Source organism: Bacillus sp. EB106-07-01-XG149, assembly GCF_058791555.1.
In genome coordinates this window covers 368,302-425,972 of the sequence record NZ_JBYTDP010000003.1, presented here as the reverse complement: position 1 = coordinate 425,972, position 57,671 = coordinate 368,302, and the positions used below count along the sequence as shown (strand labels likewise).

General features: G+C 34.9%; 65 protein-coding genes, 2 pseudogenes and 2 riboswitches (2 of these 69 only partly in view). Of the genes and pseudogenes, 20 read left to right on the top strand and 47 right to left on the bottom strand.

What is annotated here, in order from left to right; genetic code table 11:
* The 4 genes from dltA to dltD form a co-directional block, all read left to right on the top strand.
* Positions 1-1,461: the 3' portion of a D-alanine--poly(phosphoribitol) ligase subunit DltA gene (gene dltA, locus AC3WTA_RS14485; protein WP_492332918.1), read on the top strand. The gene continues 54 nt to the left of window position 1, outside the view; only the last 1,461 of its 1,515 coding nucleotides appear in the window; its start codon lies beyond the left edge, outside the window; its stop codon occupies positions 1,459-1,461.
* Positions 1,458-2,624, top strand: a complete 1,167-nt coding sequence (dltB, locus tag AC3WTA_RS14480; RefSeq protein ID WP_088106965.1) for a D-alanyl-lipoteichoic acid biosynthesis protein DltB — start codon at positions 1,458-1,460, stop codon at positions 2,622-2,624. Before dltA ends, dltB begins: the two co-directional genes overlap by 4 nt.
* 68 nt (positions 2,625-2,692) lie before the next feature.
* A complete protein-coding gene (gene dltC / locus AC3WTA_RS14475) occupies positions 2,693-2,932 on the top strand; it encodes a D-alanine--poly(phosphoribitol) ligase subunit DltC (RefSeq protein ID WP_000807310.1) in 240 nt (79 codons plus the stop codon).
* On the top strand, positions 2,929-4,104 hold the full coding sequence (dltD, locus tag AC3WTA_RS14470) for a D-alanyl-lipoteichoic acid biosynthesis protein DltD (protein ID WP_001030275.1): 1,176 nt from the start codon (positions 2,929-2,931) through the stop codon (positions 4,102-4,104). The genes dltC and dltD overlap by 4 nt, the downstream gene beginning before the upstream one ends.
* A gap of 17 nt (positions 4,105-4,121) precedes the next feature.
* On the opposite strand, the gene AC3WTA_RS14465 is transcribed toward dltD, so the two are convergent.
* A complete protein-coding gene (locus AC3WTA_RS14465; RefSeq protein ID WP_000495246.1) occupies positions 4,122-5,216 on the bottom strand; it encodes an NAD(P)H-dependent flavin oxidoreductase in 1,095 nt (364 codons plus the stop codon).
* Positions 5,217-5,331: 115 nt separating this feature from the next.
* Between AC3WTA_RS14465 and AC3WTA_RS14460 the strand changes: the two genes are divergently transcribed.
* Entirely contained in the window at positions 5,332-6,252 is a 921-nt protein-coding gene (locus tag AC3WTA_RS14460; protein WP_492332917.1) for a S66 peptidase family protein, read from the top strand.
* 27 nt (positions 6,253-6,279) lie between these two features.
* On the opposite strand, the gene AC3WTA_RS14455 is transcribed toward AC3WTA_RS14460, so the two are convergent.
* The 3 genes from AC3WTA_RS14455 to AC3WTA_RS14445 form a co-directional block, all read right to left on the bottom strand.
* Positions 6,280-6,678 (bottom strand): SseB family protein, encoded by a 399-nt coding sequence (locus tag AC3WTA_RS14455; protein ID WP_000435201.1) that lies wholly within the window; start codon positions 6,676-6,678, stop codon positions 6,280-6,282.
* Between the two features lie 85 nt (positions 6,679-6,763).
* Entirely contained in the window at positions 6,764-7,318 is a 555-nt protein-coding gene (locus AC3WTA_RS14450) for a cysteine hydrolase family protein (RefSeq protein WP_000184441.1), read from the bottom strand.
* The gene (locus tag AC3WTA_RS14445; RefSeq protein ID WP_097860091.1) at positions 7,311-7,802 is read right to left on the bottom strand and encodes a carboxymuconolactone decarboxylase family protein; all 492 of its coding nucleotides are present in this window, start codon (positions 7,800-7,802) and stop codon (positions 7,311-7,313) included. Before AC3WTA_RS14445 ends, AC3WTA_RS14450 begins: the two co-directional genes overlap by 8 nt.
* A gap of 63 nt (positions 7,803-7,865) precedes the next feature.
* Between AC3WTA_RS14445 and AC3WTA_RS14440 the strand changes: the two genes are divergently transcribed.
* Positions 7,866-8,318, top strand: coding sequence for an Lrp/AsnC family transcriptional regulator (locus tag AC3WTA_RS14440; protein WP_001175491.1), 453 nt, complete (start codon positions 7,866-7,868; stop codon positions 8,316-8,318).
* A gap of 100 nt (positions 8,319-8,418) precedes the next feature.
* Positions 8,419-8,601: a DUF3913 family protein gene (locus tag AC3WTA_RS14435; RefSeq protein ID WP_000707104.1), complete on the top strand. Its 183-nt coding sequence runs from the start codon at positions 8,419-8,421 to the stop codon at positions 8,599-8,601.
* Between the two features lie 29 nt (positions 8,602-8,630).
* On the opposite strand, the gene AC3WTA_RS14430 is transcribed toward AC3WTA_RS14435, so the two are convergent.
* From AC3WTA_RS14430 to ykzS, 12 genes and pseudogenes are all read right to left on the bottom strand, one after another.
* Positions 8,631-9,644, bottom strand: coding sequence for a CPBP family intramembrane glutamic endopeptidase (locus AC3WTA_RS14430; RefSeq protein ID WP_000558815.1), 1,014 nt, complete (start codon positions 9,642-9,644; stop codon positions 8,631-8,633).
* Between the two features lie 194 nt (positions 9,645-9,838).
* The gene (locus AC3WTA_RS14425) at positions 9,839-10,615 is read right to left on the bottom strand and encodes an ABC transporter permease (protein ID WP_000475441.1); all 777 of its coding nucleotides are present in this window, start codon (positions 10,613-10,615) and stop codon (positions 9,839-9,841) included.
* Entirely contained in the window at positions 10,615-11,517 is a 903-nt protein-coding gene (locus AC3WTA_RS14420; protein ID WP_000528799.1) for an ABC transporter ATP-binding protein, read from the bottom strand. The genes AC3WTA_RS14425 and AC3WTA_RS14420 overlap by 1 nt, the downstream gene beginning before the upstream one ends.
* Positions 11,518-11,531: 14 nt before the next feature.
* Positions 11,532-12,326 carry a hypothetical protein gene (locus AC3WTA_RS14415; protein WP_000647930.1) on the bottom strand — a complete coding sequence of 265 codons (795 nt, stop codon included), beginning with the start codon at positions 12,324-12,326 and terminating at the stop codon, positions 11,532-11,534.
* Positions 12,323-13,021, bottom strand: a complete 699-nt coding sequence (locus AC3WTA_RS14410; protein ID WP_000137713.1) for an ABC transporter ATP-binding protein — start codon at positions 13,019-13,021, stop codon at positions 12,323-12,325. Before AC3WTA_RS14410 ends, AC3WTA_RS14415 begins: the two co-directional genes overlap by 4 nt.
* Complete coding sequence (locus AC3WTA_RS14405) at positions 13,018-13,398, bottom strand: GntR family transcriptional regulator (RefSeq protein WP_000687513.1); 381 nt, start codon at positions 13,396-13,398, stop codon at positions 13,018-13,020. Before AC3WTA_RS14405 ends, AC3WTA_RS14410 begins: the two co-directional genes overlap by 4 nt.
* Positions 13,399-13,614: 216 nt before the next feature.
* Positions 13,615-14,583: a class 1b ribonucleoside-diphosphate reductase subunit beta gene (nrdF, locus tag AC3WTA_RS14400; protein WP_001203019.1), complete on the bottom strand. Its 969-nt coding sequence runs from the start codon at positions 14,581-14,583 to the stop codon at positions 13,615-13,617.
* Between the two features lie 93 nt (positions 14,584-14,676).
* The gene (locus AC3WTA_RS14395; RefSeq protein WP_306461252.1) at positions 14,677-15,627 is read right to left on the bottom strand and encodes a ribonucleotide reductase barrel domain-containing protein; all 951 of its coding nucleotides are present in this window, start codon (positions 15,625-15,627) and stop codon (positions 14,677-14,679) included.
* A gap of 382 nt (positions 15,628-16,009) precedes the next feature.
* A pseudogene (locus tag AC3WTA_RS14390) lies at positions 16,010-17,137 on the bottom strand (ribonucleotide reductase barrel domain-containing protein); the annotation flags it as partial.
* Positions 17,124-17,483, bottom strand: a complete 360-nt coding sequence (nrdI, locus tag AC3WTA_RS14385; protein WP_000634376.1) for a class Ib ribonucleoside-diphosphate reductase assembly flavoprotein NrdI — start codon at positions 17,481-17,483, stop codon at positions 17,124-17,126. The gene nrdI and the pseudogene AC3WTA_RS14390, both read right to left, overlap by 14 nt.
* A gap of 476 nt (positions 17,484-17,959) precedes the next feature.
* Complete coding sequence (locus AC3WTA_RS14380) at positions 17,960-18,277, bottom strand: hypothetical protein (protein WP_000502200.1); 318 nt, start codon at positions 18,275-18,277, stop codon at positions 17,960-17,962.
* A 26-nt stretch (positions 18,278-18,303) separates the two neighbouring features.
* On the bottom strand, positions 18,304-18,498 hold the full coding sequence (ykzS, locus tag AC3WTA_RS14375) for a protein YkzS (protein WP_000344283.1): 195 nt from the start codon (positions 18,496-18,498) through the stop codon (positions 18,304-18,306).
* Between the two features lie 244 nt (positions 18,499-18,742).
* Between ykzS and AC3WTA_RS14370 the strand changes: the two genes are divergently transcribed.
* Positions 18,743-19,321 (top strand): GNAT family N-acetyltransferase, encoded by a 579-nt coding sequence (locus AC3WTA_RS14370; RefSeq protein WP_000619522.1) that lies wholly within the window; start codon positions 18,743-18,745, stop codon positions 19,319-19,321.
* 37 nt (positions 19,322-19,358) lie between these two features.
* On the opposite strand, the gene AC3WTA_RS14365 is transcribed toward AC3WTA_RS14370, so the two are convergent.
* Together AC3WTA_RS14365 and AC3WTA_RS14360 are read right to left on the bottom strand one after the other, a co-directional pair.
* Positions 19,359-19,961 carry a histidine phosphatase family protein gene (locus tag AC3WTA_RS14365; protein ID WP_000703110.1) on the bottom strand — a complete coding sequence of 201 codons (603 nt, stop codon included), beginning with the start codon at positions 19,959-19,961 and terminating at the stop codon, positions 19,359-19,361.
* 88 nt (positions 19,962-20,049) lie between these two features.
* Positions 20,050-20,205: a hypothetical protein gene (locus tag AC3WTA_RS14360; protein ID WP_002096778.1), complete on the bottom strand. Its 156-nt coding sequence runs from the start codon at positions 20,203-20,205 to the stop codon at positions 20,050-20,052.
* Between the two features lie 264 nt (positions 20,206-20,469).
* On the opposite strand from AC3WTA_RS14360, the gene AC3WTA_RS14355 reads away from it, so the two are divergent.
* Positions 20,470-20,655: a YkvS family protein gene (locus tag AC3WTA_RS14355; RefSeq protein WP_001165081.1), complete on the top strand. Its 186-nt coding sequence runs from the start codon at positions 20,470-20,472 to the stop codon at positions 20,653-20,655.
* A 55-nt stretch (positions 20,656-20,710) separates the two neighbouring features.
* Here the strand turns inward: AC3WTA_RS14355 and queF are convergent, their stop codons facing one another.
* The 4 genes from queF to queC are packed head-to-tail and all read right to left on the bottom strand — an operon-like array spanning position 20,711 to position 23,089.
* Positions 20,711-21,208 (bottom strand): preQ(1) synthase, encoded by a 498-nt coding sequence (gene queF, locus AC3WTA_RS14350; RefSeq protein WP_000918895.1) that lies wholly within the window; start codon positions 21,206-21,208, stop codon positions 20,711-20,713.
* Between the two features lie 18 nt (positions 21,209-21,226).
* Entirely contained in the window at positions 21,227-21,943 is a 717-nt protein-coding gene (gene queE / locus AC3WTA_RS14345; RefSeq protein ID WP_000036302.1) for a 7-carboxy-7-deazaguanine synthase QueE, read from the bottom strand.
* Complete coding sequence (gene queD / locus AC3WTA_RS14340; protein WP_000368411.1) at positions 21,936-22,427, bottom strand: 6-carboxytetrahydropterin synthase QueD; 492 nt, start codon at positions 22,425-22,427, stop codon at positions 21,936-21,938. The genes queE and queD overlap by 8 nt, the downstream gene beginning before the upstream one ends.
* Positions 22,427-23,089, bottom strand: a complete 663-nt coding sequence (queC, locus tag AC3WTA_RS14335; protein ID WP_000711595.1) for a 7-cyano-7-deazaguanine synthase QueC — start codon at positions 23,087-23,089, stop codon at positions 22,427-22,429. Before queC ends, queD begins: the two co-directional genes overlap by 1 nt.
* Positions 23,090-23,182: 93 nt before the next feature.
* Positions 23,183-23,226, bottom strand: a riboswitch (PreQ1 riboswitch).
* 207 nt (positions 23,227-23,433) lie between these two features.
* Between queC and kinB the strand changes: the two genes are divergently transcribed.
* The gene (kinB, locus tag AC3WTA_RS14330; RefSeq protein WP_002096779.1) at positions 23,434-24,642 is read left to right on the top strand and encodes a sporulation sensor histidine kinase KinB; all 1,209 of its coding nucleotides are present in this window, start codon (positions 23,434-23,436) and stop codon (positions 24,640-24,642) included.
* Positions 24,643-24,653: 11 nt separating this feature from the next.
* Here the strand turns inward: kinB and AC3WTA_RS14325 are convergent, their stop codons facing one another.
* The 4 genes from AC3WTA_RS14325 to AC3WTA_RS14310 form a co-directional block, all read right to left on the bottom strand.
* Positions 24,654-24,770, bottom strand: a complete 117-nt coding sequence (locus tag AC3WTA_RS14325) for a DUF6254 family protein (RefSeq protein WP_000038254.1) — start codon at positions 24,768-24,770, stop codon at positions 24,654-24,656.
* Between the two features lie 100 nt (positions 24,771-24,870).
* The gene (locus AC3WTA_RS14320; protein WP_000941959.1) at positions 24,871-25,404 is read right to left on the bottom strand and encodes a DinB family protein; all 534 of its coding nucleotides are present in this window, start codon (positions 25,402-25,404) and stop codon (positions 24,871-24,873) included.
* Positions 25,405-25,543: 139 nt separating this feature from the next.
* Positions 25,544-27,238: a M3 family oligoendopeptidase gene (locus AC3WTA_RS14315; RefSeq protein ID WP_000008594.1), complete on the bottom strand. Its 1,695-nt coding sequence runs from the start codon at positions 27,236-27,238 to the stop codon at positions 25,544-25,546.
* Positions 27,239-27,397: 159 nt separating this feature from the next.
* Positions 27,398-27,844: a MarR family winged helix-turn-helix transcriptional regulator gene (locus tag AC3WTA_RS14310; RefSeq protein ID WP_000203345.1), complete on the bottom strand. Its 447-nt coding sequence runs from the start codon at positions 27,842-27,844 to the stop codon at positions 27,398-27,400.
* Between the two features lie 194 nt (positions 27,845-28,038).
* On the opposite strand from AC3WTA_RS14310, the gene AC3WTA_RS14305 reads away from it, so the two are divergent.
* Positions 28,039-29,535, top strand: a complete 1,497-nt coding sequence (locus AC3WTA_RS14305; RefSeq protein ID WP_000865027.1) for a DUF3149 domain-containing protein — start codon at positions 28,039-28,041, stop codon at positions 29,533-29,535.
* Between the two features lie 29 nt (positions 29,536-29,564).
* Here AC3WTA_RS14305 and AC3WTA_RS14300 read toward each other — a convergent pair whose 3' ends face one another.
* On the bottom strand, positions 29,565-29,846 hold the full coding sequence (locus AC3WTA_RS14300; protein WP_000495533.1) for an aspartyl-phosphate phosphatase Spo0E family protein: 282 nt from the start codon (positions 29,844-29,846) through the stop codon (positions 29,565-29,567).
* Positions 29,847-30,243: 397 nt separating this feature from the next.
* Between AC3WTA_RS14300 and AC3WTA_RS14295 the strand changes: the two genes are divergently transcribed.
* On the top strand, positions 30,244-31,014 hold the full coding sequence (locus tag AC3WTA_RS14295; protein WP_001234117.1) for a divergent polysaccharide deacetylase family protein: 771 nt from the start codon (positions 30,244-30,246) through the stop codon (positions 31,012-31,014).
* Between the two features lie 67 nt (positions 31,015-31,081).
* Here the strand turns inward: AC3WTA_RS14295 and cbpA are convergent, their stop codons facing one another.
* The 11 genes from cbpA to ykzP all read right to left on the bottom strand — a co-directional run bounded on the left by cbpA (position 31,082) and on the right by ykzP (position 43,566).
* Complete coding sequence (gene cbpA / locus AC3WTA_RS14290) at positions 31,082-31,705, bottom strand: cyclic di-AMP binding protein CbpA (RefSeq protein WP_001264216.1); 624 nt, start codon at positions 31,703-31,705, stop codon at positions 31,082-31,084.
* A gap of 124 nt (positions 31,706-31,829) precedes the next feature.
* Positions 31,830-32,459, bottom strand: a complete 630-nt coding sequence (locus AC3WTA_RS14285; protein WP_000895989.1) for a class II aldolase/adducin family protein — start codon at positions 32,457-32,459, stop codon at positions 31,830-31,832.
* A gap of 248 nt (positions 32,460-32,707) precedes the next feature.
* A complete protein-coding gene (locus tag AC3WTA_RS14280; protein WP_000750359.1) occupies positions 32,708-34,966 on the bottom strand; it encodes an NEAT domain-containing leucine-rich repeat protein in 2,259 nt (752 codons plus the stop codon).
* 429 nt (positions 34,967-35,395) lie between these two features.
* Positions 35,396-36,178 (bottom strand): DeoR/GlpR family DNA-binding transcription regulator, encoded by a 783-nt coding sequence (locus AC3WTA_RS14275; RefSeq protein WP_000117659.1) that lies wholly within the window; start codon positions 36,176-36,178, stop codon positions 35,396-35,398.
* Positions 36,179-36,218: 40 nt separating this feature from the next.
* Positions 36,219-37,403: a saccharopine dehydrogenase family protein gene (locus AC3WTA_RS14270; RefSeq protein WP_000862179.1), complete on the bottom strand. Its 1,185-nt coding sequence runs from the start codon at positions 37,401-37,403 to the stop codon at positions 36,219-36,221.
* The gene (phnW, locus tag AC3WTA_RS14265; protein ID WP_000138240.1) at positions 37,400-38,497 is read right to left on the bottom strand and encodes a 2-aminoethylphosphonate--pyruvate transaminase; all 1,098 of its coding nucleotides are present in this window, start codon (positions 38,495-38,497) and stop codon (positions 37,400-37,402) included. The genes AC3WTA_RS14270 and phnW overlap by 4 nt, the downstream gene beginning before the upstream one ends.
* Before the next feature lie 15 nt (positions 38,498-38,512).
* Complete coding sequence (phnX, locus tag AC3WTA_RS14260; protein WP_000861861.1) at positions 38,513-39,307, bottom strand: phosphonoacetaldehyde hydrolase; 795 nt, start codon at positions 39,305-39,307, stop codon at positions 38,513-38,515.
* A gap of 21 nt (positions 39,308-39,328) precedes the next feature.
* Entirely contained in the window at positions 39,329-41,086 is a 1,758-nt protein-coding gene (locus AC3WTA_RS14255; RefSeq protein WP_000425408.1) for a putative 2-aminoethylphosphonate ABC transporter permease subunit, read from the bottom strand.
* A complete protein-coding gene (locus AC3WTA_RS14250; protein WP_000006169.1) occupies positions 41,087-42,088 on the bottom strand; it encodes a putative 2-aminoethylphosphonate ABC transporter ATP-binding protein in 1,002 nt (333 codons plus the stop codon).
* A gap of 20 nt (positions 42,089-42,108) precedes the next feature.
* A complete protein-coding gene (locus AC3WTA_RS14245) occupies positions 42,109-43,185 on the bottom strand; it encodes a putative 2-aminoethylphosphonate ABC transporter substrate-binding protein (RefSeq protein WP_000750911.1) in 1,077 nt (358 codons plus the stop codon).
* A 228-nt stretch (positions 43,186-43,413) separates the two neighbouring features.
* The gene (ykzP, locus tag AC3WTA_RS14240) at positions 43,414-43,566 is read right to left on the bottom strand and encodes a protein YkzP (protein ID WP_000240799.1); all 153 of its coding nucleotides are present in this window, start codon (positions 43,564-43,566) and stop codon (positions 43,414-43,416) included.
* A gap of 147 nt (positions 43,567-43,713) precedes the next feature.
* On the opposite strand from ykzP, the gene AC3WTA_RS14235 reads away from it, so the two are divergent.
* On the top strand, positions 43,714-44,049 hold the full coding sequence (locus AC3WTA_RS14235; RefSeq protein WP_002096783.1) for a DUF3905 domain-containing protein: 336 nt from the start codon (positions 43,714-43,716) through the stop codon (positions 44,047-44,049).
* 38 nt (positions 44,050-44,087) lie between these two features.
* Here AC3WTA_RS14235 and AC3WTA_RS14230 read toward each other — a convergent pair whose 3' ends face one another.
* The 5 genes from AC3WTA_RS14230 to phaR all read right to left on the bottom strand — a co-directional run bounded on the left by AC3WTA_RS14230 (position 44,088) and on the right by phaR (position 49,298).
* Positions 44,088-45,437 carry a TrkH family potassium uptake protein gene (locus AC3WTA_RS14230; RefSeq protein WP_001204688.1) on the bottom strand — a complete coding sequence of 450 codons (1,350 nt, stop codon included), beginning with the start codon at positions 45,435-45,437 and terminating at the stop codon, positions 44,088-44,090.
* Positions 45,438-45,461: 24 nt separating this feature from the next.
* The gene (locus tag AC3WTA_RS14225) at positions 45,462-46,655 is read right to left on the bottom strand and encodes an NAD(P)/FAD-dependent oxidoreductase (RefSeq protein ID WP_000772556.1); all 1,194 of its coding nucleotides are present in this window, start codon (positions 46,653-46,655) and stop codon (positions 45,462-45,464) included.
* Between the two features lie 94 nt (positions 46,656-46,749).
* A complete protein-coding gene (gene phaC, locus AC3WTA_RS14220; protein WP_000206842.1) occupies positions 46,750-47,835 on the bottom strand; it encodes a class III poly(R)-hydroxyalkanoic acid synthase subunit PhaC in 1,086 nt (361 codons plus the stop codon).
* 83 nt (positions 47,836-47,918) lie between these two features.
* A complete protein-coding gene (locus AC3WTA_RS14215; RefSeq protein ID WP_000250411.1) occupies positions 47,919-48,662 on the bottom strand; it encodes an acetoacetyl-CoA reductase in 744 nt (247 codons plus the stop codon).
* Between the two features lie 153 nt (positions 48,663-48,815).
* Positions 48,816-49,298 carry a polyhydroxyalkanoic acid synthase subunit PhaR gene (phaR, locus tag AC3WTA_RS14210; protein ID WP_000566955.1) on the bottom strand — a complete coding sequence of 161 codons (483 nt, stop codon included), beginning with the start codon at positions 49,296-49,298 and terminating at the stop codon, positions 48,816-48,818.
* 198 nt (positions 49,299-49,496) lie between these two features.
* Here phaR and phaQ point away from each other — a divergent pair, with 198 nt between their 5' ends.
* The 7 genes from phaQ (at position 49,497) to AC3WTA_RS14175 (ending at position 54,971) form a co-directional block, all read left to right on the top strand.
* The gene (gene phaQ, locus AC3WTA_RS14205; protein ID WP_000903018.1) at positions 49,497-49,949 is read left to right on the top strand and encodes a poly-beta-hydroxybutyrate-responsive repressor; all 453 of its coding nucleotides are present in this window, start codon (positions 49,497-49,499) and stop codon (positions 49,947-49,949) included.
* A 42-nt stretch (positions 49,950-49,991) separates the two neighbouring features.
* Positions 49,992-50,516: a polyhydroxyalkanoic acid inclusion protein PhaP gene (gene phaP, locus AC3WTA_RS14200; RefSeq protein WP_000448584.1), complete on the top strand. Its 525-nt coding sequence runs from the start codon at positions 49,992-49,994 to the stop codon at positions 50,514-50,516.
* Between the two features lie 101 nt (positions 50,517-50,617).
* A complete protein-coding gene (locus AC3WTA_RS14195; RefSeq protein WP_001067917.1) occupies positions 50,618-51,061 on the top strand; it encodes a MaoC family dehydratase in 444 nt (147 codons plus the stop codon).
* 147 nt (positions 51,062-51,208) lie between these two features.
* On the top strand, positions 51,209-51,394 hold the full coding sequence (locus tag AC3WTA_RS14190; RefSeq protein ID WP_000241212.1) for an alpha/beta-type small acid-soluble spore protein: 186 nt from the start codon (positions 51,209-51,211) through the stop codon (positions 51,392-51,394).
* 114 nt (positions 51,395-51,508) lie between these two features.
* Positions 51,509-52,828, top strand: a complete 1,320-nt coding sequence (locus AC3WTA_RS14185) for a TrkH family potassium uptake protein (protein ID WP_000822343.1) — start codon at positions 51,509-51,511, stop codon at positions 52,826-52,828.
* A gap of 38 nt (positions 52,829-52,866) precedes the next feature.
* Positions 52,867-53,032: riboswitch (yybP-ykoY riboswitch) on the top strand.
* A 90-nt stretch (positions 53,033-53,122) separates the two neighbouring features.
* A complete protein-coding gene (locus tag AC3WTA_RS14180; RefSeq protein ID WP_000383306.1) occupies positions 53,123-53,917 on the top strand; it encodes a TerC family protein in 795 nt (264 codons plus the stop codon).
* Between the two features lie 202 nt (positions 53,918-54,119).
* Positions 54,120-54,971: a formate/nitrite transporter family protein gene (locus AC3WTA_RS14175; protein WP_000893044.1), complete on the top strand. Its 852-nt coding sequence runs from the start codon at positions 54,120-54,122 to the stop codon at positions 54,969-54,971.
* A 27-nt stretch (positions 54,972-54,998) separates the two neighbouring features.
* Here AC3WTA_RS14175 and AC3WTA_RS14170 read toward each other — a convergent pair.
* The 4 genes and pseudogenes from AC3WTA_RS14170 to AC3WTA_RS14155 all read right to left on the bottom strand — a co-directional run.
* Positions 54,999-55,311: pseudogene (locus AC3WTA_RS14170) on the bottom strand (cyclic-phosphate processing receiver domain-containing protein).
* A gap of 14 nt (positions 55,312-55,325) precedes the next feature.
* A complete protein-coding gene (locus AC3WTA_RS14165; RefSeq protein WP_000495729.1) occupies positions 55,326-56,048 on the bottom strand; it encodes a prepilin peptidase in 723 nt (240 codons plus the stop codon).
* A 112-nt stretch (positions 56,049-56,160) separates the two neighbouring features.
* Positions 56,161-56,871: a LutC/YkgG family protein gene (locus AC3WTA_RS14160; protein WP_000147205.1), complete on the bottom strand. Its 711-nt coding sequence runs from the start codon at positions 56,869-56,871 to the stop codon at positions 56,161-56,163.
* A protein-coding gene (locus AC3WTA_RS14155) for a LutB/LldF family L-lactate oxidation iron-sulfur protein (protein ID WP_492332916.1) crosses the window boundary here: on the bottom strand, positions 56,871-57,671 show its 3' portion. Its footprint extends 621 nt past the window's final position; only the last 801 of its 1,422 coding nucleotides appear in the window; its start codon lies beyond the right edge, outside the window — the gene reads right to left on this strand; its stop codon occupies positions 56,871-56,873. The genes AC3WTA_RS14160 and AC3WTA_RS14155 overlap by 1 nt, the downstream gene beginning before the upstream one ends.

Below are 57,671 nucleotides of genomic sequence, written 5' to 3'. Positions count from 1 at the left end.
GCTTTTGTTTGGCGAGATGCGAAAATTACGTACAAACAATTAAAGGAAGATTCTGATGCGTTAGCACATTGGATTTCTTCTGAGTATCCAGATGATCGTTCACCAATTATGGTGTATGGCCATATGCAACCTGAAATGATTATTAACTTTTTAGGATGTGTAAAAGCTGGACACGCTTATATTCCTGTAGATTTATCTATCCCAGCTGATCGTGTACAACGTATCGCTGAAAATTCTGGTGCGAAACTACTTTTATCAGGAACTGAAGTAACTGTAACTGATTTACCAGTTCGCATTGTAAGTGAAGACAACTTAAAAGATATTTTCTTTACTCATAAAGGGAACACTCCAAATCCTGAACATGCGGTAAAAGGTGATGAGAACTTCTACATTATTTACACATCAGGAAGCACAGGTAATCCGAAAGGGGTTCAGATTACTTATAACTGCCTTGTAAGCTTTACAAAATGGGCTGTAGAAGATTTCAACTTACAAACAGGACAAGTATTCTTAAACCAAGCACCTTTCTCATTCGATTTATCTGTCATGGATATTTACCCATCCTTAGTAACAGGTGGTACACTTTGGGCAATCGATAAAGATATGATTGCACGTCCAAAAGACTTGTTTGCTTCTTTAGAGCAATCGGATATACAAGTATGGACTTCAACACCATCTTTCGCAGAGATGTGTTTAATGGAAGCATCTTTCTCTGAGAGTATGCTACCGAACATGAAAACATTCTTATTCTGCGGTGAAGTGTTACCAAATGAAGTAGCTAGAAAATTAATTGAGCGTTTCCCGAAAGCGACAATTATGAATACGTACGGTCCAACAGAAGCTACTGTCGCTGTAACAGGTATTCACGTTACAGAAGAAGTGCTTGATCAATACAAATCACTTCCAGTTGGCTACTGTAAATCAGATTGCCGCCTTCTTATTATGAAAGAAGATGGTACGCTTGCACCTGATGGTGAAAAAGGTGAAATCGTAATTGTCGGTCCAAGCGTAAGTGTTGGATATTTAGGAAGTCCTGAATTAACAGAAAAAACATTTACTATGATTGACGGTGAGCGCGCCTATAAAACAGGCGATGCTGGCTATGTTGAAAATGGTCTTCTATTCTATAATGGTCGTCTTGATTTCCAAATTAAGCTGCATGGTTATCGAATGGAATTAGAAGAAATTGAGCATCACCTTCGTGCGTGTTCTTACGTAGAAGGAGCAGTTATCGTTCCAATTAAAAAAGGTGAGAAATACGATTATTTATTAGCGGTTGTTGTTCCTGGCGAACATTCATTTGAAAAAGAATTCAAATTAACATCTGCAATTAAAAAAGAACTCAATGAGCGATTACCAAACTACATGATTCCACGTAAATTCATGTATCAATCTTCTATTCCAATGACACCAAATGGAAAGGTAGATCGCAAAAAATTATTGAGTGAGGTTACAGCATGACCGCATATGGATCATTTTATTTTTTCGCTATAGTGGGCATTTTATTAATACCTACTATCATAGCTGGACTAAAAGGTAAAATGTTGCGTAAATATAATGCCGTTTTAACATTAGTAATGCTCGTTATTATCTTCTCGGATAAACCGAAGCAAGCGATTATGTTAGCCGCATTTATTATTTGGCAATATGCCCTAATTAAAGGCTATTTAATTTTAAGAAAACAAAATAATAGTACATTCATGTTTTGTATAGCTGTTATTTTATCGATTTTGCCACTTATTTTGGCAAAAATCGCACCATTTGTGCCTGAATTACATTTTATTGTTTTCGCAGGTATGTCTTACGTAACATTTAGAGCAGTACAAATGGTCTTTGAAGTTCGTGATAATTTAATTAAAGAACTTTCCTTCTTTAATTTCTGGGAATTCGTTTTATTCTTCCCTGCGATTTCAAGTGGACCTATCGATCGTTACCGTAGATTCCAAAAAGATATCCAAAAGCCACCTAGCGCTGAGGAATATCAAAAGTTACTATATACAGGGCTTAACCGTATTTTCCAAGGTTTTCTGTATAAATTTATAATTGCGCACTTGATAACAACATATCTTGTAAAGGCAGTATTCGCCAATCAAGATACACTTTTATCTAATGCGATTTTTATGTACGCTACTAGCATGCAATTATTCTTTGACTTTGCAGGTTATAGTGCGTTCGTAATTGGTATCAGTTACATGATGGGAATTAAAACTCCTGAAAACTTTAATAAGCCATTCCTTAGTCGTAACATTAAAGACTTCTGGAACCGCTGGCACATGAGTTTATCATTCTGGTTCCGTGATTTTATTTACATGCGTTTCGTCTTTTTTGCAACGAAGAAAAAGTTAATTAAAAACCGCTACACAATTTCGTATATCGGTGCATTTTTAAACTTCTTCATCATGGGAATTTGGCACATCCAAGGAAGCGCTGTTGCGCAGTATGTTATTTATGGTCTATATCATGCCGCACTGTTTATTTTATTCGATATTTTCGAGCGAAAAAACAAGAAGCATAAGTTTTGGCCAAACAATAAATTTACACATGTCCTTGCGATTGTAATTACGTTCCACGTTGTATGTTTCGGTTTCCTAATTTTCTCTGGACACCTTAACAGATACTTTTAATGCACCCTTCTTATACTAGTAAGAAGTTGCACATATAATATATTTCGGATATAAAGGAGATTTTAAAAATGGCAGAATTTAAAGAGCAAGTATTAGATATTTTAGAAGAAGTATGTGAAAACGATATTGTGAAAGAAAACTTAGATGTTCAATTATTTGAAGAAGGTATTCTTGATTCTTTCGCTGTAGTATCTTTATTAGTTGAATTCCAAGAGCGTTTAGATATTGAAGTTTCTATTTCTGATTTTGACCGTGACGAGTGGGCTACACCAAACATGGTTATTAAGAAGTTGGAAGAAATCCGATGAACAAAGCAAAATTTGGTCCGATGCTTTTAGCATTGGCCCTTTTTGCTGTATTCTTACTTATTCCAACGCGCTTCCTACTTCCACTTTTAAGTGATGAAAAAGTAGAACAAGCTGCCACTTCTTTAAAAGAAGAAAAGATTCAAAGTATGATATTACAGCAAAAGATGTTAGCAGACCCGAAATACCTTCCGATGTACGGTTCATCAGAATTCGCACGTATGGATGCTTTCCATCCATCAAATTATTTCAAAGTAAAGCCTGAAGGGTTCACACCATTCCTACTTGGACGCGGGGGAACACAAGACCTTGTACATGTGTTAAACTTTGCATCTACTATGGATCAATTGAAGGATAAGAAAATGGTATTCGTTCTTTCTCCTCAATGGTTTGTACCACAAGGTATTGATGAAACACACTTTGCACCTAACTTTTCAAAACAACAAGGCTATCACTTGCTTTTCAATGATGATTTAAAGCCTGAAATGAAAAAGCAAATTGCAAAACGTTTATTAAACTTTGAAATCGTCAAGAAAGAAACTTTACTAAAAATTTCGCTTGAAGGTATCGTTTATGATGATACAAAGCATAAAGTAAAAGCACTTGCTGCTAAACCTTTCGCTTATATTTATCGTAACATTTTAGATCGTAAAGATTTATTTACAGCAATGTTTGATATTAAACCGCATAAAGAAAAACTTGACCCTTCATTAAAACAAATGAATTGGGACGAGGCTCGTAAACATGCAGATCAAACTGGTGCAGTAGAATCAGGATCTAACGAATATGGTATCGAAGATGATTACTTCAATAGCAAAATTAAGAAGAAATTGAAGCAACGTGAAGGCTACTTAAAAAATGATGCTTATGATCAATCGCCAGAATATGAAGATTTACAAATTGTACTTGATTTATTAAAACAATCTGGTGCAAAACCACTCTTCATTTCTGTTCCTGTAAAAGGTCCTTGGTACGATTACGCTGGCTTCCCGAAAGAACGTCGCGAATTGTACTACAAGAAAGTTCATGAGCAAATTGAGAAAGCTGGCTATCCAATTGCTGACTTCTCAAATCATGAGTATGATAAATACTTCTTAAAAGATCATATGCACTTAGGTTGGAAAGGCTGGGTTTATATCGATGAGGCCATCCAACAATTTTATAAAGCAAACTAACGAAAAGACCACTTGAATTATTCAAGTGGTCTTTTTCTATATATATTTTGTAATTGTTCGATTGCGTTCTCTGCTTCTTTCATAACTCGCTCCACTACATGCTGAGCTGATTCTATTCGTGCTAATGATGACGCTTGCCCTGCCCAAAGCGACATGTATTCTCCTTTATTTTGTTTTGCTGCTTCTTGGCGTATTTTAGAGGTTAATACATTTTGCACTGGATACATCGGAAGCCCTTCTTCTTTCCCTTCATGTCTCTCTATAAATTCATTACGAATACCCCGCGCATATTTCCCGGAAAACGCACGGGTCACAGTTGTACTCGTATCTGTACTATGTAAAACTGCTTCTTTATACACATCATGCGTAATACTTTCTTCACTCGTTAAAAAGGCCGATCCCATTTGAACAGCTTCTGCCCTCAGTGAAAATGCCGCAACAAGCCCTTGTCCGTTCATTACACCACCTGCTGCAACAATTGGGATATGCGGGACTGCTGCTACTAACTGCGGAATTAATGCAAACGTCCCAATCATAGCGTCCTGTTCTTTCCCAATAAACGTTCCTCTATGCCCTCCTGCCTCGCTACCTTGACCGACAATAATGTCTACTCCTAATTCAGCAAGCACTTTCGCCTCTGCCACATGAGTAGCTGTTCCGATGACTTTGATTTCTCTTCTTTTCAATTCATCTATTTCTTCTTTTTCTAACATTTGAAATGCAAAGCTAACGACTGGCACTTTTTCTTCTACTAACACTTGTAATTGTTCTTTATAACTTTTTGGAAGCTTTAACTGCTCTTCTTCCTCTATACCGAATTCTCTATTCACTCCGCTAAGTAATCCCTTGGCCAAGTTTATCTTCTCTTCTTCTATTTGTATCTCTTTCGTTAACAGTAAATTAACACCGAAAGGCTTATCAGTTCGTTCCCTTATTTTATTAATTGCTTCACGAATTTGCTCAGGGCTCATATAGCCTGCTCCAAGCGTTCCTAGTCCTCCGCTATTACTTACAGCTGCAACAAGCTCAGGCGTCGTAATCGCACCTGCCATACCTGCTTGAATGATGGGATACTTAATTTGTAATAGATCTATTACGCGACTTGTAAACATCATTTCTCCTCCTATTCCCCTTATATCTTCTTTATTTGACAAACTTTCCCCTTCTTTTACAAGGGTTGAACTTCATAGGAAGCGAATATATTGAAAGGGAAGGAGGCTAAAAACAATGATATATCCAAATGCGTTACAACAAGGTGATACAGTAATGGTTATTGCACCGGCCGGCCCACCAATAATTGAAAATGTATTAAAAGGGGTAACCCTATTACAAGAAATGGGTTTATCTGTAGTAATCGGGAAGAGTGTTTATGAGAAATATGGATATTTAGCTGGAAGTAATCAAGTTCGGCTCGATGATATACATGAAGCATTTACAAATAATGAAGTAAAGGCCATTTTCTGTGCACGAGGTGGTTACGGAAGTGCTCGTCTCCTCCCTCACATTCAATATGAAATCATTCAGCAGAATCCAAAAATCTTTTGGGGATATAGCGATATTACAGCTTTACATACGGCCTTTTCACGTTATGCAAAGCTTGTTACTTTTCATGGTCCAATGGTTGAAGAACTAGGTAAAGGTGTAGATTCTCTTTCTTTATCTTCTTTCAATCAACTATTCCATCCGTATTCAACCATCTTATCTGCTTCAGAATGTATCGTACCTACCTCTCCATGTACAGTTACAGGCACATTGGCGGGAGGAAATTTAACTGTATTAACGAGTATAATTGGCTCACCCTATGAGATAAATACTGCTAATAAACTTTTATTACTTGAAGACATTGGGGAAGAACCGTATCGCATTGACCGTATGTTAAATCAGCTACTTTTATCTGGCAAGTTTAATGAATGTAGCGGTATTATTTTTACAAGTTGTCACGACTGCACTCCTTCTAAACCATCTCAATCATTGCAAACAATACTATATGAATATTTCGCACCATATCATATACCTGTTCTATTCGGTTTACCGATTGGACATATAAGCCCAAACATCGGGATTCCTCTTGGAGCTACAGCGACAATAAATACAAATAATAAAACACTCTCTATTTCTTCTGGCGTAGCCAATCCGTATTCAAATTAAAAAGGAAAAGCGATTCCGCTTTTCCTTTTATTTATAATAATTAAAAATTCGTCCAGATGCGATATCTGCAACTTCTTCTGGAATAAATGTTTTACTTATATCAGTGCCAACATTTAATACTGCTGTAGCATCTTTCTCAATGCTACCAAATAATTCTTTTCCACGTATCGTAATAAGGGGCGTTCCTTCTGGCAACACGTCTTTTACAAATTCCATTTGTGTAAAGAACGGAACAATCCATCTACCCTCTCCTTGGAAATGACGCAAACGAAGTATTCCTTCTGTTGCCCCGTCCTCTGCTTCTAGTGAACCAGCAACATAAAACTCAGTAGATAAGAGCAATTCATAAAATTCCTTTTGCTTCTGTTTATCGTCCCCTGCTACAACAAGTACTTCTTCTATTCTCTTTACCGGAATTTGCTCCATATGATGCCACCCCTATTTCAAAATGATTGTACTTAAATTATACGAAATATTCTTATTTTTTTCTACATAATTCGCAATTATTTTCTTAAAATAATTTTAACACTTCTTTTGTCGTTACAATCGTAGCAAACTCTTCATGTAAATTTACAAGTGTCATATTGTGAATATCCTCTGCATTATACTCTTTACCATCTAGACCTTTACGGTTAAAAGTAGCCGGTGCATCACTCACTAAATACGTTGTAAATCCTAAATTTCCTGCCATTCGTGTCGTAGTCTCCACACAATGATTTGTCGTTAATCCTACAACCACTACTGCATTACATTTGTTCTCTCTTAATTGCTCTTCTAAATTTGTCCCAATGAACGCGCTGTTAACAGATTTCTGAATAATCACTTCACCTGGTAATGGCTTCAGCTCTTCTTTAAAGTTCACCGTTTCCGCTCCTTCATAAAACATCGATTGAGCATTTTCTTTATTTACATGTTTAATATGAAAAACTGGTCGTTTCCTTTTTCTCCATTCTGCTAATAACATTCTCATGTTTTCTTCAGCAAAAAGATTATTTCTCTCGCCCCAGTATGGTAACTGAAACGCCTTTTGTACATCAATTATAATAAGTGCTATTTGATTAGTCATCATTTTCTCCTTCATTCGGCTGTAATTGAAACAGAAAACCAAGTTGTTGTGACGCAGTAATAAAACAAATATAAGCGCAAAGCTCTACAATTTCTTTTTCCGTCCAATATTGTTTCAATGCATGAAACATATTATCATCTATTGCCTTTTTATCATGAACAAATGTATGTGCAAAAGTAACTGCTACACTCATTTCTTCTACTTTTTGCATATCATCAGGTCTTCCCTTTGCCATACAGTACGGACATTCATTCCCGTACGCTAATGTTCTTCTCACTTGCTCCTTCAACTCTGCTGAAAGTGTTCCTTTATTGTACAGTGTATTCTCTACCATACTCCATGAATGTAATAGATCTGGATTATGCCCTAATAACTTTTGAAACTTTGTAACTCCTACATTTGATAATGAAATTCTCTCCATCATTTCCCCTCCTATTTCCTTCCGTTTTATTGTAAAATAAATAAAGTTCACTTTACATTTCATATGAATCTTAATTTATATTTTTCCTTTACAAAAATTATTATTTTACTGGAGGTATATTTACAAATGCAACTAGACCGTGTCGATCGAAAGATTTTAAATGAATTATATAATGATAGTCGCCTTTCCATGCGTGAATTGGCGAAACGAGTAAACTTATCTGCTCCGTCTACTGCAGAACGTGTTCGCAAACTTGAAAGTGAAGGCGTGATTCAAAAGTACACAATTGATATCGATTATAAAAAAGCAGGACTTGTTTTAGATTGTATTTTAGAAATCACTTTAAAAAATGGTGATACAACACGTATGCAACAGTTTATTCAGTCTTATCCATCTGCAAGTTTTTGTTACCGAGTAACAGGAAGCTTATGCTACATTGTAAAAATTTCTGTTCCTTCACTCGTTGAACTTGAAGATTTTATCAATGATGTTTCTTCATATGCAACGACAGTTTCTCATATCGTATTATCAGAAGTATCTCTTACTCCTGATATTGAACATATCTTCCCAGAAGCTTAATTTATTTTTATTCAAAAAACATTTAAAAACCCCTTACATTAAGAATAAAAATAATATATTATGTATTAAAATACATAAAGTTCGAGAAAGGGGCTTTACATTGAAAATCTGGTTTTATGAAAAAACGGCACAATTAGACGACTTGCTTGGCATTTGGGATAATGTTCCCACTATCCCTCGAATTGGTGAAAAAGTGGAGATTTTAAAAACAGTCCGTATCGTTACAGATATTAAATATGTAAAGAACGGTAATAATTTTCGTGTAGAAATTATTACAAATTAAAAAGTAGCTCTTTAGGAGCTACTTTTTAATTATCTATCCTGTGCTTTCTTTATAACAATTTTATCTTCTTCTACAGATACTGTTACATAATCATTTTCTTCTAATCGAAGCTTATTTACAGCCTCATCTGGTAGCTCTACAGCCATCAGTCTATCTGTTACAATTACTTGACTATACACTTCATTTTCTTGTGATGCACTCACTACTTTTTCCTCATTTATAAAGCGTACTGGTGGCACACCTACTTCTTTTACTGTACGCCATTGCTTCCAAACGTAAGGAATTAACCAAAGTAACCCAACAACTGTAAGACCGATACCGATCCATAAATTACTTTGTGTTTGTAATTCAGTAATTGAGATTGCGCTACTCTCTTCTCCACCGACAAATTGCATACTTGTTGCAATTAAATTATTTAGAGCGTGCACAGCGATATTCGTCCATATATTTTTCGTCTTTATGTATAAAAGACACATTACAACACCAAACATGAACGCACCAATAACATCAAAATGTCCTAGACCAAAAATAAGTGAAGATACGATTACAGCTTTTTTAATGCCCCATTTATAAGCCATGCGCTGTAAAAAGAAGCCTCTAAAAATAACCTCTTCCATAATAGGTGCTAATACACATGCTGAAATGAAAGTAAATATCGTCATATATACGTTACTCGTGTTAATAATATTTCCGTCTTCTAACATAGTAACTAAGAAATTCGGTAACGTATGTGCTAATATGTAAAATTGAATATGAGATATACCAACTGAAAAAATCATTCCCATTATCGTTGCTAATACAATTAATCCCCACGGTAAACGTCCTGGCTTATCAAAAAAACTGTTAAATACAACATTATTTTTATTTGTTTTTACGTATAACCAAAATAACGGAAATACAAAAAATAATGTTATTTGTGAAATAACTTCCATCGTATTCTCAGAAACATTTGATAGACCTAATGGAATCATCGTAAGGAACACCCCTATAATCATCCATCCAAAAAAGCTACGTAGTCTTATACGTGAAAATGCATAGTGCATATAGAACACCCCCAAAGATAGTAAAATAAATGGTGTGATAACTAAATTATAATATGAATATAGTTGAAATTCTTCCTGTTTGTCTCAAACACTTTTGAACAACATATATAGTAATCATTCTTTTCTTTCAATTGAAATCTACGAGAAAGTTATGTAATAAAAATCCCCGTTTTTACAAGCGGGGATTTCTTCTATTATAATACGTCACGTTTTTGGAATAATGCACTTGATGCTACAAGTAATACAACAAAGTATGCAGCTACAAGTAATAATGAAGTTGTAAATGTAAACTCTGTAAATGTTGGTTCCGTTCCACCACTTACTAGTTTATTACTATCGTACACACTTAAATTTAAATGGAAAAACACTACAAATTTCGCTACACCTTTTGCAAACATCATCAGTACCATATTAATTGGTCCTTGTAAGAAGAAGAGGAACATCGTAATAATTAATGGTAATACAGACTTTCTAAACACGTTTGCTAAGAAAAATGCAAGTGTTGCAAAGAAGAACGGTGAAAGTACTTGATATAAAGTAGATTTCATTACGATTCCTACCGTTAATTCTGTTTTACTACCATCCATTACAATTCCACCAATAATCATTGCAATTAAAGTGCTAGCAAATATGATAAACACTATAGTAAGTAACACTGTAATATATTTAGAGAATAAAACTGTAATTCGTTTTCTTGGACGGATTAATAACTGCTTAATTGTACCTTTTTGGAACTCATCAGTAATCATACGAGAAGCAATCGTAATCCCAAAAATTGTTGCAAACAAAGTAATTAAACCAATCTCTGAACTTGCAAAATCTAAATATGATCCTTTAAATTCACTTCCGTCTCCCCATTTCAGCATCGCTAAAACTCCCAAAATCTCCAATACTGCAATGACACCAATTAAAATATACATACCTTTTTTCGCATGTAACTTTAAAAATTCATTTTGAATTAATTTAAACATTACGCTTTCACTCCCCCTGTAATCGCTAAGAACTCATCCTCTAACGTTTTATTTTGAACAGTAACTCCGTATACAAGCACATCGTCATTCACAAGTTTTTTTACAAGTTGTGGGATTTCTTCTTTCATTACAGATACTGCAATTACATTTCCTTGCGTCTTACCTTTAATGATTTCATTTGCTTTCTGTACTTGATCTACTTCAAATGCTACAACTACTGTCTCATCGTGTTTCGCTTGTTCGTGTAAGTTGTACTCCTGCACAAACTCACCTTGCTTAATAATAACGACGCGATCACACATTAGTTCAATTTCACTTAATAAGTGACTTGATACGATTACAGCAATATTCTCTTCTTTCGCTAAACGTTGTAAATAATCACGAATTTGGCGAATACCAGCTGGATCTAATCCATTTGTTGGCTCATCTAAAATTAAGATTTTTGGCTGATGAAGTAATGCCTGTGCAATTCCTAAACGTTGTTTCATACCAAGTGAATATGTTTTCACCTTTTTATGAATCGCATGCTCTAATTCGACAAGCTTTACAATCTCAGCAATGCGCTCTTTACTAATTGGTGTAATTGCCATATTCGCAAAATGCTTTAAGTTTTGCATTCCAGTCATATAATCATATAGTTCAGGATTTTCTACAATCGCTCCAATTTGCTCTAGCGCCTTTTCACGCTCCGTGCGAATACTATGACCACAAATTGTAATATCGCCCTCTGTCATTGATATAAGACCTGTCATCATACGAATTGTCGTCGTTTTACCACTACCGTTCGGTCCAAGAAACCCGTACACTTCCCCTTCGCGAACTTCAAATGATAAACCGCGGATAATTTCCGTTCCACCAATCTTTTTTCGAACATTCTCTAACTTTACTACTACGTTTCCCAATGTCGATTCCTCCTTTAGACTTCTAGTTTTTTATCGATTATGCGACCTGTTATATAAACAAGTAGAACAAATATACCGATTGAAAAAGTAAGACTATATAAATTCATAAGTCTTTCTGGATATAATATGAGATTCATATCCGCCGATTCATCTATATAAACTAATTTTTTAATAAAAGTAGGTATAGGCGCAAGTCGGCCCAGCATTTCATATATCAGATTGATTACTTTCGTTACTAGTAAAAATAGGAAGAAAATAATTACGTACTCCATTTTTTTCTTTTTCAAAGAAAATACTTTCACACCAGCTACTATAAAAAGTAAGACTAACAATATACTTGATAAATTAAATACATATAACACGCTACTAAATAACTGCTTTACCATATCTAGCGTAAGTGTACTTTCGGTAAATAACAATTCATGGAGTTCTGTACCTTTTATTACTTTCATCGAGATACTATAGAAAAACATAGCACCTATTAATTCAAAACACATTAAGCTAATTGCTGCATATGACAATATTGCTAAAACAATTTTTTTACCAGATATCGGTGTTAACCGAAATAATTTACTTTCAGTCATTTTCCCAAACGCAGACATCGCCTGCAGAAATACTAATACCGCAAAAATTAAATAAACTAAGAATACTAAAGCAATTGTAATCATTTGCCTTACTTCTCCTGATTCTTGTTTAATATAATTCCCCATACTTACAAAAGCGACAGCTGCAATAAATATGAATGACAATAACGAAATGAAAATTTGTTTTTTATTCGCATTGTACATATATATTAAACTGGCCTTCATCTACTAAACACCTCCTTAAACACATCTGTGACAGCTTTTCCTCGTTGGAAACGTAATTCCTCTACATTTTCATGCAGTACACTTTCACCATCTTTTAAAAAGATTACTTCGTCAAAAATATTTTCCACTTCTCCAATTAAATGTGTTGCAATTAAAATCGTACAATCTTCGCGATAAAACTGTAAAATAAGTTCTAATACGTGTTCTCTAGAAACAAGATCAATTCCGCCAAGCGGTTCATCTAGTACGTATAACTTTGCTTTCCTCGAAAATGTTAAAATAATTTGTAGCTTTTCAACCATACCTTTTGATAAAGCTGTAATTTTTTCTTCTAACGGTATTTTAAATTCCGCAATCGTATCTACCGCTTTTTGAATGTCGAAGTCTTTATAAAAATCTCGATAGAAGAATAAAGAATCTTTTACCGTCATCCAATCATCAAATACTGGTTTATCCGACATAAAAGAAACAATTTCTTTCGTTTCTAATCCTACTTTTTTACCAGCGATTGTAATACTGCCTTCAGAAGGATGCTGCAGACCGGCAATCATTTTCAATAACGTCGTTTTCCCGCTTCCGTTATCTCCGACGAGTCCTATAATTTTCCCTTCCGTAATCTCTATGTTTAATTCACGGATCACTGCTTTTAATCCGTATCTCTTCCATAAGTTTTCTATTTTTAATAACTCTGTCATTCGCTCTCCTCCCTCTTCTCATGTAATGAAGAACGAAGGATTGTAAGAATTTCTTCTTCTGAAAAACCTAAATTGTCCATTCCATCTATAAAAGAATGAAGTAATTCTTTCGCCATCTCTTTTCGCAGCTCCATAATTTTCTCCCCTTCATTCGTTACATATCGACCCATTCCTCTACGTGTTACAACAACCCCATCCCGTTCTAGCTCTTGAAATGTACGCTGAATCGTATTTGGATTTACTTGTAATTCACTCGCTAATTCACGTACAGAGGGAATTTTATCACCAGGCAATAAATGTCCTGTTACGATTTCTTTTTTTATGTATTCCATTACCTGAATGTATATTGGTGTATTTGGAGAAAACTCTATTTTCATTTCTTCCCTCCTTTTGTATTGGTGTACTAGTTAAATAATACACCGATACAAAAGGATTGTAAATACCCATTTAATTACAAAAAAGTTCTATCCAGCTAATGGATAGAACTTTTTTAACGAAAATCGTTATACGAAAATAATAGTGTTATGTAAACAAATCCATAAAGAAAAGCTGTCTTATCAATGAATAAGACAGCTTTTCTTTATGATCGTATATTAAAAATTAAACACGAAGTCATCGTCAGATAACTTTTCAACGTTCGTTGCTTTTACGTAACCATTCCCTTTTACAGAGAAGAAATCATGGTTTTTCGTATCTGTACGTAAACCATTTAAAACGATTGGGTTAATTTCTTCTTCTTCAAACTTCGGCTCAAGTCCTAAGTTCATAAGTCCTTTATTCGCATTGTAACGAACGAAACGATTTACATCCTCTACAAGACCGATAGAAGTGTAAATTTCTTCTGTGTATGCCATTTCAATTTCATATAGTTCCATTAATAACTCTTGTGTTTCTTTTTGCACTTCTTGTTGATCTTCTGCAGAAAGTTCTGCGAAGAGTTGTTGTGCTAAAATACCGACGAATACGCCGTGAATTGACTCATCACGAATTATTAGGTTAATAATCTCACCACTTGCCGTCAATTTACCTTGACCTGCTAAGTAAAGTGGGTAGAAGAATCCACTATAGAATAAGTAACTTTCTAAAAATACACTTGCTACCATTGCCATGTATAACTCTTTTTTCGTTACTTCAGGCTTTAATAAACGACGATAGTAACTAGTAACAATACCAGCTTTTTTCTCAAGTAATGGATGATTGTCTACCCATTCAAAAATATCATCAATTTCTTCTTCTGTAGCTAACGTTGTGAAAATATGACTGTAACTCTTCGCATGTACTTCTTCCATAGCTCCCATGAAAGCTAATACACTTTTCGCTTGTAAATTTTCAAGATGAACAAGTACAAGTGGCATCCCTTCGCCACCTTGTTTCGTATCTAAAAGTGTTAAACCACCTAATACACGCTTATAAGCAACCTGCTCTTCTTTTGATAATTGTGCCCAAGTATTTTTGTCAGAAGATACCGCGATTTCTTCTTCTGTCCAAAACTGAGCGATGTTTTGCTTCCAAAACATTAAACTAAAATCATCTTCTTTTTTGTTCCAGTTTACCGCACGCATTCAATCGCCCCTTCTCTAAATAAACATGAAAAATTGATAACTAAGCATGAGCAGGGTTCAGAAAACCCTGCTCATGATGTCTCACTTTTTATATTAAACGGTACAAGCTACGCACTCTTCCACGCTTAACTTACGTGTTCTCGTATAATACAGACTCTTTAAGCCTTTTTTATGTGCATAGATGTAGTAACGTGCTAACTCACGTGTTGAAATATCACTGTTAACGTAAAGAATTGTACTAATTCCTTGGTCAATATGTTCTTGGATTTCTGCGATTAAATCAATTAATTTAAACTGATTCATATCGTAAGAAGATTTATAGTACCAGAACGTATCTTTTGATAAATACGGCATTGGATAATATGTTGTCGCATTCGCATATGTTCTTGATTCGATTTGACTTACGATCGGCATTACGCTTGAAGTTGCATTTTGAACGTAACTGATAGATTGTGTTGGAGCGATAGCAAGACGGTATGAATTATATAATCCATTCTTCTTCACTTGCTCTTTTAAACTTGTCCAATCTTCTTTTGTTGGAATATGAATTCCTTCAAATAGTTGCTGAACCTTTTCAGTTACTGGGCTGTAATCTGTCGTTTCATATTTTTCAAAGTATGTGCCATTTGCATAATCAGACTTATCGAAGTCTTTAAATGTTTCGCCTTTTTCTTTAGCGATTTCCATACTTTTCTCAATAGAGTAGTAATTTAACATCATAAAGAATGTACGAGCGAACTCTTTCGCTTCTGCACTTTCATATGCAATTTTGTTTTTTGATAAATATCCGTGTAAGTTCATTGCGCCAAGTCCAACTGAATGAAGCTCATCATTTGCTTTTTTCACAGTTGGTGCATTCGGAATGATCGTCATATCAGAAACAGCTGTTAAAGCTTCCATTCCCGCATGAACGGCTTCACGAATTTCTTTATTTTCCATTACATTTACGATATTTAACGATCCTAAGTTACAGTTAATATCACGACGGATAATATCCTCTGTACCGTAATCATTTATTTCAGAAGTTTCTTGAAGCTGGAAGATTTCTGTCTCGAATGTTCAACCGAGTCCGCTACTCCTCAGTCCGTTGCTCATGCAACTGCTGTATGTCACCATACAGGACAGACTATATCATCACCTACAGCATTACCTGATTAGGTGCTCCGCTTTTCGAACGCCAATCGCTTGCGCTCTACTCCCATAAGGGATAGTCGTTAGGCTTTTACTTATCTTAATCTTTCAGAAAGTCTCTTATTACTTTATGTTGTCCCATAACTCTGCTATACAAAATAATAAGATACATTCTGAACTTTTATATGTTCATTCTAAGATAAGATTTAGCACGGTAGGTTACCTCAAATTTGAGGCTTTCCCCGTTTAACGGAGTTTTCGACTAGCATTTCTACTAGAAGGTGCTACATATTTAACACAAGTTCGACATCTTCACAGTTCCAATATCCTTCAGTGGATGTTGGTTATTTGCATTTGATTTAAACATTAAGTATGGGTAACCAGACTCAAGCTGAATCATAGCAATTTTAATAAGCATATCACGTGCACTAATATCTAGCGGCTTCTTCTTCACTTTCGGATTGCTCATTAATTCATCGTACATTTCATCAATATCAATATCATCTAAATGCTTTCCGTATTCTTTATACACCGTATAAGGCGCGAAAACATGGAAAGGTTCGTTTTTCTCAGCAAGCTCGAAGAACTTACTTGGAACGATAATTCCGATTGATAGAGACTGAATACGGCTCTTCTCATCGGCATTTATTTTTTTTGTATCAAGGAATTCAATAATATCCCAATGGAAAATGTTTAAGTATACTGCGCCGGCTCCTTTTCGTTGCCCAAGCTGATTCGCATATGAAAACGAATCTTCAAGTAATTTCATAACAGGTACTACACCACTTGCAGCATTATCGATACCTTTAATTTGCTCACCGCGTGCACGTAGCTTAGATAAGTTTAAAGCTACTCCACCGCCGATTTTTGATAATTGCATTGCAGTATTAATGTTAAAGCCGATTGAATTTAAGCTATCATCCATCTCTAACAAGAAACAAGACACCATTTCTCCTCTTCTGCTTCGTCCCGCATTTAAAAAGGTTGGTGTCGCTGGTTGGTAGTTTTGTTTTACAATCATGCTTGCGAAGTGTTTTGCCTTCGCAACATCACCGCGTCCTAAGTATAATGAAACAATTGCTACACGATCTTCATAGCTTTCTAAGTATTGTTTTTGATCATTTGTTTTTAACGCATAATCTTTGTAGAACTTAGATGCTGCCATATAAGATTGGAACTCGAAGTTTTCACCATAAGCGATGTTATATACCTCTTCTACTTCCTCCAAGCTATACTCGTCCAGAACGTTGTAATAGTAATCATGTTCTTTCATATACTCCATTCGCTCTGCCACGCTATTAAAATGAACGGTATTCTCTCTAGCTTCTTCCATAAAGACTTCTAATGCCTCTTTATCTTTATGAAGCTGATAAAAACCGTCCTGCATTTGCGTGATTTCATTATTCAGTTCAATGTGTCGCAATCTCCCGCACCCTTTCCTTAAAATATTCTACATCGTTATTTGTTCCTGATAACTCAAATTTTGATACAATAGGCACTTCATATTTAGCAGAAATTTTGTCAGCACTTGCACCGAACATGTCTCCCCAGTTACGATTGCCGCTTGCAGATACGCCTTTTAATTTTTCATTATTGCGCTCTAAAAATTCTAAAACACGTTCTGGTACATTGCCAAAACCTGTTGTATACGTAATTAAAACAAAGTCTTCATCTATTACTAGATCTTCACCAATTTGAACGGCCGGCATATTTAATTTGTGAATGAAACGCTTCACGTTTCCTGTCATAGAATCATATGCAACTATCATTTCCGACCCTCCCTCTCCAATCTATACTCTCTGTATGTTGTTTCTTGATTTCTCTATATATTGTATTACGTTTCAAAATAAGACACAAGATATATGTATAAATTCTTTCTTTTTTTAAATTTTACTTTTCGACAAGACAGTCGATTTTTTTCAATACAATGACTATGAAACAACATTCTAAAACTCATGTCAATAAAGTGCTTTTCAAAAAAGTTGTCAACGAATTTAACCTTATTTTTAAAAAAGTTACCAATATATTTTGTCATAAAACGGCAAATGCTGGAGGAATATATTTCTCCAGCATCACGAAAAAAAGAACAGACATGAAACGATAATCTGTTCTAAAAAACGATTACATTTATCAATTTTACTTTATTAAATATTATACATATACTTTCGGTTCGCGTTACATACTAAAAGATAACTATTATAGAAAAAGATTATTATTATGGAAATTCAATTTATTTATGAAAAGATTATTCAGAGTGCTCAATACGCAAAATATCTTTTACAAATATATGATGTGGATTTTCATCTTTATCAATCATTGTACATACAGGAGCTTCTTCATCAAAGTACACAATCATTCCTTCTACGTACTGAAATGTATGTTGAACTTGTACAGTTACTTTAATTTCTACAGCCTCTTCATATGCTCTTTTTATTTTCTGAAGCATTTTTGCCGAACACTTTCGTTTCTCTGGGTACATGACCATCCCCATAAACCTATTGCCGGCTCTATCTTTCCACATATAATCCCAATGCGGTAATATGCCTTGTTTAAAATCGCCCATAATTCTCCTCCCCTATATTCTTCTAGTTACGAACGTGGCGTTTCTGAATATGTATAAATTACTTGTCCGCCGCGCTGCGCGTTTCCAATAATATGTTTAAAATCTTCACGCCCTACTACAACTTTCCTAAACGTATAAAATACATCTTTCGTTGCAACATACTCCTTTATTTCACCATTTTTCAGCTGATCCAAAATTGTATTTGCTAATTGTTCATCCATGTATTTCACCTCTATGCAATATTTTATTTTATCGTATATTCTATAGGTCAACAACTGTAAAATTATCCAGGTGCTATACCTTCATTTCATTTTCATTATTCACAAACGATATTACTTTACTATATGTCCACTAAATATCATATACTAACATAGCTACTTCTCTATATCAAACATTTCGACATTCAATTATGCAAAGTTCCATACCACTATGCTACAATATATAAATAGAACTAGGAGGGATACTATGATTCGGAAAGCAAAAAAGACAGATGCGAAGGCAATTGCGCCTTTATTGTATAACGCTCTGCACGAAATTGCTGAAAAAATCACAGGTAGCACTGTTGAAACAGAAGTATTACTAGGACTTGAAACATGGTTCTCAAAAGAGAGAAATCGACTGAGCTACGAAAACTGTTTTGTATATGAACAAGACGGAATTGCGGTCGGAATTATTGTCGCTTATCACGGTAGTGAAGCAACAATGCTTGATGCGCCAATTGTTCGTCACTTAAGAGAATTACATAAAAATGAGTCGATTACGTTAGAAAAAGAAGCTGAGCTTGATGAATATTACATTGATACATTATCAGTTTCAAGTGCATATGGCGGAAAAGGAATTGGTTCTAAATTAATTGAAGCTGCTGAAATCCATGCAACTGAAAAGGAGTATGAAAAAATCGCATTACTTGTTAATTTAGAAAACAAACGTGCCTATTCACTATATGAAAAACTAGGTTATAAAAAAGATCAAATCGTTATGCTTGTAGGCGAACCTTATGCACATCTCGTAAAAACATTAAACATCAAAATTTCTATATCTTAACATAAAAGCACACGATTTATATATAAATCGTGTGCTTTTATGTTAATTTTGTATTTAATACATTTCCATCCATCGCTTCGTGGAATGTATAGGTTGTACATCCCCATGGCTTCCTATGTAAAATAGGAGAACCAGACCATCCCATCGCTCTCAGCTCCGCACCAACCATTGCATTAATGTAATTATGACCTACAAGAGCAATACTTCCATGTACGAGAGCATAACGGTGTAATAAGTAAGCTGCTTGCCTTGCCCTCTCTCTTACTTCCTTATAAGACTCAACACCTTTATGGTAACCAAGTATCCATAATGTTCGCCCGATAAACATCCATACGTTAGGTTTACATTTCAACCATGTTGGAGCATAAAAACTCGTCGGAATTTCAGCTTCCCTAAAAAGAGAATTTTGCATAAAAGATAAAGAATTCATTAATTCAGCTGCTGACTGTATAGCACACCTTTGATCACTCGTTACAATCAACTTTGCTGCTTCAACCGCTTCCATTGTTTCCATTGGTATAGGTGCTTTTTCTGTTATAGTATGTAAGTCATATCCTTTCATCCATTCATGAAAGGATGTAACCGTCATTGGTTCTATAGTACGATCTAAGCGGCCATGACGAATAAAAGAAATCTTCATTCTTTCCACTCTCCATTCATCACTTACGAACTCTATTATGTACTATTTTTAAATATCATACCACGCAAAAAAAGAAAGTTATACACCTTTACATATCCCCGCCACTCTCATGTGTGACCCCAGCATGTATACCATCCATCCCATCAAAATATGTAGTCGTTTCATGATGACGAATCTTTTTTAAATTTATATAAGAAAATACAAATAAAGTTAATGCTATAACACTCCCCACAAATTCAAACATCATTTTACCGCCTCTAATTTCTCCCACTTTAGTAGGTTATTGTATATTTTTCATTATACCCCTATATAAAGATGCACGCATTTAAACCGTTCTTTTTTTCTAATAACTTGGAGTTCTTGCATATTTTCTTACAAAATGTGAATATTTTTCGAATTTTTACTTTGGAAACATTTACAAACTAGACAATATGGTTCAAAATAAGAGGAAATAAAAAAAAACCAAAATTATTCTTTTTTTGGAAAACTGTAACAAGGAGAGTTGCTTATGCAGATCGCAGAAACTGGAGATATCATTGAATTTAAAGGTGGAATGCAAGGCCGTGTTCAAAAAGTAAATCAAAACTCCGTTATTGTAGATATAACAATTATGGAAAATTTTAGAGAACTAGATATGGAACCTCTTACAGTTGTAAGTCATAAAAACTATACTGTCATTAATCAAAATGCATAATATAATAGAAAGAAAGGATCTGTATGTTATACAGATCCTTTCTTTCTATTATATATTAACGATTATCAATTGTTTCTGGATATAGATCATGGTTCATCATGCGGTAGTCTGCCATTTGTTCATACTTCGTGCCTGGGCGACCGTAGTTGCAGTAAGGATCAATTGAAATCCCTCCACGTGGTGTGAATTTCCCCCATACCTCAATGTAACGCGGATCCATTAATTTAATTAAATCATTCATAATAACGTTCATGCAATCTTCGTGGAAGTCACCATGATTGCGGAAACTAAATAAATATAGCTTTAAAGATTTACTCTCTACCATTCTTTGTTCTGGAATGTAGCTAATATAAATTGTTGCAAAATCTGGTTGACCTGTTTTCGGACATAAGCTTGTAAATTCAGGGCAATTAAATTTCACAAAATAATCACGGTTTGGATGATTGTTATCAAATACCTCTAAAATTTCTGGGCTATATTCAAATAAATATTTTGTATTTTGATTTCCTAATAATGTTACATCTTTTAAATCTTCATCTAATCTTCCTGCCATTTTAAACATCCCTTCTCATTATACTCCGCGTTTATTTCCCCATACTAACGCATGAAGCTGTGGCAATACTTTTGCATTATTCATTTCTTTACAGTTAACCGCTTTTTCAATAAGCCACTCATATTTATCTAATAATTTTTTAATCAACATCGCATCATCCACAGTTTTTGTATCATCATTCCCTACTTGTAAGAAGAATGGAACATCTGGATAACGTTCGTGCATCTTAACTGCATACTCAAAGTCATAATCGTCAAATACTACTACCTTTAAACTAATATCTTTTCCTGCTAGTTTCTGAATAACAGCATCTAACTTCTGAAAATCAGTATTCATCGTCGAACTTGGTGGTTTTGGAGAAATCGTTATCTCATCAATTTGAAGTAACCAATCTTGCCATTTACTCCCTTGCGTTTCGATTGCCGTCCGCATTCCATTCTCTTTTAATATAGAAAGAAGAAACTCAATATTTTTCAACAATGCTGGATTTCCACCTGAAATCGTAACATGAGAAAAATTTTCGCCACCAATTTCTACAAGCTCGTTCCAAACGTCCTCTGCTGTCATCTGTCTAATTTGTTCCTTAGCCGATCCATCCCACGTAAAAGCAGAATCACACCATGCGCAACTATAATCACAGCCAGCTGTACGGATAAACATCGTCTTTTGTCCCACAACCATTCCTTCGCCTTGAATAGTCGGACCAAATATTTCTAAGACAGGAATTTTACTCATCGAGCATCCACTCCCGTCTTACTTCCGCATAACTAGTTGGCGTCTCGAAAAGACGAACAAATTCAACACGAGCTCCTTTATATTCGTTCGCACGATTATCTTTTAGTAATGCTTCTGCCATCTTTTCATAAATCCAAACGACCATGTTTTCAGCAGTCGTATTCATTGCTGGTAACGTTTCGTTTAAATAACGATGGTCTAAATAAATTTCTATTTCATTCTTCCAAATTTCTTTTATATCTCCAAAGTCAATCGCAAGACCTATTTCATTTACATATCCACTAATCCCAAATACAACTTTATATGTGTGACCATGTAAGTTTTTACATTTCCCCTCATAACAGTGTAAATGGTGTGCTGCATCAAATGTAAATTCCTTGCTGACCATTACTCTTTTATTATGATATTTGAGCTGTTTACGCTGAATATCCTTGTCCATTTTTTGCAAATTTTCTACGATGCGAAATCCAAAGAAATTATCCATTAGTTATTTGCTCCTTCGCGTTCTTGTAGGTACGTATCTAATCCTGCTTTACGAAGCTGACATGCTGGACATTCACCGCAACCATCACCAATGATTCCGTTATAACATGTTAATGTTTTTTCTCGAACAAATTCGAATGCTCCAAGTTCATCTGATAATTTCCATGTTTCCGCTTTATCAATCCACATAAGTGGTGTATGAATTACGAACGGATAATCCATGGATAAATTTAAAGTAACGTTTAACGATTTCACAAACACGTCACGGCAATCTGGATAACCACTAAAATCAGTTTCACATACACCGGTTACAATATGACGTGCCCCAACTTGTTTTGCTAATACAGCAGCAAATGATAGGAATAGTAAATTTCGTCCATCTACAAACGTCGATGGCAATTCACCTTCTTCATGTGTAATCTCCATATCCGTTCTAGTTAACGCATTTGGAGCAAGTTGATTTAATAGACTCATATCTAGTACCGTATGTTTAATTCCTAGCTCTTTTGCAATTTCCGCTGCACAATCAATTTCTAGCTTATGACGTTGATTGTAATTAAACGTTACAGCTTCTACTTCTGCAAACTGCTCTATTGCCCAAAATAAACATGTCGTACTATCTTGTCCTCCACTAAAAACAACAACTGCCTTTTCTTTTTTCATTTCACTCATTCTCCTTCTCTACTACGAATAAGAAGAAAGAACGTTCTTGAACTGTCACAATAAAAAAACAAAACAATACCTAAAGATATTGTTGTTTCCATAGTTTTTTATAGAGGGAGTTCGCGAACCTCTCCCGTGCAATGCACGGAATTCCTTCTTTCATTGACAAAGCTTATTGTAACATATTGTATACTACCATAAAAAATTTCTGATTTTTCCGCTATTTTTCATTTCATTTCTTTCATTTTATAGTATGATTAATTTAATGCGAGAAGAGAGGAGGCATACCACTGAAACCCTTTATTATTTATCTCTTTCTAAATATATTATTCATCCTTGTTACAATGCTCGTATACCATCTATTTTGGAATCAAAAAGGGAAACGTTCTCCTAAATTAAATTCAGCTATATTTATTGCATTATGTTGCCTCGCTACCATACTATGTATTACTTTCGGAGCAAAAACAAATTATGGATTTCAATTTGATATGCGCCATATCGTATTAATTGTCGGTACATTAACAGGAGGCCCTATTGCTGGTGCTTCCATCTTAACTGTATTAAACATATACCGCTTCTTATTAGGGGGAATAGGTGTTTTCCCATCGCTTATCGGTTCTATCCTTCTATTTATTGTCCTACTATTTACATATAAAGTTTTCAATCGAACTTCTAATCGTATAAAAGTAGCACTTGCCATTATCTACAGTCTCACATACGGATTTAGTTGGATACCTTTCTTCCTTTCAAAGGTTACAAATAAGACTGATTATATACCACATATTATTGTGTATGAGTTATGTACGATACTTGGTACGATACTTATTTTATATTTACTACACATATTACAAACTCAAGTTCGTCTTCAAAACGAACTTATGAATGCTGAAAAGTTTCATTTAATTGGAGAAATGGCAGCGTCCATTTCTCATGAGATTCGTAATCCATTAACTTCAACAAAAGGATTTTTACAACTTTTGCAGTCAGATACATGCACTGAGCAAGAGCGAAAATTATATATCGACATAGCCATTAACGGAATCGAACAAGCAAATCACGTTCTTACAGATTATTTAACCTTTGCAAAACCAAGTATTGAAAAAGAACAAACATTACAGTTAGAAGAAGAACTACTACACGCATTAGCGTTAATTACACCTCTTGCTAATTTAGCAAATGTGCGTACTCATTATATAAAGCAAAGCACTTCTTTTTTTATCGCGGGAGAAAAACAAAAACTAAATCAATGCTTGTTAAATATTTTAAAAAACTGCATTGAGGCCATGCCAAAAGGCGGTGATCTTTATTTCTCATTAGTTCCTGATCATAAGCATATTCAGTTATATATAAAGGATACAGGAGTTGGTATGGATCAAGAACAAGTAAAACGCCTTGGATCCCCTTTCTACTCAACGAAAGAAAAAGGAACTGGTCTTGGAATGATGGTCGTATTCAGTGTTATTCAAGCTATGAACGGAAAAATTGATATTATAAGCGAAAAAGGTACAGGTACAACCTTCTTATTAACTTTTCCACTCATACAAAAAACGTGATGAAATACTCATCACGTTTTTTCTGTTCCTTCAACTAATTCAGCAAAGGCTTTCACTTTACCATGTGGTTTTTGATTTTCTTTACGTGCTTTCCACGCGCGCTCTTCTTCTTTCTTTTTCTTGGACATACTTTTCAACTCCTTCTGTTCTTTCTCCATGTAGTATTCCAAAATAAGAAAGAAAACTATGCACGCATCAAAAAAGAAGTGGTCTCCCACTTCCTTCTGATTATCGTTGCAAAATTGCGTGTTTCGCCTCTTTTAACTGCGTAAGATGTCTTTGTTCATGCAAATCAAGAAATTGAACCCACTGATACAAATTCAAATCATTAAAAATAGGATGCTTTAATCCATTTTCAAATAAATCTTTTTCATCTATCACACTATGAAGCGCGTGTAATAGTTCTTGTCGTGAATGCTCTAGTAATTGAATTCCTTGCTGTTTTTTCATTAAAGTTTCTGTTGGTTCCATTTGCTGAGGAGCTTCTCGTTTATGTGTGCGATCAAGCGTAAGTTGGAGGTCTTTAAATGGAGTCGTGTTTCTTTCATTTTTTTGTAAAGCATATACAAGGGCAGATGTAACTGATTGTTCAACTAAATGCAAGTGATGCAAAATTTGAATAATACTCCATTTATCACGGCGTGGCTTTACATTCACTTCTGTATCATTTAACATTTCAATTTCTGATAATAGCGTGCTTCGAGTAGACTTTAATGAGTTCACCAAACTTTCTAAACTCACATCCATATTAGATTGAAGCATACTTCTTTCCCCCCTTTTTGTTGGTGAAAAGAGGTGCTCCTTATTAGAAACACCTCTTTAGTATTCTGAATTTTCTTTTATTATCTCATCATTTTCTCGTTATGTCGATGTTAAACATGTGAAAAAAAGCGCATGTTTTTTACAATTTTGTGTCGTCAATCGCACGTAGCCACGCTTCAATTTCTGTAATGACACTTTTCACACAACCTTCAGCAAATGGTGATGTTAAATTTGCAACTTCTACTAATTCCAAGAATGATTTACTTCCACCTTGTTGACACAGATTCACATAATCTTCCCATGCCTCTTGTCTATTATCTCTTGCACGTTTCCAAAATTGCAGTGCGCAAATTTGTGCTAATGTGTAGTCGATATAGTAGAACGGCGAGCTATAAATATGACCTTGACGTTGCCAGAATCCACCGCGCTCTAAATAATCATTATCTTCATAATCACGATGCGGCAAATACTTTTTCTCTATATTACGCCATGCTGTCTTACGCTCTTCTGGTGATGCTTCTGGATTTTCATATACATAATGTTGATATTCGTCAACAGATACACCATACGGTAAAAACAGAAGTGCTGAACTTAAGTGAGAGAAATAATATTTATCTGCATCTTCTTCAAAGAATGACTTCATCCATGGCCATGTAAAGAATTCCATACTCATAGAATGAATTTCACATGCTTCATACGTTGGCCAATTGTATTCTGGAATTTCAAACTTACGACTTTCATATACTTGGAAAGCATGACCAGCTTCATGTGTTAATACATCAATGTCGCCAGATGTTCCGTTGAAGTTTGAGAAAATAAATGGCGCTTTATAATTCTCAATATATGTACAATATCCGCCACCAGCTTTTCCTTTTTTCGCAACTAAATCTAATAAATCATTATCTAGCATGAAATTGAAAAATTCATCCGTTTCAGCCGATAACTCTTTATACATCGTTTTCCCATGATTAACAATCCAATCCGCATCTCCTTTTGGAGTTGGATTACCAGTAGCAAACTCAAAGTTTTCGTCGTAATATGCTAACTTCTCTACACCGATACGTGCTTGTTGTCGTTTTCTTAATTCCGTTGTAACGGGAACGATATAATCAAGTACTTGCTGACGATAATTCGCGACCATTTCCGCATTATAATCTGTACGGTACATTCTTGCATATCCAAGTTCAACAAAGTTTTTGAAACCTAAAGATTTTGCGATTTTCGTTCTCACTTTAACAAGCTCATCATAAATACGATCTAACTCTTGCTCATTCTCAGCTAAAAATCCGTAATATGCTTCACTTGCTACTTTACGTTCACTTCTTTCTTTCCCTTGCATAAATGGAATAAGCTGTGATAACGTTCTTTCTTCTCCTGCAAAGTCAATTTTTGCAGATGCCAATAACTGCGTATATTGTGAAGACAATTTATTCTCTAATTGTAAATCTTTCACAACTTCATCAGAGTATGTTTTTAAATCACACTCCGCTAAAGCAAATAATTGCTTTCCATAATACGCTTCTAATTCTTCACGGAATGGAGAATGAATTAACGCATTATAATACTTTGTACCATATCCTTGTACAACTGGAGAGAATTCATCAAAGAAATCTTGCTCTTCCTTATAAAAAGCATCTGTCGTATCAACAGAATGACGAATGTAACAAAGATTCCCCATTGTACCGAAGTCGTTGCGAATTTCATTAATTGAATTGATGACTTGTTTTTGTTCTTCTACCGTTTTTACGTTATCAAACTTCTCTAAAGCAACAGTAAACTTTTCTTTTAATTCTTCAATATTTGGCCGTTTATATTCATAGTCTTTAAATGACATGAACGAGCCTCCTCTCCATTATGTGCATCCTTATATAATTCAATGCTTACGTACAAATCTCCTCTTATTCTTCAACAAAATACGGCAGATGCTGTCATAATTACATGTAAACAAAAGAGCCTTGGATTTCTTTATCCAAAGCTCTTTTGGAACATACTATTATTTTTCATATTTTCCAATCTTTTTTAATAGATCAAGTAATTCATCCTTTTCCTCTTTCGTTAACATTTCAAAAGACTGATGTATAACTTGCTCATGCCCTGGAAAAATAGAAGCAATAAAGCTCTCTCCAGATTCAGTTAGTTGTGCATAAATAACACGTCTGTCATTCGGGCACGGAATTCTCTTTACTAGTCCCTTTTTCTCTAGCTTATCTACAACATATGTAATGCTGCCACTAGCTATTAAAATACGCTCACCAATTTGCTGAAGTGGTTGACCGCCTTTATGATATAGCAGTTCTAATACAGCAAATTCAGTTGGATTTAACCCGTTACTTTGTATAGATTTATTTGTAGTATCCATAACAGATCGATGTACACGAGATAATGCAATAAATACTTTTAAAGATTGAGAAATATCTTCTCGTTCATTATTTGATGTCATACAACTTTCAACCCTTCACTTAAATTCTCAGTAATAAAAAGAAAAAACAACTTAGTACTTCATGTAAATTCCGAATGAGTATTCACTCATTCATTTCCTCTCCCCAAATATATTATGAATGATTCTTGAATAAAAACATGACAATTTTAACATAGTTTATATATAATGATAATAAAAAAGAAGGAGTACCAAATTTGAAAGTCAAATTCCACAGCATAGTTTTATATATATTGCTTGTTATCCTACCAACAATAGGAATTGGTGCTACATTTTATTCATATCATTCGTATAAAATGAAACAGGAAAACAAACTATCTGCTCACACGGTTCTCTTTTTATATAGAGACTATTTAGATCATCACCTTGGTGAAGCAATTTCCGCATTAGAAATGCTCTCAAAGGTCGTAGGAACCGAGACTGGAAATATAAATGGAGTTAAACAAATTGTACATGATACAGATGGAAACGATGCACGTTTTTCTGGTTTATATTACGCTACACCAGAAGGCATCATTACAATCGCATCCGAAGGCGACCGACCACCTGTTGATGTCTCAGATCGCAAATATATTCAAGACGTATTGCAAACGAAGAAAACAACTGTATCATCAGTCATTACAGATCGTGTTCTTGGACATCAAGCTATTATGATTGCTTCTCCCATTTTCAATAAACAGAAGGAAATCTCAGGCTTATTGTTAGCAAGTTTACGCTTTGACTACATTTCATTATCTTTAAATGCCATTAAGCCACAATACCATTTTGAAGTAACTGATAAACATGATGTAGTTTTTCTCACCGATGATAATAACGAAACAAGTGATGCGCATTCTAATATGCTTACTACCCCACTCAAAAGATTAAATTGGAAGGTCTCTGTTTCTCCATTGCCTATCCATCAAAAAACTTTATATCAGTGGGTTGCAATAGAGTGTATAGCTACTTTATTTTTAATGTCTATTTTATTTTTACTTGCTCAATATATGTTGTTAAAACGTCAAACAAAACTGGAAAGACAACAAAATGAACTACAAAAAATTGAATTGGTTGGAACTTTTGCAGCTAGTACAGCCCACGAAATCCGTAATCCTCTTACCGGAATTAAAGGGCTCGTCGCTCTATTAAAAGAGAAATATAAAGATGAACAAGATCAGTTTTATTTTTCTGTCATCGAACAAGAAATAGAACGGATTAATGAAATTGTAAGCGAATTTCTTATTCTTGGAAAGCCAACTGCTATCATTGAACAAACATATGATGTGAGAACCATTCTAAATGAGGTAGCATTAATTATTCAATCTGAGGCGAATCTACATAACATTGTGTTCCATTTACATTTGCCAGACCATCCTGTTCATATCCGTTGCTCAAAAGACCATATGAAACAAGTGGTTTTAAACATTACAAAAAATGCAATTGAAGCCATGAATTCTGGTGACACACTGACCATTTCCGTAACAAACAATGAAACACACGCACAATTGAAAATTACAGATACTGGAAAAGGGATTCCAAAACATATTCAAAAACACCTCTTTCATCCGTTCTTTACTAATAAAGATACTGGAACCGGTCTTGGACTTGTCATATGTAAACGAATTGTAGAGATGTACAATGGGCATATTTTTATTGATAGTATAGAAAACGAAGGAACGACAGTTCATATCGAAATTCCGTTACACCTAGTATAATTATCCTTATCCCAAAAGGGTAATTATACTTATTTCATAAAACCAGCCACAAGCATTCGCCAAAAATTACTTGATTTCCCTTCATATCCAATTTGAAAAATAGGTACCTTTATAATTGATAACCATTTTGGTGTTTGTTTTTCTTTATAACGCTGGTACTGTAAAATAAGCTTGTCCAATTCTTGACTCACTTGAATTGTCTCCATACTATTTAACCCACTTGTTAAACCTAATTGAATCATTTCTTCACGTTTCATATGAATATCACGTGAAAGCTTTTCTAATGTGTACTTCCTTTTTACAGTAAACATTCATATCCCCCTTATTATACTTCCATGCTCTCAACTTTACTTCTCCATTGGCCTTTTAACTACTTAATCATATTTGAATTTGAAGAATCAGAAAATTTAACATTTTCTCCCTGTAATTTACAAATCTTTACCCTCACTTTGAGAATTATTACAAATTATTCTATCTTTGTAAATACATTCGCAATAATAGACATTTTTTTCATCTTCTTTTTTTACAAATACCAATTAAATAGCGGATTTTCTATTTTCCATATACTTTTCTTCGACATTTTTTGTTTAATTTATATAAAAACGCAAAACATAATGATGATTGATAAAGTGAAATTTAATCATTGGGGATTTTGTCCATTCCTCACTGCTCGCAAATAGCGGGATAAAATAGAAAGGAAATATTTATATGCGCAAATATACGATTGCATTGCTTATATTTACTATGTTCTTACCATCCTTCTTGTTTCCTGTTCAAGCAAAGGCACATACAAACAAAGTCGCTATTGTCATTGATGACTTCGGCAATAATATGAAGGGGACTGATAAAATGTTATCACTTCCTATTCCACTGACTGTTGCCGTTATGCCTTTTCTCCCTTCCACAAAGGAAGATGCGATAGCTGCTCATAAGAAAGGGCACGAAGTTATTATACATATGCCAATGGAACCTATTAAAGGTAAAAAAGAATGGCTTGGACCAAAAGCAATTACAACTGATTTAAGCGACGAAGAAATAACTAACCGACTCGAACAAGCGATTCAAGAAGTGCCACATGCAATTGGCATGAACAATCATATGGGATCAAAAGTGACCGCGGACGAAAGAATTGTACGACTTATACTTGCAGCTTGTAAAAAACACGGTTTATTTTATTTAGATAGCAAAACAAATCCTAAGAGTGTTGTCCCAAAAATCGGGAAAGAATTAGGAGTGCCCATTATTGAAAATCAATTATTTTTTGATGATGTGTATACAGCAGCCCATATTTCAAAACAAGCCCAATTACTCATTAAAAAACTTCAAGAAAAACCGATTATGGTTGCTATTGGACACGTTGGACCTCCAGGTGAAATTACATCACGTGTTATAGAAACTTCTATTCCTAAAATTCGCGAACATGCAGATTTTATTTTTTTATCTGATTTAGCGTTATCTCCGCCTCCTGTTTCAAAATAAGATTCATTACTCACACTAAAAAAGGTACCAATCTGCATATAGCAAATTGGTACCTTTCCTTTTCACCTTAAATATAATCTACATGACTCACCCTGAATCCTTTTTTCTCTATTTTTTCGATTAATTGCTTTAATCTTTTTTCATTTAACTCATCTGCTATATTTACGATAACGCGGCGAATATATTGATCACCGTTATCTAGCGTAAATAATCCACCGATATTAAATGCTTTCAACAATGTCCCAAGTTCTTTAATCGTTCCCTTACAATCTTGTGTTGCAATTGTTAATATATAACCACCCGTCCGCATACCGAATGAATCTTCAATAACATCAAATATATTGGAATGCGTTAAGATACCGACAAATTCATTATAGTCATTTAGCACAGCTAAAAATGGAAGTCGACGAATAACATAAAATGCTCTAAAAAAAGAATCCTTTTCAAAAATAAATGCAGAGGAATCTCCCAGCATCTGTTCCGTACTTAATTTCTCTAATCCGCTATTACACTTCTTTTCTAAAAGATCTACTTTATAAATAATCCCTATAAATTTCTTTTCATCTTCTGCTAATACAGGGATTGCTCGAAATCCCGTTTCATTCATAATGCGCAAAGCCTCTTCACCTGAATCGTTCATTTTGCAAAATGTTACTTGCTGTTTTGGCAGAAAATGATATTTAACTCGCAAAATATGTTCCTCCTTACATGTCAACATGTAATCTATATATAATAAGGAGACCTATATTTTATGAGTGAAATTATTTTTAAAACGCTTTCATTTTTTATTGACTTGTAACGACGTCACAAACATTTTATATAACAGAGCTCTTTGCACCTTTTATCATTAACAACTTTACATGGTAATTCATTAAATATTCTATACCCTCTAGCCATTTTTTCGCTTCTTCTGGAGTTTTCCCCCACACAATCATGCCATAATTATGAACAAGAACTACTCCTCCACCTTCAATAAAATTCGGTACATTATTTTCTAATAAATCAGCGAATTTTTTCTCATCTTCTACAATGGGAATTGTCATTTCTGTTATACCTTCTTTTCCAAAAACACGTTCCACGCTACGTTTATCGAATGTTACGTCCCCTTCTTCTCCATATAACTCTGATATTAAATGGCTATCTACAGTCTGCACTTGTAAAATACATTCTGCACTACTTTTTTTATAAATATCCGCATGCATAAACGATTCTGCAGCTGGTTTTTCTTCATTTTCAAATACTGGCTCACACATACAATTAACAACAATAAAGTCTTCTTCTGAAAATAACCCTTTATCTCTTCCCTCAACGTTTACTAAAAAAGTTAACGGCTCTTTTGACGTACAGAGTGATAAACTAATTTTTGTACCATAAAACCAATCACGAAGTGCCAATTCAGATTTCACATCTTTTAATTCATTCCATTTCTTTAGAAAAAATAACATTTCGTCACCCCCGGCATAATATTTATATAATGTTCGAATCCTTTCTATGTAAAAGGAGTATTTTTTGATTATTCTAAAAATTTAATTGAATTATCACATGAGAACGCCTTTTTGTCAATATAGTTTCACAGCTCTTCTTTAAAATGGGCCCTTCATATATCTATAATTCTGTCTATTCCCTATTTCATTTTGTACATAAAAAATACGTTATTCTTTTTAAATCAAAGAATAACGTATTTTCTCATCTTTTATTTCTTTATTGCATTATATAAAAACTGTGCATATTGTTCACGTGTTACGAAATCATCACCTAAAAAGTTTCCTTTTCCATCACCTTTTGATATATTATTATCCGCTAAAGCTTTCACATATCCTTCTGCCCAATGACCTTTTGGCACATCAGTAAAGCTCTCTACACTCTTTTCACTTCCCTTTAACTGAAATACTTTTTGTAATACTACTGACATTTCATATCGAGTTAATACTCCATCTGGACGGAACTGACCATTATCGTATCCAGTCATAATACCGGCTTGTGCAACTGACTCAATAGCCCCTTCATACGCATTTCCTTTCGTATCTATAAACTTAATTTTTTCTTCCAGATTACGCTCCAACTTCAAGTACTTTTGTATTAAAACTGCTACTTGACCACGCGTAATATTGTCACCAAATCCAAATTCCCCATTTCCATAACCTACAAATAATTTTTCTTTCGCTAAATGATTAATTGCTTTCTCTGACCAATGGCCCTTTGGTACATCTTTAAACTCTATTACTTCTTCAGCTACTTTTTCATTTACAACCTTTTGAATCACAGAACCAGTGAAGAAAATACCTGTATCTGCAAATGGATCTTTCACTCCAAATTCATATACTTTCTCACCTGGTGTACTCCATTTCACTACACCATTACTATACGTACCACCTTCACTCTTCAGACGGATTTTTGTAGATACTTCACCGTCTTTTTCGTATATAGGTACTTTCACTTCTTTATTTACTTCTGTATCCTCTAAAAAGACTTTTTGATTTTGAACATTGATATAAGCCTTCTTACTTAGTTCTATTACTGGTCTAACATCGCGGATTTCATTTGCAACAAAACTTAAATATACTAACTTATTCAACTTACTAACTGGCGATAAGTCTGAAATATAATTTGCTTCTAAATCAAGTTTTTGTAAGTTTACTAGATTTGATAATGGAGTAATATCCTTTAACTCATTATTAGGTAAATCTAATTCTGTAAGCTGAGTCATTTTAGCAAGTGGTGTCACATCTTCAATTTGATTTTTACCGATAAATAATTTATTTAATTGATTCATTTGATCAATACCCGATAAATCTTTAACTTTATTACGTGTTAGTACTAAATCTTTTAAAGGTAATGAATATAACGGTTTAATATCTTCAATTTGATTACCTGCTAAAGTTAAGTATGTTACATTTTTCAACGCGCTTAATGGAGCAACATTCGTAATTTTATTATTTGCTAAATTCAAGTAATCTAGTTGTTCCATTTTCGCTAATGCTGTTACGTCTTCTATTTGGTTGCCTGATAGATATAAACTTTTTACATTTTTCATTTCAATGAGTGGTGCAACGTTTGTAATTTTATTATTACTCAGATCAAGAGATGCTAAATTATCCATCTTAACAAGTGGTGTTACATCTGAAAATTCATTACCACGCAAAGCTAAATGATTTAATTGCTTTAAATTCGCAAAGAACGATGGATCTGTTATCTTCGCATTCGCAACTGTTAAAGATTTTAAATTTGGCATATATTTTAATGCACTATAATCAAGAATCTCATTTGTGTTTAAAAACAAGTCCTTTACTTGTAATAACTCCTCTTTCGTAATTGGTGTATTTAAATCTTTTCTATTAAATACTTTTTTATTAACAAGTTCTCTTAATTTGTTATCTGTTATCATATTTTGACTATCAACTGGATGATCCGTTTCCGTATTGCCTGAATTAGAGTTATCATCTGGTTTCTCTGTTTCTTTGTCACCTACAGTTGGATCTTTAATTTCAAATTGAACTTGATATTTGTGATCATATCCGATGGCAGGAATAAGTATATGCATTTGCATATTATGCTTCTTCTCAAATTCGCCAATTTCAAATTGGACTACTTTCGTTCCATTTTTCCTCTTATCTTCTGATAAAACTTTCACATCTTGAAATACACCAGGTTGGTTTTTATCCTCTATTCTAAGATATTGAAAATAATCGCTATCTTGTATTGTTACAGTAACGATTTTTTTCCCATCTTCAATTGCTACTTTAGGATTTTTTATGTACTGAGAAACCATAGATGGCTCATCTTTTTGATCCTTATATATTTTAATCTCAGTATCGTATGTACGTTCACTAGCTGCTGCCACCGACTGGTTTGCTTCAGCTTTTAGTGCTGCTAATGCTGGAGTAGAGTATGTAGCAAATGGAATTGCTAATGTTGTGGCTACTACTAGCGCCTTAATATAACTTTTTTTCAAAATAATATCCCCTATCATATATAATTTTCGCAATTGATAAATGTTATCAATTGCCTACAAATAAATGATAATGAATATCATTATCATTGTCAATGGTAATATTACATTAAGTTTATATTTCCAAAGATAAAAAATAAAAAACCCTTTAATCAAAGGGCCTTTTTACCTAGCGTATGAAGAATTTCACTTTTTTCTTTTTCATTAATAAAACCAATTTTTTGCAAAATATTTGCATACAATACAAGTTTATTATATATCCGTTCTGACATGCTTCTCCCTTCTTTCCTTCGACCAACTTTTTTTGTATTGGTAAATTATATGAAAGAGATAAGAAAATGTGTCCACTTTTTGCATACATACAAATCTTTTATCCCGCTATTTGCGGACAGTAAAACTCCCACCTCAAAAATAGGTGGGAGTTCAATTTATTTAGCAAATTGTCCATTGAATATTATGATTTTTGACTTCCTCTTCAAAACTATAGGGCATTTTCTTATCACAAATTACATGTTGAATACGTGAAAATGCTGCTATTCGGTAATTTCCTTTTACCCCTACTTTTGTATGATCACATAAAATATATGTTTTCTCCGCTAATTTCAGCATCGCTTCTGACAGTTTCGCCTTTTCTAATTCAAAACTAGAAACCCCAAAACCAGGTAACAATCCATCAATCGAAACGAATGCTTTATGAAAATGAAATTGCTGGATTACTTGCTGCGAAATAGAACCTGACACACGTGAATGCTTTGGAGATACTTTTCCACCAATAAATAAAACTTCACCGTGAAACATCTTTTTATTAATAGAAGAAATTAATTGTGTAGCTACTGGAAATGAACTTGTTACAATCGTTAAATTTTTACGATGAACAAGATATGGCACCATTTGAAGTGGTGTACTTCCATCATCAATCGCAATCACATCTCCATCTTCCACAAACGTTGCTGCTTTATACCCAATTCTCTTCTTCTCTTCTATATGCAGCATCTCTCGTTCTAACATTGGTGCCTCTATTCCAGCTCCCGGAAGTTGCACGGCTCCACCATACACTTTCTTCAACTTCTTTTCACGATCCAATTCTTCTAAATAACGACGAATCGTCTCTGTTGATACAGCAAACTCTCTTGCTAACTCTGAAACTTTTACTTTCCCTTTAAACTCTACCTTCTCAAGAATGGTTCGCTTTCTTTCTTCACCTACTACAGACATAGCTTCACCCCATTGATTTCTACCTCATAAACTGCCTTACTTATACAAAGTTATAACTTTCTTTTTCAGTGAAAACTTCTTCATGAATATGAATACCACGTTTTTTTAGTTCATCAAAAATAATTTGTGGATTTACAAAAGCTTCCTCAGGTGTCACAACACCAACTTTATTTACATTCCCTTTTGCGATTAACTCTGTAGCAATCCCAAATGGAATACCGACGTTTCTCGTATAAGCTCTTAATTTTTCCCATCCTACAACAGAACCATCAGATAACGGGTGTGTATGATATAATACGTGCCTTTGTTTCTCATTATTTTTCATACCTATTACTTCTACATGAAGTGCATAACCGTAAATTTCTGTTTCTTGCCCTTCTTTTGATTGCAATAAATACTTCGAAATACAATCCATAATGCCAATTTCTTTCCCATTTATGTCAACCCGATCATTACGCAATATACCATAATCATATAAAGCACGTACGAGCTGCATATTTTTCTTTGGCCAAGTTCCTCTCGTCTCTATCAGTTTGACGCCTTTATGTTCTAGTGCTTTTGCTAACGTAATCGTTTCAGAATGCGGTATTATATACTGCGTTGCCTTACCATAAGGCGCCGGTAATTCAATTTCTCTTGGACGCGCAAAAGGAGGTACTTGCTTAAATTCACCATCTTCATATACTGTACGCGATGGTAAATGTGGATCATATTCATATGTCGTTGTTTCTGTAATGGATGCAGAAAAAGCAATTGGACGGTACGAGCCATGACTTACACGTACTGACTCTACAGTATCTAGCTGATTTGTTGCATGCATTGCCATCATTTGCGTTACACCTGGCGTCATACCAAAACCAGGTAGACACGTTTTTTCATTTTGAGCAAATATAGAATGAGATTCATTTTCTTCACCAAACCCATTCAAATTCACACCGTGACAACCTGCTTCTGCAATACATCGAGTAGACAATCCATTTAACTTAATTGTCGTACCGTCCATTACAATGTCATAACCTTTCATTTTTGCAACCGTATCCTCGTGATTCGTTACATCTACTTTCACAAAATCAACACGAGGATCGTTGAGCCATTCTACTACTTTCAGGCCCTCTTCTTCATTAAAATCAGCTACTGTAATCACCTCAAAAGATGAAAATTGCACTAAATCTAAAATTGCTTCACGACAAATTTTACCTGCTCCACCTAAACAAAATACTTTCAACCTATAACAACTCCTTTAGCGATACTATAAACTAAGCGATTGATATCTGCCTCATGTACATCACCGATATTTCCAATGCGGAATGTATCTACTTTTGAAATTTTACCTGGATAAATAACAAACCCATCACACTTTAATTCATTATATAACTGCCCAAAATCGAACCCCTCTTCTGGATAAATGAAGGATGTAATAATAGGCGATTGATATTTTTCATCTACTAGTGGCTTAAATCCGATTTCTCTCATTCCATTCACTAATATTTTTTGATTGTTATAATATCGATTGTAACGCGCTTCTACTCCGCCCTCTTTTTCTAATTCAAGTAGTGCTTGATAAAAAGCGTGTACAACATGTGTAGGTGACGTAAAACGCCATTTCCCATTTTGATTTTCCATCGTTTCCCACTGATCAAATAAGTCTAATGATAATGAACGTGCCTGCCCTTTACATTTCACCAATTCATCGCGCTTTGCAATAACAAAGCCGAATCCAGGAACCCCTTGAATACATTTATTCGCACTACTAATTAGAAAGTCAATTTGCAACTCAGCGATATCTATTTCAATACCACCAAAACTACTCATTGCATCAACCAGTGTTACTTTTCCGTATTGCTTCCCTAATTTACATACATCTACAATTGGATTGATAATACCTGTTGTTGTTTCGCAATGAACAACTGCAATATGTGTAATCTCTTTATCTCGTTGCAATATCTTTTCTACTTCTGCAATATTAGTAGGCTCCCACTCTTCTGTTTGACTGACCACCACATCTATATGTAACATCTCTGCCATTTGTACAATTCGCTTACCATACGCACCATTTGTACATACGAGCAGCTTTCCATCTTTAGGAACGACAGATCCAATCACTGCTTCAACTGAAAACGTACCGCTTCCTTGCATGAGAACAGTTGTATATGTCTCTTCTTCCTTCGTTGCTAACGATACAAGCTTAGCTCTTACCTCTTGTACCATTGTGTTATATTCATCATCCCACGTACACCAATCGTATAACATAACTTCTTTTACTGTTTTGGTTGTTGTTAATGGTCCAGGCGTTAATAATAAATAGTGATTTTCAGTCATGATCCTATTCCCCTTTTATGAAATAATAAGTTCTTGTTTCTCGATATGTTCCATTACGGTTTCAAGTTCCTGCATCGTTTCTATCGTAAAGTGCGCCCCATTTTCAACGAAACGATTGCGAACTACTTCTATTTTTTCACGAAGTTCTACCGGATCCATATTCTCCACTTCCTCTTCAGTTAAGCCGAGTTCGCTACTGCCAAGAATTACACCAACTGTCCACATACCAGCATTTCTTCCCTCTTTCATATCTGATACCGTGTCTCCAACTTTTATCATATGATTCATTGGATATACACCAAGCTCCATCGCATTTTTATAGCACATCCACGGATACGGACGACCTGCTGGAACATCATCTGGTGTTACAAGAAAATCAGGTTTATACCCTTGTAGTGCTGCTTCTTTTGCTACAATGTCCATCATTTCTCTCGTATAACCAGTCGTTGAACCAATTTTAATTCCTCTTTCACGTAAAGAAGCAATCACTTCTTTTACTCCATTAATCGGCGACGCATAGCGCGGTAAAATAGCGAAGAGAATCTTTTCGAATTCTTCATACATCTCCTGAATGTCTGCTTCTGTTGGTAATTGTCCGAAAATACGATTCCAATCACTCGCAATACGAGGCATCTCTGTTAATGCCCTAACATGATCAATTTTCAATAATCCCATTGGCTTACGGGCTTCTTCTGCAGTAATTGCAACACCGCGTTTATGGAAAATCTCCATAAATACTTCCAGTGGTGCAAAACATCCGTAATCAACTGTTGTACCTGCCCAATCAAAAATAACTGCTTCTACTTTCATTCAATCCATCACCCTTCTTATTTATCTTTTTTGCCATTGTGACGTTCGGTTACGAAGTGCTTTCGTTCCCCATTCATATACAACTCTCACTACAATATTTGTAACAACAATAAGTACACTCATTGCAGCTGCTGGTGCTACATTTCCTGCATCATCCATATTTACAATTGATACGGCAGCTAGTTTAAAATCAGCTGCATACAGGAATACAACTGCTGAGACGGTTACCATTGAATTTACGAAGTAGTACATTACCATTTCTAAAATGGCTGGTAAACACATCGGTACCGTAACTCGAAAGAATGTTTTATAAAACGGTATCCCCATCGACTGTGAAACAAGTTCAAACTCTCGATCTAATTTCTTTAAAGCTGTCGTTGCCGTAACAAATGTTACAGAATAAAAATGAATGATATTGACTAGTACTAGCACAGCAATTGTTCCGTATAGAGAATGGAACGGGTTCGTTACGGAAAGTCCAAAGATTTGTATTGTTGGTTGACTAAAGAAGAAGACGTAGCCTAACCCAAGTACTAAACCTGGTATCGCTAAAGGGACGATAGAGAAAAAGTAACCTGCTTTTCGGAAAAATTGTAGCTGATCTATTTTCTCAATCGCATAAGCGAACATAAATGTTAAAACCGCTCCAATAACCGCAGTAATTGCTGAAACAATTACGCTATTTTTAAATGCTTCCAGTCCATCTCCTGTTAAACTGGAAAAATTAAAATGCTCAAATGTAAAGCCCATATTATATGGCCATACTTTCACACTTGCAGCAATACCAACTGCCACAAATAATAGAATGATCATAAGCGTTACTACGCTACAATATACGAATGAAATAACATCTCGTTTCTTATTATTTATTATTCTGTAAGGTACTGATTTGGAAGATAAGAGATTCGCCTGCTTTCTTTGCGTAATGCGATCAACTGCAAAGGCAAATATAGCTGGGATTAATAAAATCATTCCGACAGTTGCACCCATCGGCATATTTTGCTGCCCAATTACTTGCTTATATACATCAGTAGCAAGTACATTATATTGTCCACCAACAATTTTTGGTGCCCCAAAATCAGTGAAACTAAGTGTAAACACAACGAACATCGCACTAATTAATCCGTACTTTACACTAGGTAAAGTAACAGTGAAAAATTGCTTTGTTTTACTCGCTCCTAACATATTAGAAGCTTCATATAAACGATAATCAGAGCCTTGAAAAGCAATTAATAATATAAGAAATGCTTGCGGAAATGTATACATGACTTCAGCCATTACAATTCCTACTGGTCCATATAAAGGGATTTGTATCCCTTCAAACAAACCAAACATTCCTTTCGTTACTAACCCTTGATTACCAAATAAATATGTAAGTGCGATACCATGCATCATCGTTGGTGCGAATAATGGTAACAAAGCAATATATTGGAATACACGCTTTCCAAACACATTCGTACGAGCGATCGCATAGGCGTAAGCGAAAGCGAGTGTCACTGCAATAATTGTTGTCGCGCCCGAAATCCATATCGTATTTTGTAATGATTGAACTAGCGTTGGTGTTGTAAAATATTTACTGAAATTCGCAACACCAATGAAAGCTCCATCTTTATCATAAAAAGCTTGTGTAAACAATTGTAATAAAGGTAATACAAGCATGATCAAAAACGCGAGAAGCATACCAATAATTAATAGTCTTTGTATCCACTCTTCTTTACCGATACGTCTCTTAATCTTTTTTTTCGTACTTTCTACCTTGAAATCTTCTAACATCTCCATCTATACAATGACCTTCTTTCCATATGACAACATATGATTTTCTGAGAAAGAGATTTGAATCGGCTTTCCTTTTCTAATTGCCGTTGCTTCTACTTCTGATGCCAATATATCCACTACAATTTTCTCGTTATAAAGATGTGTGTTTTCTTCTACGACCCGCACTTCCGTCCGATATACAGATCCGCGAAATTCCATGCTTTCCACAACCGTTTTAATACCATCCTTTTGTACAACTGTTACATGCTCAGGACGAATTGCATGTTCTTCATTGTTTTTCGAAAAGAAATTAATAGAACCAATAAAATCTGCCACAAATGGATTGGCTGGTCTTTGATAAATCTCCTCTGGTGTGCCAATCTGCATAATTTCCGCATGATTCATTACAACAATTTTATCGGCCATCGTTAATGCCTCTTCTTGATCATGCGTAACCATAATAGTTGTTACTCCTACTTTTTCTTGCAAATCACGCATTTCTCTACGTAACTTTTCACGCACTTTTGCATCTAAAGCAGATAATGGCTCATCGAGTAACAAAATATCCGGAGACAGAGCGAGCGCACGTGCAAGTGCTACTCGCTGCTGTTGTCCACCAGACATTTGAGCAGGATATTTATCTTTTACATTCAGCAAATCTACAAGTTCTAACGCCTCTAGCGCTTTCTCTTTTACTTCTGCTTTTCCATATTTTTTTGTCTTTAAGCCGTATTCAATGTTTTCAAGTGCTGTTAAATTCGGAAATAACGCATACGATTGAAACACCATTCCGAAATTCCTCTTTCCAGGAGGTAATGCTGTAATATCTTTTCCATCCACAGCTATACTACCTGTTGTTGCCTCTTCTAGCCCTGCTAAAATTCGAAGCAATGTTGTTTTCCCACAACCACTTGGGCCTAATAAACATACAAACTCATTTTTTTTCACAGTAAAAGAAATATCTTTTAACGCTGTAAATGCATCAAACTGTTTTTGAATATGTTGAATTGATAAATATTCGCTCATTTTTTCTCTCTCCCACTCACTTACTTTTTCGGTTCTGCTTTTTGGCCAAACTCTTTTTCCCATTTTTCTAAAATTTTGTCGCGATTTTCTGCTGCCCATTTAAAGTCATTCTTTTTGTATAACTTTTCTGTCACATCTTTAGGGAATCCATCTGGAAGTTTATAATCATTTTTTATTGTCGCGAATCCATTTTTCTCAAAGTATAACTTCATTACATCATCAGTAATTGCCCAATCTAAAAATGCTTGCGCTAATTTTTCATTTTTTGCATTATCTTTTTTAATAAGTGCGTTCGCTTCTACTTCCCAACCTAATCCTTCTTTCGGCAATACAACTTCAACTGGTGCACCTTTTTGTTTCTCTTTCAAAGCACTATAAACCATTGATACGCCAACTGGATATTCACCTGCGCCTGCTAATTTCGCCGGTTTTGAACCTGAATGAGTATAAGTTGCCATATTATCATGAAGTTTTTTCATGTAATCCCAGCCTTTATCTTCACCCATAATTTGTAACCATGCAGAAACTGTTAAAAATCCTGTTCCAGAAGAAGCTGGATGTGGCATAATAAGCGTTCCTTTATATTCTGGTTTCGTTAAGTCTTCGTATGATTCTGGCATCGGTAAATTTTTCTTCTTTAATTCTTCTTTATTTATAGCAATCCCCGTCATAAATGCCGTATTACCTACCCATTTTTCTGGTTGCTTATCATCTTTAAATTGCGTAAGAACACGATCTGCTCCTTTTGGAGAGTAACCTTTTAACATATCTTTTTTATCTAAAGCTAATAGACTAGACGCTGCTGTTCCCCATACAACATCTGCTTGTGTATTTTTTCCTTCAGCTAGCAATTTCGCTGTAATAACTCCAGTTGAATCACGAACAATGTTCAGTTTCACATCTGGATACTTCTGTTTAAAAGAATCAAGATAAATTGGTACAAGTTCTTCTTCAATCGCTGTGTAAACAGTTAATGATCCAGATAATTTATCATCCTTTACTTTTGCCCCAGCACTTTCTTCTTTCTTTGCACCACAACCCATTAATAACGAAAATACCATTCCAGTTGCTACAGCTTTAAAGATTGTTTTTTTCACTGTCTCTCTCTCCTTTTATAAATCTTATGTACAACTCCAATATAAACAACTAGTGTAAAAGCAGTATTAAACCAACATTAATCTTTTGTTTGTTGTTTGTTTTTGTGTAATACGTTGCTACTTCTATGTTTTTTCGCATTTTTCTGCCAATAATGAACACTAAATTTACAAATAATTAAAAAAACCTTTATAATCCCACAAAAAAATGAGGCGTTTGTAAAAAACGCCTCATTTTTGTTTACCTTTTTTTGAATTACGATTTGCATACTTCGCGCTATTTTCTCCTTCATACTCTAATGCAAATTCTGCATCTGGTAAGCTTTCTTTCGGAGTTTTATTATTGTTGATTGCCGCATTTTGTTTCACTTTTCTTTTTACCAATACATTCACCTGCTTTCAAGAATTCACTTTCTACTCTAGTTTGAAGCAACATTAAATAATTATTACTGGCAAGTGTTAACAAGTACATAAGAGCCACTAGATGGAAATACTACCTATGAAGAAAGTATTATAAAAGGAGCGATTATTTTGAAGAAGAAAGATAAAGTTCAGTCACCAATTTTAGATGAAACGCTCCCGCATCAAATGAATTTCCCATCTTTTAAAGGAACAGGAAAGAAGATGCAACAACCTTTCATAAATCAATATGACGTCGTAATTGGAGACAGTAAATATGATTCCGAGAATAGTCCACTTCACAATTGGAGTGATGAAGTAGACCCTGCCATTATGGCTGGAGAAGAATGGATTCATCCTACAAATGATATTGGGTGGATTTCAGAAGAAAATCAAGAGTTGCTAAAAAAAGAAGTGGATAATAAGAATGACGCTTTTATGCATCCGCAATTTGGCATTAACGACTAAAAAACCATTCTACCTAACATAGGTAGAATGGTTTCATACTATCCAATAATAATTCTCTCTTTCGGGTATTTATAGCGAGGTGGCTGTTCTCTTCCCCCACTAGCCAGTATAAATGTTAAAATACCGACACGCCCAATAAACATAAGTACAATGAGTACAAGTTTACCAACAGTTGTTAAATCTGGCGTAATACCTGTCGATAGTCCTGTCGTCCCGAAAGCAGAACACACTTCAACAATCAAACTCATAAGCGGTACATTTTCCGTAATAGATAAAATAAAGAGTGCTGTGGCACATAATAAAATCCCCATCGTCATAACGACAGATGCTTTCAGCACGTCCTCTTCATGTAGCTGACGTTTGAAGACTCTAACTGTTCTCCCGCCTCTTGCAAAAGTGTATAACGATAATATACTAACAGCAAATGTTGTTGTACGTATTCCGCCCCCAACCGAACTTGGAGATGCCCCTATAAACATTAATATACTCATAAATAAAAGCGTCGGTTGTGACAATTCACGTATATCCATTGTAGCCAGTCCACCACTTCGCGTCGTCACAGATTGAAATAATGTATAGAAAACTGTTTCATGCCATGACTTCCCTGCTAAAAACTGATTTCGTTCTAGTAGAAAAATCATAATTGTTCCAACGATAACGAGTGCAAAAAATGTCGTTGTCGTCAATTTTGTAAACAACGAAAAGCGGAATAGTTGCTGTCTCCTTTTACTAAAGAATTGCTTTACTTCCATTAACACCGGGAAGCCAATCGCTCCTAAAATAATAAGTAACATATGAATCATTTGCACAATATAATCTTTTTTGTACGGAATTAGTGATTGTCCAGTTAAATCAAATCCTCCGTTCGTAGTTGCACTAACAGCGGCAAAGAAACCGTGGAAATAAGCTTCTTGCCAAGTTGGAAAATAAAGTAGAAATCTTGTACCTAATAGTATTGCTCCAATAAGTTCTATCGAAATAATTACAATTAAAATAGAACGCATCAATTCTACAAGGCCTGATAAATTCCCTTGATTATGGTCTGCCATAATGAGTCTTCTTCTCTGCAAACCGATTTTTTTCCCCGTTATAATCCAAACAAATGTACCAAGTGCCATAATTCCTAAGCCGCCTAATTGTAAAATAAGGGCTAACATAATAATTCCTGCCGTAGTAAATGTATCTGAAATTGTAACAACAGACAGTCCCGTAACACTTACCGCACTAACAGATGTAAAGAGGGCATCGATAAATGTCCATTTCACACCAGCCTTCGTAACAAACGGGAAACTAAGCAATATCACCGATACAACTACTGCTAATAAATAAAACAAAACAATAAGTTGTACAGGACGTAATTTTTGTAAAAACTTTTTTATATCTCTCATTCCATCACTTCGCTACCTTTTTTTCTATCGATTAAATAAAGAAAAATCTTCACTTTCTTTATTTGTAAATAACTGCTCAAATAATTTGGCAAATACCATTCCATACACAGTTCCATTACCTCCATACGGCAATGCGTAAAATAAATTATGTATCTCTTTGTCTTCTTTTAAAATAGGGAGACCATCATGACTACCGCCAAATGCTGCCGCCCAATAGTACTCTGCCTGTATATTCTTATACTGCGGGAACATCTCTTTTACAATGTTAATAAGGATATCACGCTTATGCAATAATTTCGTATCACCGATTGTTTGAATTTTCATCGCTTCATCTAATCCGCCTACAATAATACGGTTTTGATACGTTCGAAAATATAAGTAAGGCCGTGCTGTTTCCCAAATTAATGATTGTTCATGCCAGCCTTCAAATGAATCTACCTTATTTGTCACCACTGCATATGATGTTTCCACTGTTGTATTTTTTTCTTTCTTTCCGAAAAGTGCTTCATATCCTGTCGCCATAATAATATTCTTTGCTACAATTTGATTTCCTGTTTTCGTGTAACAAATTAAATCATTTTGGCGTTTTTTTATATGTATGGCCTCTGTATGCTCAAGTATAGTAGCTCCCATTTGATTTGCTTTATGCAAAAGGCTATGCGCTAATAAATACGGATTCACTTCGGCATCACCATGCGTATATAACGCTGCTTGTTTTATAAATGAATACTTCTTCTTCATATGTGAATCGGTAAAATATTCAACCGGGAATCCATAATGGCGTAACGTATTATATTCTTCTTGTAAAAACGATACATCCTCATTTCTACTTGCATAATACAAACTACTTCGCGGAATAAACTGGGGATCAATATCGAGAGTCGGTACAACTTGCTCCATTGTTCGTAGCGCTTCGTAACAAAGCTTATATGCTCGTACCCCTTTTTTTTCACCAAATGTATGAATAAGTGAAGTTAATGATTTATCATGAAGAAATTGTAGTAAACCTGTATTAGCAGCTGTGCTACCACAGGCGATTGCTCGTTTTTCAATGAGCGTAACACGCATTCCAATTTTCGCTAACGAATACGCTATATGAGCACCTGCTTCTCCGCTTCCGACTACAAGCACATCACATATCATATCATTTTCTAACGCTGGATAACAAGGTATAGAAACTCCTGTATTCCAAAACAACTTACCAGTCATAAGTTTCATAATTATACTCCTAAAATATAAATTTCTCCTTTCTATCTTTTGTTATTTCCCATAAAAAAATCCAACTAACATACGCTAGTTGGATTTTTTATTTTTAATTAGAACGCTCCTCCAGCCAATTTCCAACCGTCGGATATGTTTGTTTTACCGCTGTTCCACCGTAAACGATCGACATATGTCCCGTTGGTAAACATACATATTGTTTATCTGTGCTAGAAATATGATCTAGCAAAGCTTCTACTTGGCATGGCAGGGCGATATGATCACGTTTCGCAGAAATATTTAAGACATTCGCCTTAATATTTGCAAGGTCTACCTTTTGTCCGCGAATAACGAGTTCACCTTTCACTAATTTATTATTTTGATAAAAATCACGAATCCATTGTCTATACGATTCACCTGGGAATGGAATACCGTCACCAACCCACTTTTGAACTAATTTCCAGCTTTCGACGAAGCGCTCATTTTCTGAACGATCGAGTAAAGCAACATATGGACCTACAAAGTTTGTAATTGGTTTTAACATCTTATTTCCGAAATCAATCATTTCTGGCGGAATATTTCCGAATGTATCAACCGCTTTATCTAAATTGAAGTATTTCTCATCTAATAAAGGACCGTATAATCCTGTTTCGGAGAAATCAAAAGGACTTGTCATAAAGATTAAGTTGCGAATTGGCATGTGCGGATGAAGTGCTGCATAAATAGAAGTTAGCGTTCCACCCATGCAATAACCAAGTAAAGAAATCTCGTCCGATTTCGCAGTTCTCATTACTTTCTTCACTGCTTTTGCAATATAATCAAACACGAAATCATCAAATTTCAAATGACTATCTTCTAAACCAAATGTGCCCCAATCAAGCATATACACATCAAAACCACGATCTACTAAATATTCCACTAAACTATTTCCTGGAGTTAAATCCATAATATACGGTTTATTAATAAGCGCGTATATTAATAGGATTGGAACTCTCTGTGTTTTTTCTTGTTTTGGAATGTAACGATACAGCTTCGTTTTATTCTTCGTCCAAATAACTTCTTTCGGTGTTAAACCAACTTGTGGTTCTGGTTCGCGTAATAAAACTTCGCTCGCTCTTTTCACACGGCGATATGCTTTACGATATTCTTCTGGGTACAACTCCAATTGCTTTTCCCATTCCGTTACGAATGTAGTCATTTTTCTATCTCCTTTTCGGTCGATTTATTTCTAAAAAAAAGAAGTGCATTCCTGCTATGGATATGCACTTTTTTCTTACTTCATTACATGTATAATCCGCCGTTAATGTTTAATTGCTGACCTGTGATATACGCACCGTCACGGCATAGATATACTACACCTTTTGCAATTTCATCAGCTTGACCAAAACGTTTTTTCGGGATTTTCGCAACGATTTTTTGACGCACTTCTTCTGGTACTTCTGCTACCATTTCAGTATCAATAAATCCTGGGCAAATTGCGTTTACAGTTACATTTGTTTTTGCAAGCTCTAATGCTAATGATTTTGTAAATCCTAACATACCTGCTTTTGCTGCAGAGTAGTTTGTTTGTCCAAATCCACCAGCTTGGCCAATAATAGAAGAAATACTAATGATTCTTCCTTCTTCTGCTTCCGATATGTATGGAAGTACCGCGCTTGTTGTATTAAATACACTGCTCAAGTTCACGTCAATTACGCGCTCCCAATCTTCACGATTTAATTTTTTGAATGTACGATCTCTTGTAATACCAGCATTATTAACAAGAATATCAACTTTACCAAAATGATTCACAGCTTCTTCTACAAGTCTGTTTGCATCTTCTACTTTAGAAACATCCGCTTGAACTGCATAAACGTCATGTCCTTCTTTTCCTAATTCATTTACTAAGTTTTCAGCTGCTTCTTTACTGCTGTTATAGTTAATAACTACTTTTGCTCCCTCTTGTGCTAATGCTACTGTAATTGCTTTTCCAATTCCTTTTGCCCCACCTGTTACGATTGCTACTTTGCCATTTAATTGAACCATTTCTTTTCCCCCTTAAATGAATTTGTGAACGATTGTTATGAATCATTTTGGTACTCATATGAATAGAGTCCATATATTAATTATGTTTCGTTGTTTATATATGAAAAAGAGATTCTCCCTTTCCCTTTTGCACGTTATAAACAAACGCTATTATCATTTTTTATTTTCCGGCTTATTCGCAGGTTTTACTTCTTCTTTTGCAGGTACTTGTAGTTTCTCTAGTACTGCATTTTGCTTTTCTAGTAACTCTAAAATTTGATCAACTTTCGTTTCTAGCGTGCGAATATCTTGTTTTACTTTCGTAACATCACGCTTTAATGTAGGAGCTTGTCCTAATGAATCCACTTTCTCTTCTAGAATTTCCTCAATGTTATCAACTTTATTTTCTAAATTGATAACAAGCGTAGCTACTCTAGCGATATCCTCTCTCGTCGGCACATTCACCTGTTCTAAATAATTTTTTGTCGTATCATTTAATGCTTTTTGATAAAACAAATTCAAATCTAGAACGCTGCCCATCCAAGCAGAATATTCTTCTGTTTTAATTGTTTCATTGAGCGCTTTTCCCCAAAATGTTTCGGTTTGTTCATAAGCATTTTTCCATGCTTGCAATGGATCGAATTTTTGATCAATCACTTCGCCTACACTCCCTTTTTTGTTTTTGAAACAATTCAACCTATTCACTATTTTCTAATATTCTGAATAAAACTTCAAGTCTATATTTTATTTTTCTTTATTTTCCAATAAATGTGTTGACATTAAAAACAGATAGGTGTAAATTGCACTTATAAGCAAAAAATTCCATCTAACTGATTCATGAGGTGATGCACAATCATGCTACATAATGAACCAGAACACCCAGAAAGTTTGGAAAAAAACCAAGCGAAACAACCAAACTCCATGCCAAAAAACTTCTTAGTTCCTTTCTTACTTCTCTGTCTAAAAGACTGGAGTCTTCATGGTTACAAACTCATTCAAATGCTAATGGACATCGGCTTTTCTTCTGTTGACCAAGGTAATGTGTATAGAACACTACGCAAATTAGAAAAAGAAAACCTTATTTCTTCTACTTGGGATACAAGCGAAGGCGGGCCAGCGAAACGAATTTATTCTTTAACAGAATATGGAGAGCAATATTTAACAACATGTGCGACTTCTTTTGAACATTATCAAAATATGTTGCGGACGTTTTTTACGTTATACACCAATGCATTCTTTCCATTTTCTACTTCTCCAGAAAAGGATGAAAAGGATTCTTCATCTTCACCTGGTGGTACAGCAGAGTAATCTGCGTTCACAATATGCAAAAAAACATTTGGAGGTCAAACAATGGAAACTAAGCCATACGAATTAGTCGATGCATTTTGGAAAAACTGGTCTCAATCTCTTTCCCTCTTCTCTTCAGCTGGGAAACAATTAGAGCAACTTACTTTAGAAACTTTAAAACAACAACAAGACGCTTTGCATAAATTAACATCAGGAGTAGATGAACTAGAAAAAGAACTACAACAATTCACTGCTCAGTTCAATAACCAATATACAGATTACGTGAAGCAATTAACTGGAAACTCCTTAAATGATCAAATTAACGAGTGGCAAGGAAAATGGAATGAACTTTCTACTCAAATGCACCAACTTACTGTTTCTCCTACGAAAACATCTTTGTCTATTCTTACTCAAACTAGCGGTCAATTTGAAGAAACAACAAAACAATTTATCGAACAACAACAATTACAACGTGACGAGGTTCAAAAACAGTTAGATGTTTTTTTGGGAGAGTTCAAGTCCAAACAACTAGAACTCGCAAAGCAGTTCGAGGAAAACTCAAAAAATTTATTTACTTCCATCAAGTAAGAAAGATGTGGGAGCTAACTGCAGCACAAACAAAACTCTTTCTTCCTCCTACTACATCAAGATGGCTGGCATTTTTCGATATGGAAAAGAAGGAGGCCAAAATGAATCCATTTCAAGAAGCACAAACTGTTCCGGAGCTTCGTTATGATGAGATTCAAGTCGGTGATCAAGCATCCCTTACAAAAACTATTACGGATGAGGACGTTATTAATTTTGCAAAATTGACTGGAGATGTGAATCCTATTCATATTTTAGATTCTTTTGCAAAAACGACAATGTTTAAAGAACGTATTGCTCATGGCATGCTCGTTTCCAGTTTCATTTCGACGATTCTTGGAACGAAACTCCCTGGCAAAAACACGATTTATTTATCTCAAAACGTTTCATTCCGTGCTCCTGTCAAAATTGGTGATACACTTCGCGTTGTGGCAGAAGTCATTAAAAAACGAGACGATAAAAAAATCATTACGTTGCAAACAAACATATATAATCAATCCGGTGATATTGTCGTGGAAGGTACAGCGACAATACTGAAAAAAGAGTAGCAAATTTGCTACTCTTTTTTCTATCCAATAACTTCTAATCACACCGATTACTTCCGCGTATGAGTACGTCGTTTCCACATAAAATAACGTTACCAGTTTAGATAGGTACTTAGCTGAACTGGACTACTTATAAGGATGTGTATCAACATGGTAAAAACAAACAAATTACTAGTTCCAGGTGCAGAACAAGCGCTTGAACAATTTAAATATGAAATCGCACAAGAATTCGGTGTTAGCTTAGGTTCTAATACAGCATCTCGTTCTAACGGTTCAGTTGGCGGTGAAGTAACGAAACGACTTGTTGCTTTAGCTCAACAACAATTACGTGGATAATACTATACCATATGGCTTAGAGGCAGATATTCTCTGCCTCTTTCTATTTTTAACATACATAATCGTGCTTTTTCACATACTAGTAAGAGCAAACTGAAAGGAACGATATGTAACATGAAACGGATTAATATTAGCATGAGTCCTCCCCGTGTTCTTACTTTGTCTTTTATTATGTTATCAATTATCGGTACATGCTTATTAAAGCTACCAATTGCTACAACAACGTCTATTTCATGGCTCGATGCTTTATTTACAACCGTTTCTGCTTGTACGGTTACAGGGCTTGGTGTTGTAGACACAGGAAAAGTATTTACCTTATTTGGCCAATGTGTCATTTTAACGCTTATACAAGTGGGCGGACTTGGCATTATGAGCTTTGCCGTTTTAATTGCGATTATGCTCGGCAGAAAAATTGGTCTTCAAAACCGAATTTTGTTACAACAAGCGTTAAATCAAACGAACATTGGTGGCGTCATTCGTCTTGCCAAAGCATTATTTTTATTCTCTTTTACAGTCGAATGTATCGCTACTTTAATTCTTTCTTTTGAATGGGTACCAAAATACGGGATTGCTAAAGGGGTCTATTATAGCTTTTTTCATTCAATCTCTGCTTTTAACAATGCTGGTTTTTCTGTGTGGAGCGATAATTTAATGTCCCATTCTCATAGCATTCTTGTCAATCTCGTTATTTCCTCCCTCATTATTTTAGGTGGAATTGGTTTTACAGTAATCGTAGATATAAAAAGAAAGAAAAATTTTAAAAACCTTACATTACACTCAAAACTTATGCTCTCTTCTACTCTAATCGTCAATATTATTGCGACTGTTTTTATTTTTATATTCGAGTTCCACAATTCCCTTTCTATGAGAGAATTTACCCCATTTGAAGAAGGAATGGCCGCTTATTTCCAGGCGGTTTCAACTCGTACTGCCGGGTTTAATACAGTTGATATTTCTGCATTATCAAAGCCTTCCCTACTATTAATGATGCTCCTTATGTTTATTGGCGCTGGTAGTGCTTCAACCGGTGGTGGAATTAAGTTAACAACATTTTTAATCATGTTTTTTGGGGTGTTTAAATTTTTACAAGAACAAGATGATATTGTCGTTTTTAAAAAATCTATTAAAGATACTCTCATTGTCAAAGCATTGACCATCACTATTATTTCCATTTCATTTATCTTTTTTGCTATTTTAATTTTAAGTATTACTGAGCGAGTTCCTCTATTGATGAGTGCTTTCGAAGTATTTTCAGCATTTGGGACTGTGGGTCTCAGTATGAATTTCACACCACACTTAACTATGATCGGAAAAGCTATTATCATCTTTATGATGTTTTTTGGGAAAATGGGACCTTTAACATTGGCTTTTTCATTTGCACGTAAAAAGAACCGAAAAATAAAATATCCAAATGAAGATATTTTAACAGGTTGACAACCGTATAAATTATCCATATAATGAGAGTACAATAGCATATCTCCAAAGGGGAGTAGCGTCCAAGAATATTTCTTGGAAACAAAGTCGTCATTACGTAGAACTTAGTTCTTCCGGCTTTGTTGGCATTTTCATTACATATGTCTAGCAAGACCTTTGCCTATTAACGGCAGAGGTCTTTTTTGTATTAATTTCCAAATTCTTCCAAAGTTAATAGGCAGGAGTATGGGGAAACTAAATAGTGGGGAAATTCTTCACTTATTTAGTACTTATAGAAATGAGAGGAGAATGTACATGGATGTATCATTATTATTGGAGTATGGTTGGGTATTACTCATCCTAATTGCACTAGAGGGGATTTTAGCGGCTGATAACGCTCTCGTTCTTGCAATTATGGTAAAACATTTACCAGAAGAAAAACGAAAGAAAGCACTATTTTACGGATTAGCGGGGGCATTTGTTTTCCGTTTCGGATCGTTATTTATGATTTCGTTCCTAGTCGACGTATGGCAAGTGCAAGCAATCGGTGCCATTTATCTTATGTTTATCGCTGGTAATCACTTATTTAAAACGTATGTTAAAAAGAATTCGGATGAAGACACAGAAGAAAAAGAAGCAAAGAAAAAACAAGAGAACTTTTGGTGGACTGTATTTAAAGTTGAGGTTGCTGATATCGCCTTTGCAGTTGATTCAATTTTAGCTGCTGTTGCATTAGCAATGACTTTACCAAAAACAGGCTTAGGTACAATTGGTAGTCTTGATACTGGGCAATTCGTTGTTATCTTTGTAGGTGGACTTATCGGATTAATCATTATGCGATTTGCAGCAACTGCTTTCGTACAAATATTAAAACGTAAACCAGGACTTGAAACCGCAGCATTTTTAATTGTAGGTTGGGTTGGTGTGAAATTAGCAATTTATACATTAGCACACCCTGCATTAAATGTAATTCCGCATTCATTCCCAGAATCTACGCCATGGAAACTTACATTCTGGATTGTATTAGTTGGAATCGCAGTTGGTGGCTGGTTCTTCTCGAAAGAAGTAGAAGTAAAAGTAGAAAAGAATTTAGACGAAAAAGCGCTGTAATTACAGCGCTTTTTCTTTTTCCCTTCCCCCTCTCAATGTCCAGAAAAAATTCCATTATACTATCTTTTGTAAACGTTTTCTTAATCTATGTATGTCCTTTTTGTGAAACATTGCACAAACTTATTGAAACTAAGAACGATTCCATGTACTTTATTCATATAAGGAGTATTTATAGATGATGTACTAAAGGAGCGTATTACTCATGCTAGAACAAGGATTAGATTATGTTGTCAAACTGGCTAAGAGCAAAAAACAAATGCTAGATACAAACCCGATGCAATATTTCATTCGTGCCGCACTTGCGGGTATTTATATCGGTTTTATTATTGTACTATGTTTTAAATTAGGTAACTTTTTTCACATTGCAGATTCACCAGCAACTTATTTAGCTGCTTCTATGTTTTTCGGAATTGCTCTCGTTCTTATTATATATGGCGGTGCTGAATTGTTTACTGGAAACACAATGTACTTCACTGTAGCAACTTTAAGAAAAGAAACAACGATTTCTGATACACTTCGTAACTGGTTCGCTTGTTATGCAGGGAATTTAGCTGGAGCTTTATTCTTTGCCTTACTATTTTATGCAACTGGAATTTTCGAAGCAATTGATCACGGCCATTTCATGAATAAAGTAGTAGAAGGAAAAATGAATACACCTACAATGCAATTATTCTTTAAAGCAATTTTATGTAACTGGCTTGTATGTCTTGCGTGTTTCTTACCTTCTCAAGTTAAAGGTGATACAGCAAAAATTATGATGATGATGCTACTCGTTTTCACATTCTTCTTATCTGGTTACGAGCATAGCATTGCAAACTTATCACTGTTTGCTCTATCTTTAGTTTCACCGCATCCGGAGACAATTTCTTTTGCAGGTGCTATTCATAACTTAATTCCAGTTACAATCGGTAACATTATTGGCGGGTCCGTCTTTGTCGGTATGGTATACCATTACTTAACAAAAAAAGTACCTGACGTGAAACAAGAAGAAACTGAATTAGTAGCAGCTCAACAAGAAGAAATCATTCCGTTACAAGCACATATGAAACATTAAAAACTCCAAAGTTTTACTTTGGAGTTTTTAGCTCCCCACATATTTAACAACAAGGTGCGGATTAATTTCTCCTTCTTCCTTTCCCTTATTAATTCTCTGTTTCATCTTGTGCATACCGATGACATCATTCGTATGAAGGTGAATTTCATTTACATATAAACCCTCTTTACAAAAAGCCTCTAGAAAATCTAATCCATTTCTTTCCCCCCCATCCCATATTAAAATCAAGGGAAAGAATATTCACATCATAATCCCGAACCATGTGCAAAGCACATTCTACTGTAGTGGCGGGCACATACCCGTACGGACAACTTCTTTGATCATCCATATATACATTCATTTTCTATCCCCTCTCTATTTTATATACGTGACCAACATGTAACATATTGCTCCAAGACTAATAAAAGGACCGAACGGAATTTGGCTCCTCATTTTCATACGTTTTAATACTATACCAACTCCAAAGAAACAAAGACTAAAGCAAGATGCTAAAAATAAAATCATAAAAATCCCTTTCAGTCCCACTATAAATCCAAGTAACGAAAGTAATTTTATATCCCCTCCACCAAGCCCTTCTGGATATATCTTTTGCATGCAATATAACAAAATGAATATAACGCCACTACCAACTATACTATCTGTCCAAGTCACTAACGGTACAAAAATACATTCTAAAATGAGTAAACAGGCAAACCAAGCTAAAATACGATTTGGGATTAACATATATATGTAATCTGTAACTGAAATAATAAGAAGTAGCGAAAATAGCGATAAAATGATGATAAGCTCTCGTTCCACCCCAATCATATATACAGTAAGAAAAAATATCATTCCGGTTACAAGTTCAAATACTACGTACAAAATTGAAATTTTCCTCTTACAATTCGTACAACGTCCCCGTTGTATACAAAATGAAATGATTGGGATCAATTCTTTTGGCTTTAGCACATACTTACAATAATGACAATGTGAACGAGGGGTAATGATAGACTCACCTAGCGGCACTCTCATCGCAATTAACATAAAAAAAGAACCAAACACCATCCCCACTAACAATGCATATAAATAAGTGAACATCCCTTCCTCTCCTTTCCAGAAGAACATAGCAAAAAAAGGAGAGAAATTCTACTTCATATTATTTCTATTCTATTAAAAAAGCAGGCCATTTTCTGGCCTGCTTTCCCCTCTTTTATACGATGAAATATACTGCTTTTAATGGTCCGTGTACTCCGACAACAAGATTCATTTCAATATCTGCCGAGTTACTAGGTCCTGTAATAAAGTTAATACAAGATGCTACTGCCTCGCCATTTTCTACACGTGTGTTCATATCCTGAACAGCTTGTGTAATACGAGGCACAAGTGTTTCACGTGGAATAATAGCAAAGTAAACAGTTGGTAAAAAGTGTAAAGAACGACCTTGACCTTTATGACTTTGTACAACAATCGTACCAGATTCAGCTAAAGTATAATCACTAAATGCGATTCCAATATTCGCTCTTTCTGCGATACGCATATTCTCTTCTTTTTTCTCAGGATCCCATACATTCACTTCAACATTTTGCTTTGGAAGCTCTTCTTTAAATAAAGAAGTTAATCCATAAGAATCAAAACGTTCATCTGCCGATAACATAATAGGTCCCCCGCCGTTTTCCACGATTACTTTTTGAATATCTTCACGTAAACGGTCGTTTGTCGTTTCCACTACAGTTGTATGAATGTTTGTACATTGATTTTTAAATACTTCTAACAATTCTTCTTGTGAATAATCTTTTAGCGTTTCTACATTCACATTACTTTTCCATGCTGGGCGCTTTACGCCTTCCGTTTTCCGCTCACGTCCAAGTTCTTTTGCAATATTATCTAGAAAGGACTCACGGTTTTGAATTAATCCTGTCATTATTTTTCCCCGCCTTTCTTATGATCTTTATACCAATCACGGAATCGTTCTTTACTTGGAGCCGGGAATTCACGAATATCTGTCCAGTTTTTAAGTGGCCCAACACCTTTTGATACACGGTTGCCAGATGTAAATGGACTCATTGCTGCTGGCGCCATTTTTGATCCCATTTTATATAAAGCTGCTGAAGATGCACCCATACTAAACATTTTCATTGCTAATTTTTCTGCAAGTGGTGCACGTCCTTCTTGCTCAACAATTACTTGACGATGTTTTAATAATAAATCATGCAATGGTATTTTTACTGGACAAGCTTCTGTACACGCTCCGCATAAACTAGAGGCATATGGAAGCTCTTTGTAATCATCATATCCGCCTAAAAGTGGTGTTAATACCGCACCGATTGGTCCTGAGTATATAGAACCATACGAATGTCCACCAACGTGACGATATACAGGACATACGTTAACACAAGCAGCACAACGAATACATTGCAATACTGAGCGGAATTCAGATCCAAGAATTTGAGAGCGGCCATTATCAACAACAACTAAGTGGAATTCTTCTGGTCCATCTACTTCCTCTTCTTGAATTGGTCCCGCTACAGTTACATAACTTGTTAATTTTTGCCCTACTGCACTACGACATAGTAAACCAACTAAAACATCTAATTCTTCCATTGTCGGAACCATACGTTCCATACCCATTACTGCAATTTGAGTTTTCGGAATCGACATAACAAGATCGGCATTACCTTCGTTCGTTACTAAACAAAGAGAGCCAGTATTTGCAACTGCAAA

Bases quoted from the DNA above. Each gene is read 5' to 3' on its own strand.
- AC3WTA_RS14360 (WP_002096778.1), bottom strand. From the start codon at position 20,205: ATGTTTGAATTTGTGGGGAGTGTTATAGCATTAACTTTATTTGTATTT.
- AC3WTA_RS14315 (WP_000008594.1), bottom strand. From the start codon at position 27,238: ATGTCATTTAAAGACTATGAATATAAACGGCCAAATATTGAAGAATTA.
- phaP (WP_000448584.1), top strand. From the start codon at position 49,992: ATGGAAACTAAGCCATACGAATTAGTCGATGCATTTTGGAAAAACTGG.
- AC3WTA_RS14160 (WP_000147205.1), bottom strand. From the start codon at position 56,871: ATGACAGGATTAATTCAAAACCGTGAGTCCTTTCTAGATAATATTGCA.
- AC3WTA_RS14285 (WP_000895989.1), bottom strand. From the start codon at position 32,459: ATGTTATTTTTTCTAAAGAAATGGAATGAATTAAAAGATGTGAAATCT.
- AC3WTA_RS14320 (WP_000941959.1), bottom strand. From the start codon at position 25,404: ATGCTTCAATCTAATATGGATGTGAGTTTAGAAAGTTTGGTGAACTCA.
- AC3WTA_RS14445 (WP_097860091.1), bottom strand. From the start codon at position 7,802: ATGAAATGTAAAGTGAACTTTATTTATTTTACAATAAAACGGAAGGAA.
- AC3WTA_RS14380 (WP_000502200.1), bottom strand. From the start codon at position 18,277: ATGGGCGATTTTAAACAAGGCATATTACCGCATTGGGATTATATGTGG.
- AC3WTA_RS14410 (WP_000137713.1), bottom strand. From the start codon at position 13,021: ATGACAGAGTTATTAAAAATAGAAAACTTATGGAAGAGATACGGATTA.
- nrdF (WP_001203019.1), bottom strand. From the start codon at position 14,583: ATGCGTGCGGTAAACTGGAACAAAAAAGAAGATGATTTTAGTTTAATG.
- nrdI (WP_000634376.1), bottom strand. From the start codon at position 17,483: ATGATAGTTGCATATGATTCTATGACAGGAAACGTGAAGCGTTTCATT.
- AC3WTA_RS14250 (WP_000006169.1), bottom strand. From the start codon at position 42,088: ATGAGCGAATATTTATCAATTCAACATATTCAAAAACAGTTTGATGCA.
- AC3WTA_RS14165 (WP_000495729.1), bottom strand. From the start codon at position 56,048: ATGTTCACTTATTTATATGCATTGTTAGTGGGGATGGTGTTTGGTTCT.
- AC3WTA_RS14195 (WP_001067917.1), top strand. From the start codon at position 50,618: ATGAATCCATTTCAAGAAGCACAAACTGTTCCGGAGCTTCGTTATGAT.
- kinB (WP_002096779.1), top strand. From the start codon at position 23,434: ATGCTCGTATACCATCTATTTTGGAATCAAAAAGGGAAACGTTCTCCT.
- AC3WTA_RS14430 (WP_000558815.1), bottom strand. From the start codon at position 9,644: ATGCACTATGCATTTTCACGTATAAGACTACGTAGCTTTTTTGGATGG.
- AC3WTA_RS14355 (WP_001165081.1), top strand. From the start codon at position 20,470: ATGCAGATCGCAGAAACTGGAGATATCATTGAATTTAAAGGTGGAATG.
- AC3WTA_RS14275 (WP_000117659.1), bottom strand. From the start codon at position 36,178: ATGTCTGTAGTAGGTGAAGAAAGAAAGCGAACCATTCTTGAGAAGGTA.
- AC3WTA_RS14370 (WP_000619522.1), top strand. From the start codon at position 18,743: ATGATTCGGAAAGCAAAAAAGACAGATGCGAAGGCAATTGCGCCTTTA.
- AC3WTA_RS14325 (WP_000038254.1), bottom strand. From the start codon at position 24,770: ATGTCCAAGAAAAAGAAAGAAGAAGAGCGCGCGTGGAAAGCACGTAAA.
- AC3WTA_RS14440 (WP_001175491.1), top strand. From the start codon at position 7,866: ATGCAACTAGACCGTGTCGATCGAAAGATTTTAAATGAATTATATAAT.
- phaQ (WP_000903018.1), top strand. From the start codon at position 49,497: ATGCTACATAATGAACCAGAACACCCAGAAAGTTTGGAAAAAAACCAA.
- phaC (WP_000206842.1), bottom strand. From the start codon at position 47,835: ATGACTACATTCGTAACGGAATGGGAAAAGCAATTGGAGTTGTACCCA.
- AC3WTA_RS14215 (WP_000250411.1), bottom strand. From the start codon at position 48,662: ATGGTTCAATTAAATGGCAAAGTAGCAATCGTAACAGGTGGGGCAAAA.
- AC3WTA_RS14175 (WP_000893044.1), top strand. From the start codon at position 54,120: ATGCTAGAACAAGGATTAGATTATGTTGTCAAACTGGCTAAGAGCAAA.
- AC3WTA_RS14255 (WP_000425408.1), bottom strand. From the start codon at position 41,086: ATGGAGATGTTAGAAGATTTCAAGGTAGAAAGTACGAAAAAAAAGATT.
- phnW (WP_000138240.1), bottom strand. From the start codon at position 38,497: ATGACTGAAAATCACTATTTATTATTAACGCCTGGACCATTAACAACA.
- AC3WTA_RS14180 (WP_000383306.1), top strand. From the start codon at position 53,123: ATGGATGTATCATTATTATTGGAGTATGGTTGGGTATTACTCATCCTA.
- queD (WP_000368411.1), bottom strand. From the start codon at position 22,427: ATGGATAATTTCTTTGGATTTCGCATCGTAGAAAATTTGCAAAAAATG.
- AC3WTA_RS14405 (WP_000687513.1), bottom strand. From the start codon at position 13,398: ATGAAAATAGAGTTTTCTCCAAATACACCAATATACATTCAGGTAATG.
- AC3WTA_RS14415 (WP_000647930.1), bottom strand. From the start codon at position 12,326: ATGAAGGCCAGTTTAATATATATGTACAATGCGAATAAAAAACAAATT.
- dltD (WP_001030275.1), top strand. From the start codon at position 2,929: ATGAACAAAGCAAAATTTGGTCCGATGCTTTTAGCATTGGCCCTTTTT.
- AC3WTA_RS14465 (WP_000495246.1), bottom strand. From the start codon at position 5,216: ATGTTTACAAGTCGCGTAATAGATCTATTACAAATTAAGTATCCCATC.
- AC3WTA_RS14230 (WP_001204688.1), bottom strand. From the start codon at position 45,437: ATGAGAGATATAAAAAAGTTTTTACAAAAATTACGTCCTGTACAACTT.
- dltC (WP_000807310.1), top strand. From the start codon at position 2,693: ATGGCAGAATTTAAAGAGCAAGTATTAGATATTTTAGAAGAAGTATGT.
- AC3WTA_RS14300 (WP_000495533.1), bottom strand. From the start codon at position 29,846: ATGTTTACTGTAAAAAGGAAGTACACATTAGAAAAGCTTTCACGTGAT.
- AC3WTA_RS14455 (WP_000435201.1), bottom strand. From the start codon at position 6,678: ATGGAGCAAATTCCGGTAAAGAGAATAGAAGAAGTACTTGTTGTAGCA.
- AC3WTA_RS14450 (WP_000184441.1), bottom strand. From the start codon at position 7,318: ATGACTAATCAAATAGCACTTATTATAATTGATGTACAAAAGGCGTTT.
- AC3WTA_RS14295 (WP_001234117.1), top strand. From the start codon at position 30,244: ATGCGCAAATATACGATTGCATTGCTTATATTTACTATGTTCTTACCA.
- queC (WP_000711595.1), bottom strand. From the start codon at position 23,089: ATGAAAAAAGAAAAGGCAGTTGTTGTTTTTAGTGGAGGACAAGATAGT.
- AC3WTA_RS14425 (WP_000475441.1), bottom strand. From the start codon at position 10,615: ATGTTTAAATTAATTCAAAATGAATTTTTAAAGTTACATGCGAAAAAA.
- dltB (WP_088106965.1), top strand. From the start codon at position 1,458: ATGACCGCATATGGATCATTTTATTTTTTCGCTATAGTGGGCATTTTA.
- queE (WP_000036302.1), bottom strand. From the start codon at position 21,943: ATGAGTAAAATTCCTGTCTTAGAAATATTTGGTCCGACTATTCAAGGC.
- ykzS (WP_000344283.1), bottom strand. From the start codon at position 18,498: ATGGATGAACAATTAGCAAATACAATTTTGGATCAGCTGAAAAATGGT.
- phnX (WP_000861861.1), bottom strand. From the start codon at position 39,307: ATGAAAGTAGAAGCAGTTATTTTTGATTGGGCAGGTACAACAGTTGAT.
- AC3WTA_RS14460 (WP_492332917.1), top strand. From the start codon at position 5,332: ATGATATATCCAAATGCGTTACAACAAGGTGATACAGTAATGGTTATT.
- AC3WTA_RS14190 (WP_000241212.1), top strand. From the start codon at position 51,209: ATGGTAAAAACAAACAAATTACTAGTTCCAGGTGCAGAACAAGCGCTT.
- AC3WTA_RS14185 (WP_000822343.1), top strand. From the start codon at position 51,509: ATGAAACGGATTAATATTAGCATGAGTCCTCCCCGTGTTCTTACTTTG.
- AC3WTA_RS14310 (WP_000203345.1), bottom strand. From the start codon at position 27,844: ATGACATCAAATAATGAACGAGAAGATATTTCTCAATCTTTAAAAGTA.
- queF (WP_000918895.1), bottom strand. From the start codon at position 21,208: ATGGCAGGAAGATTAGATGAAGATTTAAAAGATGTAACATTATTAGGA.
- AC3WTA_RS14365 (WP_000703110.1), bottom strand. From the start codon at position 19,961: ATGAAGATTTCTTTTATTCGTCATGGCCGCTTAGATCGTACTATAGAA.
- AC3WTA_RS14225 (WP_000772556.1), bottom strand. From the start codon at position 46,655: ATGAAACTTATGACTGGTAAGTTGTTTTGGAATACAGGAGTTTCTATA.